The sequence below is a fragment of the Dyella mobilis genome, from assembly GCF_016904945.1.
Taxonomy (GTDB): Bacteria; Pseudomonadota; Gammaproteobacteria; order Xanthomonadales; family Rhodanobacteraceae; genus Dyella_B; species Dyella_B mobilis.
In genome coordinates this window covers 229058-284925 of sequence record NZ_JADIKF010000040.1, presented here as the reverse complement: position 1 = coordinate 284925, position 55868 = coordinate 229058, and the positions used below count along the sequence as shown (strand labels likewise).

The window sequence follows — 55868 nt, the reverse complement described above, 5'->3', positions numbered from 1 at the left end:
TGGCAGAGTGGTCATGCAGCGGCCTGCAAAGCCGTGTACGCCGGTTCGATTCCGACCTCGGCCTCCATTGCGAACAAAGACTTGGCGCCCATTGGGCGCTTTTTCTTTTCCCGAAACTCTGCGCTAAGTGCTTGAAAGAATCGATTTGCCACCTAAGTTTGGGTGGCAAGCTCACGTAAGCGCGCGGGAAATTCGCTTCCATGAGTTTAAGCGCGACGACAAAGCGCAGGCGTGTGGATGCCCGGCATTACACCATTAAGCGCGCCGGCTCATTCCAAAGCCCATTTATCTGACCTTCGGCGATCGGGTGGAGGGCGACGAATACGTTAGGCGTGTTGAAACGCTGCTTGACCGTGATGCGGTGTCGGACGACTTCAACGAGAAGCGCGAGCTGCAGAGATCGCTGCGTGAGAACATCTCGCGGTACCTCGGTGCGCAACACGTTCCCAAGGACGACAGCAGAGGTAGCTTCTGACTATGAAAGTGGCAATTACCAAGGTGCTTTTGTGCACGTGGTCTCTGGGCTTTCCGGGATAGCGTGTGCTGAAAGTGGGGGTGAGCTTGGTGCGGTGTTTGGCTTTGGTCTTGCCGATGAGATTACGATGCCTGCAGGTGTCGCCGTAGGCGTTGCTACGTGCAGCTTCTATGGCGGGAATGCAGCGCAGTTTTAATGCAACAATTTCCTTACCCCGCCTTCGCCAGCTCCAAATCATGGAAATATACAAATTGTTAATCCTTGGTAATATTGACGGCTTTCAAGCTCCGTAAAAAAAAGGGGGCTGCGTGCTTTTAATAAATCGAGGTGCCAGTAGACGGTTGGCGCTGCAAGGTCGGCTTTCGCTTAATCCGCTTCGCGTGCTCTTAGTGGCTGGACTTTTTTTTAGCTACGTAACGAGTTTTATTTTTGTTCATGTTGCTAATCCTCCGCTTGAGCGCTGGATAATAAGCTTTGGTGAAAGTCATCTTCCGGTTATTGAGGCAGTTTCTTCAATTGCCACGAACGCGGATCATTGTAGTTATGTAATGACAATTCAGTGGATGGTCTCGATTTTTTATGCGTTGGTTATGATTGTTCTCTATTGTCCATTTTCGACAAATGTAAAAATAGCTACGCGCGTGAGGCTTAGAAGACATCTGGCTGCAATGCCGAGTTTGGGTCGTGCTGTCATATTTGTGTGTTTTGTGATTCTTTGGTTTTGCGGGGACCTTGGGCTAATTGGATTTCCGACTTTTTTAAATGGCAAGCTTCTGGTGTCGACAACTCCGCAGGTGACGTGGATGATTAAATGCCAAATCTTTATGCCTTTCTTTGCGTGGTTTGTGGTCATTGCTGAGATTATGATCTATTGGGTATTTTTGATTTGGTTGTCAGCTTACCTTAGGGAGAGAAAGCGAAGTGCAAGACTTGCTAATTTCGTAATGAGAGACCGCAACTGATTTCAAAGAAACAAAATGGCGGAATCGGGGCGGCGGAGCGAAATCGAGGGTGGAGTCGGTGGAGTCGGGGTCGCCCATCAATTAATCCATCGCTGATAACGTGTCGCGACAGATACGAGTAACACTTCCGCAGGCCACGGCGCAAAGTGGCATGAGATATCCACGCCACCAGATCGCCAAACCGGACTCTGTCGGCTTCTTCCATTGCGTTTCCCGCTGAGTCCGTCGCGCCTTCCTCTGCGGCGAAGATGCACACAGCGGGCGTTCCTAAGAACACCGACGGGCCTGGGCAGAGGGCGTTGCTGCTGTTGGCCGAGCGCTTTGAAGGCAACACTCAGCATTTTGCCTCGGCTGCACTTCAACCAGTCCTGAGATAGCTCTTTTTTGGGAAGTCTTAAGGCGACGGATGGGGGGGGGTGTCTCTGTAAGTCTTTGAAAAACATATTTATCAGCGCCCTGCAAAGCCGTGTGCGCCGGTTCGATTCCGACCTCGGCCTCCATTGCGAAACTCGAAAAAAGCGCCTCACGGCGCTTTTTTTGTGCGCGCTCTTCCGGTCTTGGCTCCCTTTGGGCGCTGCGAAGTCTTCGCCGATGCCGCGCTCTTGCCTGTATCAGGCGTCTGCTTGAGCACTACCGTTCCCGGAATGTGCCGCTTGCCCCAATGCACGAATGCCAGCAATACCTCGCCGAGGTCGTTGCCTTTAGGGGTGAGCGAGTACGCGTATCGCACCGGGTGCTGTTGATAGGGGGTGCTGGTAATGATGCCGGCACTTTCCAGGCGTTTGAGGCGATCGGCGAGGATGTTGGTGGGAATGCGTTCCGGCGAATCCGCAAGCTCGCCATAGGTGTGCTTGCCGTGCAGCAAGTCGCGCACGACGAGCAGCGACCATTTGTCGCCCACGATGTCGAGCGAACTGGCGACGGCGCAAGGGGAGCGCATGAAGGGTCTGTCGGTGGTCACGTGGGGGGTCTCTGGCCTCAAGTGGATTGTCACTTGCGAAGTGCAAGTCATGGTGCTACGTTTCCTCTAGACTTGCAAAATGCAAGTGACTGGAGGTTGTCATGGCAGCAACAGTCATTCCCCGCTCGGCGGGTTCGTCGTCTTCGACATCGGGCAGTGTGCGTCTGGGTGTTTACCTCGTGCTGGCCACGTGGTTCCTGCTCGTCGTGATATTGGGCGTCGGCGGCATCTTTATCGGGCATCAAGGCGAACCACCTATCGCCATCGGCCTTGGCATAGCCATACCGTTGCTGTCTTTCTTCGCCTGGCTGAAGTTTTCGCCAGCGTTGCGCCGGTTTGTCATCGCGCTGGACCCGCGCTTCGTCGTGGCGATGCAGGCTTGGCGGTGGGGTGGGTTGGGTTTTCTCTTCCTGTATGCGCACAACGTGCTGCCGGCAGCGTTCGCGCTGCCGGCCGGTTCGGGCGACATGGCCATCGGTATCAGCGCGCCATGGATATTGGCTGCTCTCTTGCGCCAGCCAGACTTTGCCACCAGCGCTGCATTTGCACGGTGGAACGTGCTCGGCATCATCGATCTCATCGTGGCAATCAGCTTGGGAACCTTGCTTGCCACGCTAGCCACGGGCGCGCCGGGAGAGATCAGCACGGCACCCATGGCGTCGCTGCCCTTGCTGTTGATACCGGTTTTCTTCGTGCCGTTGTTCCTCATGTTGCACGCGATAATGCTGATGCAGCGACGCGAAAAAATTCGCGACCGGGCATAGAAGCTATTCGACTTTAATGATTCGTCGATGCTTCACGTGGGTTTCACTTTGGTGATGAAGGAGCTCACGTCCCAACTGCAAACGCATCGACAATTTGCCGCAGTCGAGACATTGGATTGGCTTTTCAAGTGGACGTAGACTCGTCGAGCCTCCCGGTCGTCTCACGTGGGAGGCTTTCCGTTTGATGACCAAGGAGTCTCTCAACCATGCCTTCGCAATCCAACGTGACACCGACGACCGTACGCGCCTTTGCACGCGTCACCGCCATGGACGTAACACAGGCCGTCGAGGAACAGAACGAAAAGGGTCTGTTTCTCACCGTATACACCGTGCGCCCGGAGCCTGAACTCGCTTTGATGGGTTGATCGGTTGAAAGACGCGCCCCGCTCATGCGGGGCGTGTTTTATTTACGGATGGAGTTTTCCATGCAGCAAAGTGTGCTGATCCTCGCACCAGATACCGACCCTCACGCATGCGCCGTCGCTTGGGCGTTGCAACAACAAGGCGTTGCGCCGGTGCTGACACCATCGTTGCTGGCTAAGCCGGGCGTGCACTATGCGTTCCACCTGGATGGCGAGAGCGAGCATCTGTCGGATTCCATGATCGGATCCGAAGGCGTAAGCGCCGTGTGGAATCGGCGTATCCAAGAGCCGGACCCCACGTGCGCGGAGGCCGATGAAGCCTTCGCACGCCTGGAATGGAAATTGTTTCAACGCAACGTCTTCAGTCTTGCCGGAGCGTACGGCGACGCTTTGTGGGTCAATCGCCTGCCCGAATCCATTCGTGCGGAATACAAGCTGGTGCAGTTGAGTGCGTGCCGGCGCCTGGGTATTTCTTTTCCCGATACCGTGGTGACCACCGATGCCGAGCAGGTCGATGCATTGCGGAAGAAGTGGGGGCGGATCATTTTCAAGAGCTTCATGATGCATCAATGGATGGATCGTGAGAGCGGCGAGCAGCACTCGGTGGGCGTGGCTTTGCTCGATCAGCACAGCGAGCTTCCGGCCGATTCCATCGCTGTCTGCCCCGGCATCTATCAGCGTTATATTGAGAAGGCTTTCGACGTGCGTGTCACCGTCGTGGGCGAGCACCTGTCCGCCATGAGCCTGCGCAAGCGTGCAGCCGGCGGTTACGTCGATTGGCGGATCCACACCGATCAGGTCGACATGCAAGCAGAAGCCATTGCCTTGCCCGCGGCCGTCGAATCCAAGTTGCGTGCACTGATGCAGGAGCTTGGCCTGGTGTTCGGTTGCATCGATCTGGCTGTCGATCGCGACGGCCACTACCACTTCCTGGAAGTGAACCAGGCTGGCCAGTTCTTGTTCGTTGAAGAAATGGTGCCGAGCTTGCCGATTCTTCAGGCCATGACAGCATTGCTGATCAGCGGCCGAACGGATGGTGCGAGCGGCGGGCTGAAAGCAGTCACCATGCAGCAGTTCCGCGCGTCCGACGCGTGTGCGGCGCTGAAGGAGCGGGTCGGCAAGCCGAGCCAGAAGGACGAGCCGCTGTTCTCCGTCGAATAGCGCGTTGCGCCACGCGGGTATCTCACTGACGCCGTTGTTTACGGCTTGCCGCTTGCAGATAACTGCGAGACCAGGAAGTTGGCGGTGCTCCAATGGGCGGCGCGTGCCTGCGGCATCGGCTTCAGGAAAAAGGCGTGCGCGCCGCCTTTGTAGATTTCGAGATCCGGGTCCTGGCCTAGCTGTCGCGCCAGTTTTTGCAGACCCAGCCCCACGGGAAGCGGAAAGGTCCGGTCGGCACCACCCCAGATCAAGAGCAAGGGTGGCAGCGAGTGCACCGGTTGCGAATAACCGTCCGGGAAATTGCCGTCGACAATGACCAGTGCGCCGATATCCGCGTCATTGGCTGACGTCGCCAAAGCGATTTCCGCACCCAGCGATATGCCGAGCATGCCGGCCTTGCCCGGCGCACCCGGGCGGTTGTTGAAGTAAGCAAGCACGCTTTTGACGTCCGCGATCCATTGCGTCTGGCGGCTCGCGTAGTATTTCTCGCGTGCAGCGGAACTGCCCGCGCTGTCGATGGCGCTCAGGTCGGTTTGCGTAAGAAAGTGCACGAGATAGGCATTCAGGCCGGCATGGCGAAACGTCTTTCCGATTTCGTCGTAAGCGGGTGCGCCAAATCCTTTGCTGCCGCTCAGGATGAGTACCGCCGGATGTGTCGTGTCCGCGCATGGCGCAAAGCAATCGACGGTGACGTTGGCATCGTGTGTCCGCACGGTGAAAGACTGGCGCGGCAGTGCGAAAGCGCTTTCTGCAAGGACGGCCAGCAGAAGCGCGATGGTGATGCCAATGAATGGCCGCATGAATTCCCCGGTGTGTTTGCGACAGCGCTGCCTGATCGAATGCCATCCGGCATATCCTGCCGTCAGAGCCTGAATGCTGCAATGACGATTTCGACCACGATAAGGGCGATAATCGCCACCTCCAGCAATTCCCCGCGCTTGCCGGAAGCCTCCTCGTAAAGCGCGGCGTACGTATCGCGAATGATCGACAGCTTGCGATCCACCGCGTCGCTGACGTGACGGACGCGAAACAGGTCCAGGGCCGAGGCGTAGACGCGGGCGAGGTACACGTCTTCGGTAACCTGCAGGGCGTTGTCCACCTTTTCGGTGATTTCAGTCACTTCCGCCACCAGGGTGTACAGCTTGCGGGCAAGGTCGGCGAAATGGCGTGCCGCCAGCGGATTGCCGGCGTGGTGGGCCGCTTCCACCATGTCGTACATGCGCGGCAGTTCGGCGTCGAGCAGTTCATCGTAGTAGCGCATTTCCAGCAACTGGGCGTTGGCGACTTCCAGGATGTCTGCGACATCCGAGTCGCCGCGCGGCTCGTAGATGAAGGCGCGGTCCCAGGTCAGTACGACCAGATCGTCCGCATAGTAGGAAAAGCGCTGCTGCAAGATGTCTCTGCGCGATTGCTCCGATAGCGGGCGTTGCTCGCCGGAAAGCAGGGGAATCAGGTCAATCCGCTCGTGCATGGTGGCGGCGGGGATGGATTCGTCGAAGGCGCGCACGATGCCCAGCAGATAGTCTTCGTGCAGCGAGGCCGGACTGGGGCGGGTCAGGGCCGGCATCAGCACGCTGCGTACGTGCTCCAGCAACTGGTTCCACACCGGACTGTCCGCACCCGGACCCAACGCGGCATCCACCGCGTTTGCCAACTGCGCGTAAGACTCCCAGCGGCACGACGTCACCGGCACCTGTACCGCAAAGGCCGCCGCCCCGAAGTCGTACAGGCGAACCGCGACGCTGGCGCGATAAGTTTGCCCCATCAGCGGGAGGTCCAGGTCGTCGAGCGTCAAGCGTACCGGCGGCACGCCGAAGGCAACGGCTTTCGGCGGCGTGCTGCTGAGCTTGCTGCGCACGCTGGCGGGGCGACTCTGTTCGGCCCAGAGCGTTTCGACGTTGGCCAGGTCGATGGCGTCGGCGATGTCGACCAGATGCATGGCAATCACCACGGCCGATTGAACGGTGGGTTGCTCATACGGCATGGCGATCGTGTCCGCGGCAGAGATGCGATTAGGTTACCAGGGACCGCACTGCGGTTTTTTTACCGAGCATTTGCACCTGTGTCCGCGGGGCGCCGCGCCAGCACCTCTGCCATGGAACGGGGAAGCCGCCAGGCCATCACGGCAGTGGCGCCGTGCAAGACGCAGAGCAAAAGAAAAGCCAGGGCGTACGGCGTTGCCGAACCTGGATGGGGTTGCCGCGTGGCCAACTGCCAGCCAAGAAAGCTCGCACAGAGCGTGGTGAACATCGGGCCGCCCAGGCGCTGCACGATATTGAGCGACGTGGTGGCCATGGGCAACGCTTGTCGTTCGACCGATGCGTAGGCGGCGGACATGGATGGAATACCGACGGCGCTTTGTCCCGCACCGCGAATGAACAGCGCCACGGTAAGCATCGCGATGCTCAGCGCGTGATCGGCCATGTAAAGAAGGGGCAGGGTGCCGAGCAATGCAAGCAGCGCGCCGCCGGCGGAGACGTTGCGAATGCCCCAATGCTTGGTCAGTGCTCCCATCGATGGATAGGTGCACAGCATCCCCAGCCCCATCGGCGCCAGCAGCCAGCCCATTTCGGCAGGGCTGTGGCCGCAGTCGCGGATCAGGTAGATCGGTATCAGCATCTGCCCGGCGAAGAGGGCGCCATTGGACAGGAACTGGGTGATGGCCGCCGCGGAGAAGACCTTGCCCTGGAACAGTCGTAGATCGATCAAGGCGCGCTCGCCCTTGCGACGGGCCTTCCACAGAAAGGTTGCGAGCAGTGCGAAAGAGATCAGCAGCGCTGCTTGTCCGGGAGCCTCGCTCAGGCGATCGGATCCATACAACAGAATGGCCAGGCCGGGTGACAACAATGCCAGCCCTTGCCAGTCCAATTGGCGCGGACGGATCTCCTGGCGATCGTCGGGTAAAAAAGCCATGGCGAGAACCAGCCCGAGCACCCCGAATGGAACATTCACCAGGAACAGCCAACGCCACGATGCGTATTGCAGAATCAGGCCGGCAACCACCGGGCCGAGAATGGGTGCCAGCAACACCGGTACCGCGGCGTAGCCCACGACGCGAGCCATGTGTTTGCCGGCAGCGCGTGCCATGGTCATCTGCGCCATCGGCGCCAGCAGTCCGCCGCTGATGCCTTGCAGAACGCGAAACGCGATCAGGGACGGTGCCGACCAGGCCAGGCCGCACAGGGCCGAAGAAAGCGTAAACGTCACGAAGCACCACAGATACACCGCCTTGGCGCCCATGCGATCCACCAGCCAGCCGCTCAGCGGCAACGCCAGCGTCAATGCCAGCAGATAGCCGCTGGTGACCCATTGGATGGTCGACAGCCCGGTGTGCAACTCGGTTGCCAGGCTGGAAAGCGAAACGTTGGCGATGGTCGCATCGAGCTGCGCCAGAAACGAACCCAGGATCGCGACGGAAGTGATCTTCCAGATCGACGGATGAAGTTCGTCCGCTTCAGAACTCATGACGAGAGATTGCCGCCATGAAAGCGGCCAAAGCGCTTGGCAGTCAGCAGGCTGAGCAGGAATGCGCCCAGGCCGAGCGCCGTCACCGGTTCGGCAGCATGCCCATCGAATTGCCCGACGTGCACGATCAGCAGATACGCCGCGAGCAAATTGGCGAAGCCCCAGCACACGTTTACCGTCGAAGAGGACAAGCCTTCGCCGGGCGGATGCGCAAACGGTGTCTGGAAGGCGCGCCCCATCATGCCGCTGACGACGTGAGGCACGGCATTGGCGAGAAACGCGCCGCCGAAGAAATAGGCTAGGTCGTGAAGCCAGTCGATCATGGTCGTTGTTCCTCTTCGATGGAGCACTGCGGATGGGCGAGACGAGAGATCACGACTCGCTCAGGCGCTTGATCAAAGGAATGGCCGCCATGACGGTTTGCAGTTCCGCCGGCTCCAACGTCGCCATGGCGGACAGCAGCCATTCGCGCTTGGCGATGCCGCGCTTTCGTCTTACTTCGGTACCCGCGCTGGTCAACGCAAACAGAATCTGGCGCCCGTCGGTGGGATGCGGTTGGCGATGCACCAGGCCTTCCTGTTCCAGGCCGGCGAGCACCGTACCCATCGACTGCGGCTTCATGGATTCGGCGCGAGCCAGATCCGCGGTGGTCATGGCGCCTTCCAGATCGAGCCGGGACAGCACGCTGAGCTGGGACAGGTTGAGCTCGCTGGGGTCGGCCTTGGAGCGCACCCTGCGCAAGAGCTGGCCGACGGCAGCGGTGAGGTCGGTGACGGCGGCTTCCAGCTGGGCGGAGGATTTGGTCATGCCGCGCATCCTACATATTGGAAGTTTATCTTGCAAGTTAGACTGTTAAGTTGACGGTGCCGTCTGGCAGGGGATGAGCGTCCACGTGGCGTGGTAGAAAGTCTTGGATCGACGGTTTCCCCATTGACCGCATGGATTCTCATGACTACAGCAGACATCCGTCTCGCGGAATTTCCGCGGGATGCAGACGAAGTACGCACGCTTTTCAGCGAGTACGCAGAGGGCCTCGGTGTTGACCTGGCGTTTCAGGGTTTCGACGACGAAGTGGCTGGCTTGCCCGGAAAATATGCCGCTCCGCGCGGGCGCCTGCTGCTCGCGTGGCATGGCGAGGTAGCCGTGGGTTGCATTGCCATGCGCGGCATCGACGACCGTGTTTGCGAGATGAAGCGCCTCTATGTGCGGCCCCAGGCGCGCGGTGAATCATTAGGTCGACGGCTGGTGCAGCATCTGTGCGAAGAAGCGACGGCGGCGGGTTATTCGCGCATCTGCCTCGACACCCTGGCGTCGATGGCCACGGCGCAGAAGCTCTATGCCTCGCTCGGATTCAAGCCGGTGGATGCCTACGTATACAACCCGCTTCCGGGTACGCAATTCCTGGCCTTGGATCTAGGTGTTTGAATGGATTTTCGCGTGGTTCGATGAGTTTTTGTCAGGCCCACAGACGCTGATTTTCTGCAAGTGCGTGGCGTCATCGTAGGGGCTGGTCTTTGCCAAGCGTCTTAGACAATGCAGCGCCGCGCAGCTCGTACGCATGGATGCGTGGTGATTGAGGGATAGTCGTGGATGACAAGGATGTCTCTTGATGTTTGGGCGATTCCTTCAGAATCGCCCAAACGGCTCACTGCAGCACCAGCAGCCAGCCCTTGCCCGGTTCCACTGGAATGGCGTCACCCGGTTTGAACGTGGCCGCCGGCTGGAAGCCCGCGATGGCCGGTGCGACCAACGTTGCCTGGCCTGACTTGAGGCCAAGCGCTTTCCAGTCCACCTGCAACGTCACCGTGGTTTTGCCGGGTGCCCACGACGCCAGCGCGATCATCGTCTTGCCTTTGCGCACGTAGCTGGTGGCAAGCACGTCGTCGCGGCCGGTCTTTACCGGCGCATCGTGTACCCACCAGCCGATCATGTCGGCCTGCTCGATGCCGAAGGCATCCCATTGCTTCCACAACTCGCGCGGATCGCCACCTGTCCACGGCAAACGGTTGGTCATGCCGAACACCATGCCGCGCCACGGGTTGCCGCCACCTTGCAGCATCTCGCCCATCAGGCCATACGGAATGCCGGATATCTCGGTGAGCCAGTAGGCAGGCGAGGTGTGCTGGTAATCGAATTCCTCGCCGAACCACAGGCGATCGATATACGGGAACAGTTCCATGTACAGCAAGGCGCTGTTGATATAGCCATCGCGCGCGTCGAACTGGCTGGCCGAGTGCAGGTCGATCAGCGGATGCGGCCGGCGCGCCTGCAGCACCTTGCGCACACGCTTCATGGTGACGCGGTCATAGGCCACGTCATCGAGATAAAGGCCGTCGATGCCGATGTTGCGCGCCAGCCAGTCCAGCCCTTCGATGTAATAGTTGTGCCAGCGGCTTTGGCCGGCGTCGATCACCGCCGCATCGCGGTTTTCCGGCACGTGCCACGCGGCGATGTAGTCGCCGTCCAGGTGTTCTTGCAACCAGGAAAAGCCGCCGCCCGATCCGGCGCTGATGACTTCGTGCCCCAGGCTTTCCAGCATCGGCAATTCCGGTGCGCGGTCGGACAGTTCGCGGATCGTGTCGTAGATTTTTACTTCCATGCCGCGCTGATGCGCAGCATCGATATACGCACGCATTTTTTCCGGTTCGAGGAAGGGGTAATTGATCCACGGATTGATCGGCGTGGCGTGATGGATGTTCACCACATTGGCGCCTTGCGCCTTGATCTGGTCCAGGTCGGCGTAGGCGTGGTAATAGCGTTCGGCGAAATGCTCGGCCGGATGGATGGTCTTGAACGGCGTGACGCGCATGACGATGTCGTAATGCAGCGTCTGTCCCGCCGCCAGGTTGCGCGGGCCGCTGAATGCGTCGATGCGGTATTGCGTATCGACGCGTTTCATCGTCACGCCACCATGGCCGCCGTTGTCCCACGAACTGGGCATGATCAAAGGCTGGTCGTGATAGAAGTTGGTGTTCAACGGGCGGCGGTAGTGCTCGTCGCGCAAATGGAATTCCAGTCCGCCGTTGACCGCGCCGATCCAGGCGCCATCCTGGTTGTTCTGCACGTTCCATTTCCAGCTGAAATCGGCAGGCGCATGATCGCCCGTGCGGCCAAGGCCAAGCTCGTATTGCGCCACGTGATTGCTTAGAGGAATTGCCAGGCGAATGTCATCCAGCGATATCGCCTTGGCGGCGGTCAGCGCAATGGAATAGATCAGCGTGCCGTCTGCTTCCAGGCTCGCCTGCACGTTGCCTTGCAGGGGGCCGGCCTTGCCGTCGACCTGCCAGTGCACTTTGGCCGGTCCATCGATCTTTACTTCCGGCGTCGTTTGCGCCGTCAGTGCATGCGTGCCTTGGGCATCCTGCACCAGCAATTGGATCGGGCCGGCAAGCAAGGGCATGGGCGTATTGGCAAAGCCCGTCATGCGTTCGTCGAAGCGGCTGTCGATCTGTGCGGGCAGGCCGCTTGGCGCGAGTTGGATATCGCGCCCGAGGATGCCAAGTTGTGGCCCGTGCACGGTGACCGCGGTAAACGGTTTCACCAGGTCGTTGTTCTGCGCCAGCGTGGAATTGAGCCAGCGCAGGCGGGTTAGCTTGAACGGATCATCGTCGCCGTGTGCGACCGCTTCCTTTGCATCGACCGTAATGGTCAGCGGTATCTGTTGTGCGGGTACGCCATCGGCCTGAAGCGTCACGGTGCCGCGATAGACGCCGGCTTTCGCGTTGTCGGGAATAGCTACGCCCATCCACAGCGGTTGCACGCGTCCCTGCGCAATATCGAGGCGAGTATCGAAAGGCTTTCCCGCGTAATCGATGCCGCCGAGATTGAAGCAGGTCATGGCCGATGAAGGGATGCTGGCGCCATCCGGGCCGCGCAGATCGCCGAATGTCACGTGCACGTCGTGAATCGCTGCGCGAACCGCCCAGGCGCCGACCTGGAAACTCAGATACTCGCCGCGCAAGGCGTCGTCGGTCAGGCTGCCACCGGCACCGCGTTGTGCCCAGCGCTCGGGAATCTGATCGAACATGCGGATCGGATGCTCGCGTGTCTCCGGAAACAACAGCCAAGGCGCGGAAGCATTGGCGGCAAGCAAGGCCTGTTGCTCATTGGGTGTGGCGATGCGCTCCATGTCGGTATAGGCGTCGAAATCGTCCACCGCCTGGTAGCCGAGCACGTTTGCCATCGGCAGCTTTGCTTCACGAGATGGATCCGACGCGCCGCTGGATTGCAGCCATTTCGGGTCGGCGTCATGGGTGGGCGCGCGGTAGGTTACCGTCGGGTAATTGGGGTGGCCGGTGGTGATGTAAGGCTGGTAGTAGATCGCATACACGCCGGCTTTTCGTGCTTCGAATGCCAGTTCTCCCGATGAGGCGTCCACGTGCATGCGAGCCACGTTGCGAACGACTTGCCCGTCGGGATCTACCACGATCGTCGCAACCTGATCGGGATGCGCATCGCGCCGCCGCCAGGGCAGGATGACGCGCACGGCGTCGGCAGGTTTGTCCACTTGCACCGTATAGCGATGATTGCCGAAGCGTTCGGCATTCCATCGCAACGGCACCGCGTCGGTTTCTGCCCGTAGATCGGCGGCGCAGCTCAATACCGCCAATGCCAGCATGCAGGGCAGCAACCGTTTGTCCATCGTTATCTCCGTCGACGTGCAGGTGTTTAATCTGTTTAACCCGTGAAGCAAGCCCGATCAAGCGCGGCAAGTCACGTATGACGATGACAACGATGGTCATGACGAAACATCATCACGTAGCTAGGGTGCGACGCAGATGTTGCAGTCTGGGAACTCTCTTCAATGCGCAGATGCAAACGCCGGTACCGTGTCTTTCGCCTTTTTTGCGATAGTGGAACTGGGCCATTCGAAACTCATTCGCGTATTTTTAAAAAGGCGATTGGCTACGCGGATTCGCCGCATTGAATGGCCACTTGAACATTGGATCAAGGCTGGGTTAGCCTTCCCGCAGGGGAATTCATTCAGGGAACAGATACCAAGCCAACCAGGGACAGGTGACGTCTACACCCGATCGAGGGTGCACGTAAGCAAAAGCCATTCACAGCGAGTCAGTTCGACGCGTTACGTCGTTGTGCGCGCTTTTGCACCCTCATGCGGTTCACGTGACGACCCGTTCTTTTTACAAAAAGGGACGCCGTAAAACTGTTGCCCGTTTTCCTTTTGTCCGGCTTCCGGAAGGCTGGACGGTGAAGTGCGCCTGAAATAAACGTGCCACGCGCGGGAAATTTTCCCAGCCCAATCCGTTATTGCAGAAAACAATGGAGTTGTTATGCGAATCAATCAAATGAAGTCCTGCTTGCTGGCACTTGGCGTGAGTACCGCGCTGTTGCTCACCGGTTGCGCCGACATGCAGGTCGGCGGCGGCAAGAATCCGGTCGGCGGTTCCGCCGGTGGCGCCACCAGCACCGGTGCGGCCAGCACGCTGGAGCATTGCGATCACCCGCTGGGTACGTTGGCCGTGGAAGAAAACACCAACGATCCCTGGTACGCCGTGTTGACCGGCCAGTATCACCTGCCGTCCACCGTGCCGCTCTTGCGCTTGATGATCCAGCAGAGCAACTGCTTCGTGGTGGTCGACCGCGGCCAGGCCATGAATTCGATGATGGGCGAGCGCGGCCTCGCCGCTTCCGGCGAGCTGCGCTCGACCAGCAGCATGGGCAAGGGCCAGATGGTGGCGGCTGACTATGTCGTCACGCCGTCGATCCAGTTCTCGCAGAACACCGGCGGCGGTGGCGCCGCGCTGGCGGGTGTGGGTGGCGGATATGGTGCGATTATCGGCGCCATCGCCGGATCGATGAAGAGCAGCGAAGCGTCCACCACCATGATGCTGACCGACACGCGTTCGGGCGTGCAGGTGGCTGCTGCGCAGGGCAGTGCCAAGAACATCGATTTCGGCGTCAGCGGTCTGTTCGATCATTTCGGCTCCGGCGGCGCGAGCCTCGGTGCCTACAGCCAGACACCCGAGGGCAAAGTGATTGCGGCGGCCTTCCTGGATTCCTACAACCAGATGGTCAAGTCCGTGCGCCAGTACGCGCCGCAGCGCGTTGCCGGCGGTCTGGGTGCGGGTGGTGCGCTGGCGGTGGATGGCGCCAACAGTGCCAATGCAGCGCCAGCCAACTTCTCGCTCTCCGATGCGCAGCGCAAGCTCGCCCAGCTCGGTCTGTACACCAGCAAGGTCGATGGCATGCCTGGCCCGGGTACGTCCCGCGCCATCAGCACGTTCCAGAAGGCCAATGGTCTGCCGGTAACGGGCCAGTTGGATGCCGCCACCAGCAGCGCCTTGCAGGCACGCTGATCGGCTGCATTGAAACGGGGTGCCGTAGAGCCCGCGGGCTCTACGGCCATTCGACAAGCCGCCATCGGGCGGCTTTTTTTACGCGGATTTGCGCGTGGATGCGGGAGCTCTCCAGCTTTCCAGCAAGGTGCGCGTCTGCTCCAGCAGGGCACTCTTGATCAGCGCGCTTTTGGCCGCGTCGATTTCTTTCCATCCAAGCAGTTCGAGGCAGGCGCCGGGCGGATAGTAAAACGCCAGCACCTGGCCCTTGAGGGCAAGCAGCCGGATGCGGGTGATGGTGTCGCTGGGTTGCGTATCCATGATGCGCCCGAGCATCGACAGCAGCAGTTTGTTGACGGGTTGCTTCATTCGCCGTTGCAGCATCTTGGATGCCACGTCGGGACCCTCGCCGGCGAGCTCCCGTGCGACCAGACGCCCTTTGGATGCATGCGAAGGCGTCAGCACGGTATCCAGGGTTAATGCCTGCATGGCGAGATAGGCCTCGATCACCTCATCGATGTTGCCGTTTTTCTGCGCATCGCTGGCCAGTCGCATCGTCGGGGCGTAGCGGGCGACCAGGTCGTCGGTGAGGTATTCGGCACAGGCCTTGTAAAGGCCTTCCTTGTTGTCGAAGTAATACTGCAGCGCCGGGGCGTTCACGCCCGCTGCGGTGGCGATGTCGCGCGTGGAGGCGCCGGCGTAGCCGCGCTCGCCGAAGAGCTGCAGGGCAGCGTCGATGATGCGCTGGCGCGTTTCGTCGCCGCGGGCATAGCCGCCGTCTGGCGAATGGCGGGGGCGCTTGGGTTCGGTCATGCCGGGTTCTCCGCGGTTACGACGCCACGATAACATTTGACAAAATTATTCCAATCGGAATAAATATTCCACCTGGAATAATTTTGGGGTGACTGCATGTCTGCGACCAGCGCAACCGTTTCGGGCGATGGGGCCAATAACGGCCGGCGCAAGGCGCCGCGCTTTCTGCTGCCCGTGGGCATCGCGCTTGCCGTGGTCGGGGTGATTGCGCTGGCCTACTGGTGGGTAGTGGGTCGCTTCATCCAGAGCACCGACGACGCCTACCTGCAGGCCGACAGTGTCACGGTGGCGCCCAAGGTCAGCGGCTACGTCACCGATGTCTATGTCGGCGACAACGCCGCGGTGAAGGCTGGCGACCCGTTGGTACGACTCGATGGCCGCCAGTACCAGGCATCGCTGGATCAGGCCGCTGCGACTGTCGATGCGCGCAACGCCGACATCCAGCGCGCCCAGGCCGGCATCCAGCAGCAGCACGCCGCGATCGAACAGGCCAAGGCACAGTTGCAGGTGGCGCAGGTCGCCGCCAGGCATGCCGAGGACGAAGTACGCCGCTACGCGCCGCTGGCCACCACCGGCGCGGAAAGCGGCGACCAGATGTCTGTGCTGCTGAGCAATCGCGACCAGGCCGAGGCCAGCGTGACCGCGGACCATGCGGCGCTCGACCAGGCGCAGGCGAAGATCGCCGATCTCAATGCACAGATCGCCCAGGCGCGCGCTCAATTGGAAGCCGCCACGGCATCCGCCAAGCAGGCGCAGCTCGATCTGCAGGACACGCTGATCCGCAGCTCCATGGCTGGCCGCGTGGGCGATCGCACGGTGCGCGTGGGGCAGTATGCCCAGCCCGGTACGCGCCTGATGACCGTGGTGCCGGTGCAAAGCATCTACCTCACCGCCAATTTCAAGGAAACGCAGATTGGCCGCATGCGTGCGGGCCAGCCGGCAAGCTTGCGCGTGGACGCGCTGGGCGACACGGAACTGCACGGCGTGGTGGACAGCTTCGCGCCGGGCACCGGCTCGGAATTCGCCTTGCTGCCGCCGGAAAACGCCACCGGCAACTTCACCAAGATCGTGCAGCGCGTGCCGGTGCGCATCCGCGTCGACGCGGACGAACAGACGCGCAAGCGGCTCGTGCCCGGGTTGTCGGTGACCGTGGACGTGGATACGCGCGTGCAACCTGCCTCGACGAGCGGCAATCATGGCTGAGACGCCTGCCACGTCGGCGCATCCGGAGCGCGCCAGCGTTGCGGACTGGATCGCCGTCGCCGCCGGCTCGCTTGGCGCCTTGATGGCGACGCTGGATATCTCGATCACCAACTCGGCCCTGCCGCAGATCCAGGGTGAAATCGGCGCCACCGGCACCGAGGGCACCTGGATCTCCACCGGCTACCTGATGTCGGAGATCGTGATCATCCCGCTGGCCGCGTGGCTGACGCGCGTATTCGGTCTGCGCAATTTTCTGCTCGGCTGTGCGGTGCTGTTCATCCTGTTCTCGATGATGTGCGGCCTGTCGCACACGCTGATCGCCATGATCATCGGCCGCATCGGCCAGGGGCTTACCGGCGGCGCGATGATTCCCACCGCGCAGACCATCATTCGCACGCGCCTGCCGATGTCGCAGCTGCCGATCGGCATGACGGCGTTCGGCCTGATCGTGTTGCTCGGGCCGCTGCTCGGTCCGGTGCTGGGCGGCTGGCTGACGGAAAACATCAGCTGGAGCTGGTGCTTCTTCATCAATCTGCCGGTGTGCATCGGCCTGATTACGCTGTTGCTCGCCGGCCTGCCATCGGCGTCCTTGCACCTGGAAGCGTTGCGACAAGCCGACTGGCTGGGCATCGTCGGCCTTGCCATGGGGCTGAGTTCGTTGACGGTGGTGCTGGAGGAAGGGCAACGCGAGCGCTGGTTCGAGTCGGACATGATCGTCTGGCTCAGCGTGCTCTCGCTGATCGGCATGGTGTTGATCGCCATTTCGCAGTTCACCGCCAAGCGGCCGGTGATGCGGTTGAGTCTGCTCAGCAATCCGCGCTACGCCAGCGTGATCTTCATCGTGCTGGTGGTCGGTGCGGCGCTGTACGGCGTGATCTATCTCATTCCGCAGTTCCTGGGACTGATCGCCGGCTACAACGCAGAGCAGTCCGGCTGGGTGATGCTGGTGTCGGGCGTGCCCGCTTTCCTGATGATGCCGATCCTGCCGCGCATGCTGGGCAAGATGGATTTCCGCATCATGGTGATCAGCGGCCTGTTGTGCTTTTTCGGCAGCTGCATGCTGGATATTCACCTGACCGCGCAGAGCGTGGGCAGCGATTTCTTCTGGTCTCAGCTGGTGCGTGGCGCCGGACAGATGCTGGCGATGATGCCGCTGAACCAGGCGTCGATGGCGGCGGTATCGCGCGAGGAATCCGGCGATGCCGCCGGCATCTACAATATGGCGCGCAATCTGGGCGGTTCGATCGGGCTGGCAATCATCGGCACTGTCATCGATCGCCGCAATACGTTCCACGTCGCGACCATCCGCGAATCGCTCACCGCCAACTCCGTGCTGGGTCAGGAGCGCATCGCGGCCAATGCGGCCGGCTGGTTCGCGCGTACCGGCGATGCGGCGTATTCGAAGATGCGCGCACTTGGCCAGCTTGCCGCGCAGATCCAGCAGCAGGCCATGGTGATCACCTATTCGGAAGTCTTTTACCTGCTGGGCATCGCCTTGTTGTGCTGCGTGCCACTGGCCTTGTTGTTGAAGACACCGCGATATCACGCGCCGGCCGGCGGAGGCCATTGAGCATGCTCGTTACGTCATTACGCCGTTTGCGTCATTTGCGCGCCCCTTGGGTTGCCGTGCTGGCTGCCGTCGTGGCGTTGCCCGGTTGCACGGTCGGTCCCGACTATCGCGGCGCGCCATCGGTGGCGAAGGCTGCAACGCAGGCGCCATCCTTCGTTCGTGCGCCGGGCAGCGGCGTTACCTCCGCACCAGCGCCCAGTCGCTGGTGGGAGTCACTGAACGATCCACAGCTGAATGCCTTGATCGAAGCGGCTTTCGCGCACAACCCGGATCTGGCGGCTGCGCAGGCACGCCTGCGCGAATCGCGCGCGCAGCTGCAACAGCAGCGCGCCGCGGAAATGCCGACCGCCTCCGCCGATGCGGCAGCGATACGCATGCGCGAGCCGGACTTGTCGGGTCTGCAATCGTCCTCCGGTTCGAATACTTCGGCTTCCGGCACATCGAAGGGCCGTGGCCCACTGCAGCTGTACAGCGCGGGCTTCGATGCTTCCTGGGAAGTCGACCTGTTCGGCGGCACACGGCGTGCGGTCGAAGCGGCTTCGGCGCAAGCCGAAGCGGTCGACGCGGATCTGGCCGATACCCAGGTGTCGCTGGCGGCCGAAGTGGCCCAGGCTTATATCGATCTGCGCAGCCAGCAACAGCGGTTGCTGTTGGCGAACCATTCGGCCGAACTCGAACAGAAAACGCTCGACCTGATCCGCCAGCAACGCGAGCGTGGCGTGGTGACGGATTCGGATGTCGAGCGGCAAACCACCCAGGTGGAAAATACCCGGGCTACTTTGATTCCGCTCGACGAGCAGGTTACCGAGTCGCTTGACCAGCTTGCCGTGCTGACCGGCGAAGCACCTGGCTCGCTTGATCAGCAACTGTCCGCACCCGCGCCGCTACCCGGCCTGCCGGCATCCGTGGCGGTTGCCGACCCTGCAGCCTTGTTGCAACAGCGCCCGGATATACGCGCGGCCGAGCGCCGGCTGGCCGCCAGCAACGCGCAGATCGGCCAGCACGAAGCAGACCTGTTTCCGAAGGTGACCATGCTCGGGTTTATCGGCTCCAATGCCGCCCATCCGGGGCATCTGCTCGACAAGAGCGCCATGACCTGGCTCGGCGTGCCTTATCTGCAATGGGACGTGCTGGATTTCGGGCGCACGCGTGGCGCCATTCGCCAGGCGCGGGCGGGTCGCGACGAGGCTGTCGCACGCTATACGCAAACCGTGCTCGCCGCCTTGCAGGACGCCAATGACGCGTTATCGCGCTATGGCCATCAACGCGACAGCGTGGCACGTCTGCAACAGATCCAGGCCTCGGCTGATCGCTCGGCAGACCTGATGCATCAGCGCTATGCGGCCGGTGCTTCCTCGATGATCGACTTGCTCGATACGCAGCGCGTGCAATTCAGTGCGCAGCAGAACCTGGTGCAGGGCAGGGCGGATCTGCTGAAAGACTTCGTATCGCTGCAAAAGAGCCTGGGGCTGGGCTGGGCATCAAAGCCCCAATAGCGGCTGCCGGCCGTTTTTCCCCTATCGCAAGGAGCTGTGTCGGTCTTGGCCCGGCGCGCCTTGGGCGTGTCCAAGGGGCTTTCTTCGGCCCAGGGGCTTTGGCGTAGGATAGCTGCGTGGCGACGGACCGCCGCCTAAAACGGGGCAAACGAGAAGGGGGGGACAGGTGGAAACCGCGTCTTATACCGATCTACGCCTGATGCACCGTTTTTACCTGCTCTGCGGCCTGCTGGTCGTGGCGCATCTTTTTGTGGTCGCGCACGACACACAGGCTTATCTGCCGTGGAGTTGCGCGGTTATCGACCTGGTGGAATGGCTGGGTATCGCCGCGCTGGTGTGGCGGGCGCGGCGCACTCCCGCGCCGACGGCACTTCGCTGGTGGCTGGTGGTCGCCGCCATGGCCTTCGTCAACGTCGCCAATAATATTTACCTGCTGTTGCTGATGGGCGTCGGACAGAACAATCCGGCCCCCGGCGCACCGATGTTCTGTTATGCGCTGTATGGGATCGCCATGATCCTTGCCATCACTATGACCTTCCGCGAGCGCACGCTGACCTTGACCGGTGCCATTGATGCGCTGATGGCAATGGTCATGGCCTGGCTGTTCTTCGTGCGGATTTTCTCCTGGGTGTCGGCAAGCGGCACCGACAACCTCCAGAACGTTCACTACATGATCGTGACCATGGACGTGCTGAGTCTGTTCCTCACGCTGTGCGCATTCACGCGCCTGGCCGGGGCTGGAGACGTCGAGCTAAAGCATTTCTATTTCGCCGTGGCGTTCTATTGCGCAACCAGCACCCTGGTCGCGGCGATACGCAATCGCCTGATACTGCATTCGCAGACGCTTTATCTGGAACTGCTGGTGTTGATCGCGCCGCTGCTGCTTGGTGTGCTGTGCTTGCGGCCGCCGTCGTCCTGGATAAGGCGCTATCAGCCGCGTCCTCGAATGGTTGATCTGGCTGAAAGCATCAGTCCGTTTTTCCTGGGGCTGGGGCTTACCGCGCTCAGCATCAGCCTGTGGACGACGCGTCCGGCCTTGGCGGCCCTGGGTGTGGCGGTGGCCATTGTCGGCTACGGCATCCGCAACGTGATCACGCAAAGCCAGCAGATGGCGGCCGAGCGGAAGCTGTTGGGTTTGCGCGACGAACTGGAGGATCTGGTCGTTACCGACCCGCTTACCGGGGTGGCCAACCGGCGCGGCTTCGATCGGCAACTGGCGAATTTGTGGGCGGCGGCAAGCAGCGGGGCGAGCAGCCTCTCGATCCTGATGATCGACATCGATTACTTCAAGCGTTTCAACGACGACTACGGTCACGCCATGGGCGATCACAGCTTGCGCCTTGTGGCGGGCAACCTGTCCGAGTGGCTGCATGCGCATCAAGGCGGCGTGCTTGCCCGCTACGGCGGCGAAGAGTTTGCCGTGTTGTTGCCGGGAACCAGCCATGGCGACGCGATGGCCGCCGCCGAGTCGTTGCGTGGCGGTGTGGAAGGCTTGCGGGTGGACAGCGCGCAAGGATTTTTGAGCGTCACGATAAGCATAGGCGTGGCCTGTTCGTCGCAGACCCCGACCGAGAACGCCAAGGCGTTGCTCGCCCTGGCGGACAAGGCGCTGCTGGAAGCAAAAGCACGCGGGCGCAACAAGGTGATGGCCTACGGTTAGGGGCGCGGGGCGTCACCCTGGGTGACGCTGCCCACGCGACCGTATGCGCGGCTTCAAGCCGCTTCTGCGTGATGTTCGTCCGGAGACGTGGTGATTTCCAACAAGCTCGCCGCCGCTTCGGAGGCGACGCGTCGGGGCCAACTGTCCTGGATGTGCTCGGCGACCAGGCAAGGTTCGCCTACCCGGCATTGCGAGCAGGCCTGGTTGTGCAGCATCAGTTCTTCAACGACTGATTGAGTCATGGTTTTGTCCCCCCATGGACAGGTCGAAAGGGGTGGCGGCGTACGGGGCTGCCATGGAGCTTATCGGCAGCGCGCCGGGTTACTTGAGGGAATCAGGTCGTCGCATCGGCTCCCCACAGCGCTTCCATGCTTACGCTCAGGTCCAGCGCGTCCAGGTCGACCACTTCGCTGATTGCGTGCGCGCCCACGTCGTTGCGGCGACGGATCGGCGTGCCGATGCGCAGGCCGTCGTGGGTGGTGATGGAAGAAACCTGCGGCGTGAGGCCGCCGCGGCCGCGATGAGTGACGACGGCGACACTGCCATTGCGCAGGCGGACACCGGTGCCAGGTGGATAAATACCCAGGGTCTTGATGAAACTCGCGGCGACATTGCCGTCCAACCGAGCGCCTTCGTTCAAATAAAGCCAGCGCAAGGCGATATTGGCTTGCAGCGCCGGGCGGTAGCCGCGGCCGGTGACGCGCGCGCAGTACACGTCGGCAGCGGCAAGCAGGCGCGCAGGCAGTTCGATCGTTTCGCCCGGCTTGCCGCCCGGATAGCCGCTGCCATCGGAGCGCTCGTGATGATCCAGCACGGCTTGCAGCCAAAGCGCATCGGCTACGCCGCGTTCCTGCAGCAGTTCCACGCTTCGCTGGCAGTGTTGCCGCACACCGCCGTGCTGCACGTCGCTCAAGGGGCCGTCTACGGTCAGCAGTTCCTCTTGCAGCTCGAGCATGCCGATATTCATGGTCAGTGCGGCCGCCACGATAGGTATCCGCTCTACCAGCGAAAGCCCCAATGCGTCGCCCACCAGTTCGCAGGCGATGGCGGCGTTGATCATGTGGCGAATGGCGTAAGAACCATCGTGCTGCATCACGATGGAGGCCAGCGACAAATCGGCGTTGACCCGGCAGGCACGGTGAAGCAGTTCCGCGACGCGTTTTATTTCCTCGGGAAAGCCTGCAATCTTGCTGCCGGTCAACAGGGCGTGGAGCCGGTATCGCGCGGAAAGGATCAGGCCCAGCGGCCGGTTCCCCGACTCGCTGTCATCGAGAACGTTCGCGCGAACGGCTGCGTAGGTGCCATCGTCGAAATACGCCACGCGCACCAGGCGCTCCACCGAGCTGGCGCTGACCAAAATCTGGCCCGCACGAAGCAGCAGCTTGCCGCGTTCGTCATAGATGTCGTAGGGCACTGGCTGCCCGATTTGCACTTCGCCCGATTGGATCGGTCGCATGAATGCCAGCCCCTCCCGCCAGCACGGTGTGTGGCGGTCGTTCGCCGCCGAATCGGAGCCGTGGCGTTCCCCTCACGCCCGGCTCTTTGCAGAGCTTATCGGCCGATTGCGGCCAAAACTTTAGGGCGTTGCACGATGCTTCCTCGTCATGTGCGTGAAGCCGCGCTGTACGTTTTCTGTATCGCAACGTGTCGCGGCAGTGTGAATCGGCCGCGTCAGTCAGCGTCGATTGGCTGCGGCTTTCTACCATTGAGGTCGTAATGTGCGCGGTGCCATCGGCGCTGCGTTCTCACTTCACTGGCTAACGGAGTCACGACATGACCAGGTTATGGCTGGCAACGACGGCAATTGTCTTGGTGACATCCCTGGCGGCCTGCGGCGGCTCAAGGGCGATTGCGCAGAACAACGACACCTGCGGAAAGCAGCTCATGGACCTGCAGTCCGCGCTCAACACCGGCGCCATGACGCAATCGGAATATGACAAGGCGCGCGACGAAGCGATCAGGCGCTGCGACGATCGCTAGAGCCAGGTACTGGCTCTAGCGTCATAGGCACAGGATATGCATGCCATTGAACAGTAGTCCTCAGCCTTGGATAACCCCGTGACCTTCGCTCGATTCGACCAAATCTCCAGGGGCGCCGTAGCGCTCTGCCTGTGGCTGGTGGCCGTGACGCTGAACATGGCGGCGGTGCTCTCGCTGGGTTTCCAGGGACTGAAGTGGCTGCACGACGGTTACTGGACTGCCCAGCCCACCGTGATGTATTGGATGCACGGCTTCTGCCCCGGTTTGTGTTCGTCCTTGCACAATCCGCATTCCTGGTACGGCGCCGCCAAGGCTGCGTTGGCGGTTTCTCAAATGCCGACCGGGCTGGCGCTGATGCTGGCGGGCATGACCTGCGTGATATTGAGCGCGACGGTCGGCGACCACCGGCTGGAGGCGCGCAAGGTCAGAAACTCCCCTGGCACGGCATCTCTCTGGTCCTGAGATTCAACAGTCCAGCAGATTCAGGCTTCCACCCGGTTGCGTCCGCGGAGCTTGGCCCGGTAGAGGGCCATGTCTGCCGCCTGCATCATCTGCAACGGATCGTCGCCCTCGGCGGGGATCTGGCCGGCCACACCGATACAGACCGTGCCGGTGATGTTGTCGTTTTCGGCCTTGAACAGCACGGTTCGCTCGATCCCACGCCGGATCGTTTCGGCCAGTAGTTGCGCCTTGTCGGGCGAGGTGCGTGGAAGTAGCACGGCAAATTCCTCGCCGCCGTAGCGCGCCACCACGTCACCGGCCCTGGCGGCCATGGTTCGCAGTGCCAATGCCACCATTTTCAACGCGTCGTCGCCGCGCAGGTGACCAAAGTCGTCATTCAGATGCTTGAAATGGTCAACGTCGACCAGCAGCAGGCTCAATGGCGTGTGTGCACGCGCCGCGCGCCGCCACTCCTGCTCGAACACTTCGTCGAAACGGCGGCGGTTGAGCACGCCCGTCAGGCTGTCGGTGGACGCCAACACTTTGAGCTGCCCGTTCAGCACTTCCATTTCCGCCTTGGCGACACTCAATTGCACGTTGACGTGGATCAGCTGCAGGTACTGCTCGATCACGTCGCGAAACTGCGTCAGCAGGTGCTCGTGCAGTTGGCTATAGGCGTTTTTCTTGTTGTCCAGCACGCAGATCGTGCCGAACGGCGTCTGGTCCGGCCAGCGGATCGGAAAGCCCAGATAGGACACCATGTTGAGCCTGATGTCCGGGTTGTTCCGCCAGTGCTCGTCCTGCCGTGCATCGGGCACCAGCAGTTGGGTATTTTTGCGGATCACGGTTTCGCAATACAGGCCTGAGCCGGGCAGCTTTTCGCGATCGCCGGGGTGATAGGGATTGCCTTCGGTCTGGCTGGAAACGAGAACCTGGATGTCGTCATCCACGATGCGCATGATCAGGCCCGCCGGCACGGCGATGATCTTCGCCATGGTGTCGACGATGTTCTGCCACTTTTCCAGCACGCCGCCGGGAATATCAATGTGCATACGACACGGTTACCAGGATGAAACCCAGGCACGCCAGCACGAACAGCAGGGTGGCTGAGGCGAGCAGCAGGGTTTCCATCGCCGCACGGCTGAATAGTCGCGTCAGCAGCGCATGCATGGCCGGCCAGTGCATGGCGCGCAACACGGGAACGAGATGAAAGGCGCCATGTCCGCTAAAGAGATGAGTTGTCTGCCACATCGGAGTACCCCCGTGCAGTCAACGCGGAATTCCATTCCGGCGAAGAATAATGGGCAGTGTCGGCAGGCGAGGGCCCTGGCGATATCAGAAAAGTCCGAAAAGGCGACCGCTGCCCCGGTAAATAAGCCGAGCGTGTACATTCGGGCGTTCCATCATCGAAAGGTGCGCAGCGCATGGGGAAAGGTGTGAAGGGGAAGCGGGCAGGGTTCTGGTTGCTGGCCGGCATGGCCTGGTGCGGACTGAGTCCGCTGGCTGCGGCAACAGATACGACGGCCCCGGCGCAGCGCCCGCTCGACCAGCCGCAGCTTCCGTCTGGCCCGGGGCCGAGCGCACAGACCATCAAGGCCTGGCAGGACCGCAAGTTCGGCATGTTCATCCACTTCGGCCTGTATTCCCTGGCCGGCGGCACCTGGAACGGGAAGCGCGTGGATAACGGCTACAGCGAGCAAATACTCGCCAATGCGCCCATACCGCCCAAGGACTATGAGGCATTGGCCGCGCGCTTCGACCCCGTGCACTTCGACGCCGACGCGATCGTGGCGCTGGCGAAAGCGGCGGGCATGAAATTCATCGTGATCACCGCCAAGCACCACGACGGCTTCAATCTGTTCCAGACGGCGCAGACGCCTTACAACGTGGTGGACGACACGCCTTACCACAAGGACATCGTCAAGCAATTGGCGGAGGCCTGTGCACGCGGTGGACTGAAGTTCGGCGTCTATTACTCCACCATCGACTGGCATCATCCCGGCGGCAACACCTACATCGAAAGCAACAGCAATCCCATCACCGCCGGCCAGGAGGCGTTCAACGTCGCCCAGCTGAAAGAACTGATGGGCCACTACGGCCCCATTTCCGAAATCTGGTTCGACATGGGCAAGCCCACGCCGGCGCAAAGCGCGCACTTCGCGCAAACCGTGCATGCGTTGCAACCGCAAACCATGATCTCCGGCCGCGTCTGGAACTACTACGGCGATTTCGCCGTGATGGGCGACAACGCCGAGCCTTCGGTAGCGATCGAGCTGCCCTGGCAGACGCCGGCATCGATGTTTCCCGAGACCTGGGGCTATCGCTCCTGGCAGCAGCGCACGGATCTGCCCGGCAAGATCCGCGAGAACATTGCGCGGCTGGTGCGCGTGGTGAGTGGCGGCGGCAACTACATCCTCAATATCGGGCCGGAGGGCGACGGTTCGGTGGTGCCTTACGAAGCGCAGGTATTGCGCGGCATCGGCGCCTGGCTGAAACGCAATGGCGGGGCCATCTACGGCACACGCAAGCAACCCTTCGCCGCGCTGGACTTTGGCTATGCGACGGTAGGTCAGCATGCGATCTATCTGTTTGTAGACAAGCTGCCGCCGGATCATCGGCTTCACCTGCACGGTTTGGGCGATACCGCCCTGGGCCGCGCCTATCGGTTGGGATCGCCGCAGAGCACCGTCGCCGTCCAGCGAGATGGCGACGACCTGATCATTTCGCTCGACCAACTGGCCGGATGGCCGATGAAGGACGCCGGTGGTACCGACGTCGACAGCTTCATGCCGGTGGTCGTGCTGCCGCTGGAAGGGCCGCTGCACGTACTCCCGCCCACCATCGCGGCGGCTTCCAATGGCCGCTTCCATCTGCTGCCAACGCAGGCCGAGCACTATCTCAACTACAACGGCGAAGGATACGAAGCTCCCGACACGCTGTACAAATTGAGCTGGCAGTTGGATGCGCCCGCCCGCAGCTACACGCTTACGCTTCACTACTTGCCCGCAGCCAGCAGCGCCGAGGTCGATGTATGGGTGGATGGACAGCACCATCGCCTGAAACTTGCCGTTGCCGCCACGGGCAAGCCGCAGGAAGCCAGTGCAACGATCACCGTGCAGCGCGACCCGGCTGCGCATCCTCACGCCATGCCATTGGAACTGACGCCGCCTGCGCCGTTCGAGCAGGGCACGCCGCTGCCGGTAAAGGTGCAGTCCGTCGATCTGGCGCCGCAGTGATGGCCGGGGAAAGATCAGAAGACCAGGTTTTTGCCGCATAGATCCACCACCTCGTCCACGCGTTGGGCGAGGTGCTCGAAGCAGTGCGCCATCGTGTTGCGACATACCAGCACCTGGCGTTCCCGGTTGGCCTGGCGCTCGGCAATACTGGCGAGCAGACGCAGTTCGTCGCGCAGATTGCACAGAATGCGATAGCCCTCCGGACTGAGCGTGATCGCGGCGATCAGGGAAGGACTACGTGAAGTGGGGGCATTGTCTGCCATGACTTTGGCTCCTTGAACAAGGGATGCGCTCACCGGCGCGAAGGCGATACTTGCCGAGCGATTCGCCCCGCAGCACTGCCACAGCCTAAGTTTAGTGATTTTGCGAAGTTGTAATATGGGTATAAACCTGACTTTCGCGTAAACATTATCCGGATAATAACGTCGTCGCCCACCTAACGAGGGACGTTATGAAGCGCAAGGGCATTCATTCGCCAGAGCATCGCGAACTGGTCGCTTTGCTGTTCGATCTACGTCGTAAGCGTGATCTGACGCAGTCGGAAGCTGCGGAGGCACTCGGTCGAGGTCAGACCTATGTGTCGGCGGTGGAAGTCGGTCGTCGCGGCATCGATTTGTTGCAGATTCGTGAATTCTGCGCCGTGTACGACACCGGCTTCGTCGAGTTTGCCGAGCAATTCGAAAAGCGCCTGAAGGCCGCTACGAGCAAGGATCGGCCGCCCAGGCTCTCCCCGCGCAAGCGGGCGCCGGCAAAGAAGGCAGCCAAGCCGGCGGCCAAGCCGAAGAAAGGCAAAGCCTCCAAGAGCCGATGAGCAATCGGCGCAGCGTCCAGGCGCTGCGCCGAACGATGGATGCGAGGATGCCATTCGGCACTGCATAAACGGCGCCGGCGCGGTTATGTTCCGAGCGATCGAAACTACTTGCAGGATCGCGTGCGCTCATGAAGAAGTCGCTTACCCACGTGTTGTCGACCGTGCAGCACTTGCCCGACCGCACGCCGGAAATGGCATTCGGCGACATGCCCAGCGAAGCCTTTGCCGAAGTCGCGCCGTACCGCGACGGCGCGGTGTACGTGAGCTACTACTCCGGTTCCAGCGAATGGGAGCGCCATCCGAACGGCGACGAAGTGGTGATGGTGCTGGAAGGCACAACCACCGTCATTCTGTGGAGAGACGCGAGGGAAGAGCGCCACTTTCTCGCCGCGGATGAACTCATCGTGGTACCCCAGGGAATGTGGCACCGTTTTGAAGGTTCCGAACGCCTCAAAGTGATGACGATCACGCCCCAACCTACGGAACACCGTCTCGAAACGCCAGCCACCTGAGGTGGCATCTTTGACCGGGGGATTATCGTGATCCAGCTGCTCGTCAACGATTCGAACGCAAGCGCCGATGCCACCAGCCAGACTGCATTCGGCGGCCTGCCGAGCGCAGGCGAGGGTGGCCTGCATTGGCCAATCTGCAAGACCTGTCACGGCCACATGCAGTTTCTCGGGCAGCTTCGCAGTGGTGAAGCGCTGGGCGACCGGTTGCTGTTGCTGTTCGAATGCCAGAACCGCCCCGGCTTGTGCGACGACTGGGATGCCGACGGCGGCGGCAATGCCGTGATGGTGGTGGCAACGGAATCACCACAACTGGTGCAGGCACCGCCGGTCGGCGAAACGACACGGCCCATTCGCCACGGCGCGAGCGTGGTGAGGGTGGAAGCGGGCAACTACGATCAGGCGCGACAGCAGTGGGCCAGCCAGGCCGGCAAGGCCGCGCGCGACGTGCTCGGGCAGCTTGGCGGCGAACCGTCGTGGATTCAGGGCGACGAAACACCTTCCTGCAATACGTGCGGCGAACGCATGGCTTTTGTCGCCCAGCTCGAAGAAGGCCCCGAAGCGCGAAGCGCCATGAATTTCGGCGGAGGCGGATGCGCTTATCTGTTTCAGTGCGGCGGCTGCGAGACATCGGCCAAGATGCTATGGCAGTGTTGAGTCGCCGCGTTGACTTGCCGGGCGCGGTTGGCCAGCGGGCAATCGGGCAAGATTCCTGCAGTATCGGGCATCGCGCCGTCGTAGTTTCAGCCTGACAATCCGGCGATCAGCTTTCACGCTGCGCGCAGGTGCGTCGAAGTAGGGTGCGGTTCGTTTCTGGATGACGCAGGGAAGGCATCATCGCTGTCTTTCACCTTTGTCGATCAAGGAACGCCCATGGCTATGCAGGCTTTGACAGGTTCGGGTTCCATGCGGTGGCCGTATCGGGTGCTCATCGGTGCGCTCCTCGCAAGCGCGGCAAGTTCCGGCTGGGGCGCTACGACGTTTCACGATGCGCCGGCATCCGCATCGTCAACCGCCAATCCCTATCATGGCCAGCCCGCCGCGATCGAAGCCGGCGGCACGTTGTATGCGGCGCATTGCGCCAGTTGCCATGGCGCGAGCGGGCAAGGTGCCGGCAACATTCCCGCGCTCGCTCAGGGCGCCACGCAGCAGGCGAGCGAAGGTGCGCTGTTTTGGTTCATCACGCACGGCTCGGTGGATAACGGCATGCCGGCATGGTCGAGCTTGCCTGCGCAACAGCGCTGGCAGATCGTGAGTTATGTGAAGAGTTTGCCGACCGCCAAGCCCGCCAACGTGGCCGAATCCGCTTCCACGCCATCCACCATCGACACGCCGCCACCGCGGCCGCCGTTTACCGATTTTCGCTACGAAGTGCCAGGCAAGGTACGCAAGATCACGCTGAGCGATTTGCCGCCGCCGTATGCCACTTCATCCGCCGGCAATGGCCCCACCATGGCGCCGCGCCCGGAAGGCGTCATGCCGGTTGCGCCTGCCGGCTTCAAGGTAAACCTGTACGCACAAGGGCTGGGAACGCCACGCGTGATTCGCGTGGCGCCCAACGGCGATATTTTTCTGGCCGAAAGCGGTAAGGGGCAGATCCGCATTTTTCGCGGCATGACCGCAGACGGCAAGCCGCGCGAAACCCAGGTGTTTGCCACCGGCCTCGATCGCCCCTACGGCATCGCTTTTTATCCGCTGGGGCCGAACCCGCAGTGGATCTATGTGGGCGACACCAATGCCGTCGTGCGTTTTCCTTATCGCAATGGCGATCTGCAAGCGCGAGGCAAAGCCGAACACGTGGTCGACTTGCCGCATGGCGATGGGCATTGGACGCGCGACGTGGCCTTTTCGCTGGATAACCGCACCATGTACGTGGCGGTGGGTTCCGGTTCCAACATCAACGATCCGGATACGCATCCGGCCGAGAAGGACCGCGCCGATATCCTGGCTTTCGATCCCGACGGCTCGCACCAGCGCATCTACGCCTGGGGCATCCGCAATCCGTCCGGCATCGCCGTCGATCCCGCCAACGGGCAGTTGTGGACCACGGTGAACGAACGCGACGGGCTGGGCGACAACCTCGTGCCCGACTACATCACCTCCGTGCGCGAAGGCGGTTTCTATGGGTGGCCGTGGTGGTACATGGGATCGCACCAGGATCCACGTCACGAGGGCAAGCATCCCGAGCTGAAGGACAAAGTGATCACGCCGGATGTGATCCTGCAACCGCACAATGCATCCTTGCAGATCACCTTCTACGAAGCCGATCGCTTTCCCACCGAGTACAAGGGCGACCTGTTCGCCGCCGAGCACGGTTCGTGGAACCGTTCCACGCGCGTGGGCTACGAGGTGATTCGCATTCCGCGCCATCACACCACCAAGGCCAGTGGCGAATACCAGGATTTCCTCACCGGCTTCGTGTTGCCCGATGGGCGCGTGTGGGGCCGGCCGGTAAGCGTCGTCGCTGCGCCGGACGGCTCCTTGCTGGTGACCGACGACGGCTCCAATTCGATCTGGCGTGTCGATTACGTCGGCGCGGGCAAGTAAGCGCATCGATGACGGGCGGGCTTTACTCAAAGCCGTGATGTGACGGGTCGCGACACGATAGACTCGCGCCATCGCATACGAGCGCTTAGGGGTGAGCCCTTGCTTAGCTTAGAGCTGGACAAGCCGGCCTTCATGCAGCGCAAGAGCGCGTGGCTGATGCTATGGCTCGGCGTGCTGGTGCTGATCGGCCTGCTCAATGCCTTGCATCGCTATCTCAACAACGTGTCGGCCGGCGCACCGGCACTGTTTGCCGTCAACCTGATCGAAGAGATGACCGGCAGCCTCAGCTTCGGCCTGATGATGCCGGTGCTGATCCTGGCGCTGCGAAAGATCCGCAATGTACAACCGTTGTGGCTGCGCCTGAGTTGCCACGTACCCGTGCTGATCGTGCTTTCCGTGCTGCATACCAGCCTGATGTGGGGTTCGCGGGTGGTGTTGTTCGCGCTCGGCGGCTTGGGTACCTACCGCTATGGCGTTACCTCGTGGCGCTACCTGATGGAGTTTCCCAGCGACGTGTTCTACTACCTGCTGGTAGCGGCCGTCCTGTGGTTGCTCGATCGTTACCGCGAGGCGCAGCAGCGCGAGTTGCGGGCAGTACAGTTGGAATCGGCTTTGTCGGAGGCTCGGTTGGATGCCTTGCGCCTGCAATTGAATCCGCACTTCCTGTTCAACACGCTCAACGCCGTTTCGTCCATCATGTACGACCAGCCGCGCGTGGCGGACGAAATGCTGGCACGCATCGGCGACTTGCTGCGCGCGACGCTCAACGCCAAAAAGCAGGAACATCCGCTCGGAGAAGAATGGCGCTTGCTGGCGCTTTACCTGGATATCCAGCGCGCCCGCTTCGGCGAGCAACTGGTGGTCGACATCGAGGCGGATCCCGCACTGGATGGTTATCGCGTGCCGTTCCTGGTGCTGCAGCCGCTGGTCGAGAATGCCATCGAACACGGCGGCGGAGCGACTCGGCACATCGATATCCAGGCCGCGCGAATTGCCGCGCAGTTGGAAATCCGTATTCGCAACGACGGCGCGGCCGTCGGCGAGAACACTCATAGCGGCCACGGAATCGGCCTGGGCAATGTCGAGGCGCGCTTGCAGCACTTGTATGGCGATGCTGCGGGCGTGCAACTGGAACGCCGCGAAGGGCAGGGCGCTACCGTTCGCGTGTGGTTGCCGCTGCCCGGGGAGCAGCCGGCATGAGCTTGCGCGTGCTGATCGTCGATGACGAAGCGCCTGCGCGAGACAAACTGCGGCGCTACCTGGCTGCCTACGAAGACGTGCAGGTGGCCGGCCTGGCCGCCAACGGAAGCGAGGCTCTTACGCTGATCGTGCGCGAGCAACCCGACGTGGTGCTGCTGGATATCAACATGCCCGATATGGACGGTTTCGCCGTTCTGCGGGCACTGGGCGAACCGTTGCCGGCCGAAATCGTTTTCGTTACTGCACGCGACGACAAGGCCCTGCAAGCCTTCGAAGTACATGCTTTCGACTATCTGCTGAAGCCGGTCAGCCCCACGCGCTTCGACAAGCTCATGCAGCGTCTGCGCGAACGGCTGATGCCCAGGAACGATACCGGCCGGCGCCTGGATGCCTTGCTCGAAACCTTGCCCGCGCCGGCGCACTACCTGGAACACGTCCTGGCACAGGCAGGCGAGGGCGCGCGGCTGATCCGCGTGGAGCGCATCAGCCGCATCGAATCGAGCCGCAATTATCTGGATGTGTATGCGGAAGGCAGCTGCCACCGCCTGCGCGGCACGCTGGAAAACATGCTGTCGCGCTTGAACCCATTGCGCTTCGCACGTATCAACCGCTCTACGCTGGTGCGCCTGGATGCCATCCAGGAAGTGCAGCCGTGGCCGGATGGCGAATACCGGTTGTTGCTCGATGATGGTGCGCGGGTGACCTGGACGCGCCGTTACCTGGAAAACCTGCCCCCGGGAATGTCGCTGAAGTTGTAAAGCGACACGTTCCCTCTCCTCTCCGGGGAGAGGGGGCAGGGCGGCTCGGGTTGCTCATGGGCGCCGGCCTTCGTCCCGCCCGCACCGGCCTTCGTCCCAGCCAACCCTCAGCCATTCCCAAGCCAGGCGCATCCTCACCGTCGACATCCATCGACAAGAGGCAAGAACGTGATAAAGCGCATCGCCATCGGAACGGGCTTATTGTTGCTGGCAACCGCCGCGGGATTTGCCGCGGTCTACCGGCCGGACCAGGCGGCAAGCGTCGGCGCCGGCATGGCCGCGCACAACCTGTGTTCCGCGGTTTTCATTGCCGGCCTCGATCCGCAAGCCACCTTGAAGGAACTGGTGCAGCCGATCATCGGCGAACCGTTGGGGCGCCACCTGAGCTACCGCGTCGATCGTAAAAATCGGCGGGTGGATACTACCTTTCTCGGTCTGTTCCACGCCACGGCCGAATTTACGCCCGGCTACGGCTGCCGCCTCGTCTTTGCCGATACGCCGCCCGCACCGGTACCGCGCACACTGCTGCCGGCAACCGTCACCGACGATGGCTTTGCTCCCGCAGACCCGGTGACGAGCAGCAATTCTGCGATCAACGCCGCACTGGACCGGGTCTTCGACGAGCACCCCGGCGAAAAAATCAAGGACGTAAAAGCCGTGGTGATCGTGAAAGACGACCACGTTATCGCCGAGCGTTATGCACCGGGTTTTGACGTAAATACGCCCTTGCTGAGCTATTCCGCCGCCAAGTCGTTCACCAATGCATTGCTGGGTGTGCTGGTACGGCAAGGCCGCCTGCGCGTGGATCAACCGGTGAATGCGCCGGAGTGGCGTAGCCCAGGCGATCCACGTGCCTCCATCACCATCGAAGACCTGTTGCGCATGCGCAGCGGATTGGATGTCGAAGAAGAAGCCAACGGCTTCAGCCCGGTCGGTCACATGGAGTATCTCTTTGACGATATGGCCGCGTTCGCTGCCCAACATCCGCTGCGTCGGCCGATCGGCACCGAGTGGGATTACACCTCGGGCAATACGCTGATCCTGGATCGACTGCTTGGCCACACAGTCGGCGGCGGCGCGGCAGGCATGCGCAGCTTCGCCGAACGCGAACTGCTGATACCAGCAGGCCTGAGCAACCTGACGATGGAGTTCGACGGCAGTGGCAGCTTTTTCGGCTCATCGTATGTCTACGCCCCGGCACGCACCTATGCACGCTTCGGTCAGCTTTATCTCCACGACGGCGTAGCGCCCAACGGCCAGCGCATACTGCCGGAAGGCTGGGTGGCCTGGTCAAAACGCTCCACGTTGGGTACGCCCTACGGTGCCGGTTTCTGGACCAACGACGGACCCAGCCGCGCCGCGGCCTACAGGGTGGCGCACGGCTTTCCCAAGGATGGCTTCTACGCCAGCGGTTTTCTGGGCCAGCGCATTTACATCATTCCCTCGCAGCATCTGGTGATCGTGCGCTTCGGTTATTCGCGGCCGCCGGCATTCGGCATGGATGACGATCTTGCCCTGATCGACGCCGTGATCCACGCCACGCAAACCCAGACCGTTGCGACGCACTGAAACGAGGGAGTACTTTCGGCCCTGCCTGCGCACGAGCCTACTCGCTAAAGTGCGCAGGCCAGGATGCCCGGAGTCGTACCATGCGTCGTCACACCTTCAGCTCGATCGCCATCACCCTGATGCTTGGCTGGAGCGCCACGGGATGGGCCAGCGATGCCATCACCGTATTCGGCATCACCTTGCACCAGCCCTTGCAGACCACCGAGTGCCTCAAGCGCCAGGACGACTATCTCTCCGACGACCACGAGCAGTGCTACAAATGGCCTGCCGGTGTCACCCCGTCGGACACCTTGCCTAAAGACGGGCAGATGATCGTCAACGTTCCGGTGGAAGACCGGCCCATGTACATGAGCGGCAGCGATGTCGTCGTGGGGTTGAAGAACGGCGTGGTGGTGAGCGTGTCGGCCAAGACGCACGGCACGGCGGGCGGCGGCGACGATATGCACTATTTGAAAGCGCAATTCGGCAAGCCCAAAGACGGACCGATGCTGTCGAACGTGCTTCCCAACACTTTTACCGCGGTGAGTGCGTACTGGTCGCTGTCCGACGATACGCAGGTTTACTACAACAGCGGAGAGTGGGGTCCTTACTATGGATTGGTGCGCGTGCAGACGCCGGATGCGAGTCAGCATCAGCAGGGCGTTTGGGATTGATGTAGACATGGCCAGTGTGTAGGTTGGGTTGCCCCGGACTTGATCGGGGGGTAACCCAACTGCCTTTTGGCAGACATGCGAAATTGCTGGGTTACGCTGCGCTAACCCAGCCTACGAGAGATATCTTTGCCTAGCATGAGCTCTCGTGACGGATGCGTGAATCACGAGAACATCGCAAGCGTTTCGCATCGCATTTCTCGCGTACTGGAAAATTGCATCGCACTGCACCAAGTGTACGTCGCGTGAAATCGCAAAAATAAATTGACTGGCGGTATTTTCTTGCACTACAAGATTGCGGCGTCTTCGCAATGAAGACGTTTTGTGTGTGGGGCAATTTCGAGTGACGTTCCTATCTTTCAACCTTTTGAATAAGGCAAGGAGAAAGTCATGCTTAGTGCTTCCCAAGATCAGATCAAGAGCTGGCGCAACAGTGCCGATGCCACCAGCCCGGCCGGCCCGCTCTTCGTCAGCGGCAGGTTTGCCGAGTCGGACATCGTTTCCAGCACCAACATCGTAACCGCCTACGCGGTTTGTTCTGGCCGTTGCGGTACGATTTGCAGCGGTTCGTCTCACGCCGAGTGCTGCTGAGCGAACGTGGCGTCATTCGCCATCGCTGAGAATTTCATCGCTTCACTGGGTTGCCTGTTTGCGCCGTCATTGGGCAGGCTGGCAACCCAGCTCATCCTCATTCCCGAGCTTTCGTCCGGCGAGCGCGAGGTGATCCTGGGGCAAACCCGGGACTCGCTGAGCAAAGCGCTGCACGCCAAGCTGACTCGCCTGCTGCTACTCGAATTGAATGCAGCGCGCGTCGAGGAGCGCCTGGAAGGCGCGGATGGGGCAGAGCGGTGGAACGATTTTATCGAGGCCTCCTCGCAACGCGAGTTCTGGCACGAGCTGACCGAGCACTATCCCTCGCTGATGCAGCGAGTGGAAAGTCTGATCGAGCATCGTTGCACCGCCTCGCATCTTTTCGCCAAGCGCTGGGCAAGCGATCGCGCCAGCCTTTCATCGCTGTGCGGCATGCCCGTCGGCGAATTGCAGGAGCTGAGTTTCGGCGCCGGCGACAGTCATCGCGGCGGCCTCACCGTGGCCTTGTTGCGTTGTAGCGGCGGCCGGTTGGTCTACAAGCCGCGCTCCGTGGCGGTGGACGTGGCATTGCAGAACTTCATCGCAGGCCTGGCCCAGGCGCACGGCAGCCCGCTGAGCATCCACGTGCCGCGCGTGATCGATCGCGGCGATTACGGCTGGTCGGCCTTCGTCGAGCACGAATATGCCAACGGCGACGAAGAACTCAGCAGCTTCTACACCGGTATCGGCTACTTGCTGGCGATCATGCATCTTCTCGGCGCCAGCGACCTGCATGCGGAAAACCTGATCGCGCATCGCGGCACGCCGGTCGTGGTGGATTGCGAAACACTGTTCACGCCCAGGCCGCCGATGCCGCCTTCCGGTTTCGGCCAGGCCTTGGACAAGGCCAGTGAACTGATCAACGGCACCGTGCTGCACATCGGCCTGCTGCCGGGACGCGCACAGGCGCTGGGTTGGCGCGGCATCGATTATTCCGGTGTCGGCCTGTTGCCGGGCGAGCAGCCGATGATGTCGCAACCGGTCATTCTCAACGCTGGTACGGATGAAGCTTGCCTTGGCTCCGCGCTGTTTCCCGTACCGATCGCGAAGAACCATCCGAGCCCCGAGCCTGCACTCGCCACCTACTGGCCCAAAGCACTGGAGGGTTTCGAGCGGCTCACCGACACCTTGCGCCGGCTCGACGAAGCCGGCGAACTGCAGCATCTTCTGCGCGGCTTCGACGATTGCCGCGTTCGCGTGGTAGTGCGGCCAACCGAAGCCTATGCCGAACTCGGCCGCATGCTGTGGCACCCCGTATCGCTGCACAACGAAGCGCAAGCCAAGCAACGCGCACGCGACCTGATGGCCAAGATGGCCACCAACATCGTGCTCGCGCCGGGCGATCCCGCGGTGATCGAAAGCGAGCTCGAAGATCTGCTGGTCGGCGACATTCCGTTTTTCAGCACCCTGGTGCACGACGGCCAATTGCACGGCTCACGCGGAGTTCGCTGGCTGCCGCCCGGACATCTGGCACACGCTGCATTACGAAACTGGCGCGCTTCCGACTTTGCGTTCGAGCGCAACGTGATCCGCGCCACCATGGTCAGCGCCTACCTCAACGATGGCTGGACCTCGCTGGGCACCACGCTGAAGCCATCCGCCATTCAACATGGCGACCTGGATGCACGTCGCCGCAAACACGCTGCGCACATCGTGCAAGAACTGGTGAGCAACGCCATTCGCGGGGAAGACGGCAGTGTGGCCTGGGTGGCACCGGTGCTGGATGTCACCGGCTGGTCGGTGCAACCGTTGGCGGCGGATCTGTACGGCGGCCTTTCCGGCGTCGCCTTGCTGGCCGCCGCCTACGTGCGCGAAATGCACGCGGGCCGTGCCGATCCCGTGGCGGGCATCGAAGTGCTTTCGCGCGACATCCAACACACCTTGTGGCTGGCCGAAACTCGCCTGGCCAGCATGGTGCACGGTGACATCAAAGTCCGGCCGCCGGCGCCGGGTGCCTACATCGGGCTGGGTGGGCAAATCTGGACCCTGCTGATGCTTGCGCAATGGGATGGTCACCGCGGTGACGAACTGCCGCGCGCCAAGGCCATGGCAGACGGCATCCTGGATGCTGCCGCGGCCGACGACATGCACGAAATGCTGACCGGCAAAGCGGGCGCCATTCCCGCCTTGCTGCTGTTGGCCAGGCAAAGCGGCGAATCGCATTACCTCGATATTGCCGCGCAACTCGGGCACCAGCTATGCGACGTGGCTCACCGTGAAGGCGACCGCGTCTGGTGGGTACACACGGAGCGGGCACCCACCGGACTGGGCGGTTTTTCGCATGGCGTAACCGGCATCGGCTGGGCGCTGAGCAAACTGGCGCGCGCCACCGGAGAGCAGCGCTTCGAACAGATGGCGCAGGCAGCGTTTTGTTTCGAAGACGCCACCTTCGATGAAGACGAGCAGGGCTGGACCGACCTGCGCGATCTCGGCGGCCCCAAAACCTCATCCGTGTGGTGCCACGGTTCCGTCGGCATCGGCCTGGCGCATCTCGACCTCGATCCCGGCATGCAACACCCGCGCACCCGCACCTTGCTGCAACGCGCCGCGCATTCCACCGCCAACCACGGCCTGGGCTGGAATCACTGCCTGTGCCACGGCGACCTGGGTGCCTGGGAATTGCTGGGTCAGGCGATCGCAGCCGGCGTTGCACCGCAGGGCATGACGCGCGACGGCATGCAGGCGTACCTGTTCAGCAGCCTGGAACAACACGGCCCCTACTGCGGCATGACCAGCGGCGTTTTCGTGCCCGGCCTGATGCCCGGCCTGGGCGGCGTTGCCTACCAGTTGCTGCGCATGCACCCGGAAAGCCACTTGCCATCTGTCTTGGTGCCAAGCACGCAGTGATTCCGATCAAGCCCCTCTCCCCTTTGGGGAGAGGGGTTGGGGTGAGGGGGCACTCGGAGTGCAACTTCAAAGACTTGCCACAAACTCACCTTCAACGAGCCAAAATCGTTAACCACACCACCTGCGCTTTCGTTACGGCCGGCTAACAACTCAAAGCGCACATTGAATGTCCACCCGGCAAAAGCGTGCCCACCCAACCCTGCCACGTGGTCGAGGCCTTTCATGAACAACCAAGGCACACCCCATACTCATTCGCCCTGGCGCCTCAGCACCTGGTCGGAATATTTCGTCCGCTTCATGCATCCGGCAACCGGCACGCAGCACCCTGAGCACATCACCCGTCGTCAGCAACTATTGGCCGAGCAGGATCGCAAACGCCAGGAGCGCCGCGCCCATGTGTTGGAATTGCTCAACGAGGTGAAGGAAAAGAATCATCCTCACCCGAAAGGGCCGATGCTGCCCTGAGCGACGGCTGGCCGATTCTTTGCGAACCGAACCCACTTATCTCCCTCCCCTGTGAGCGGGGGAGGGTGGGGCAAGGGAATTATTTCGACGACTCCTGCGCCCGATAGCGCTTGGACTGCTTCGCCGAAACCTTCATCGCCATCCTGTCCGGCATCAACTTGAACAAGCTCTTCACCGTGCGATTGAAACGCCCGGTGACGTAAACCGCATCGCCGCGTTCCACTGCATCGATGCCTTCCTGCACCACCTGTTCCGCCGTTTGCCACATGAAATCCGGCAGCTTGTTCATCATCGAGCGCGTGCCGGTGACATCGTGAAACTCCGACTTGGTAAAGCCCGGGCACAACGCACACGCATGCACGCCCACGGCGCTGCCTTCCAACGCCAGCGATTGCGAAAACTTGATCATGTACGCCTTGCTGGCCGCATACAGCGTATGTCCCGCCGTACCCGGCACGTGTCCGGCCAATGAAGCCACGTTGATGATTCGCCCGTAACGGCGTTCGCGCATGCCGCGGATCAAACGCCAGGCCAGTTCGGTCGGCGCGGTCATCAGCACGCGGATAAAGTCGGCATGCACCGGCCAGTCCACCTGATCGAAACGCCCCGGCACGCCATAGCCGGCATTGTTGATCAGCCAATCCACCTGCAAACCGCGTTCGCTCAGCGTCTGGCAAAGCTGTTCCACTGCGTGCGGTTCGGCCAGGTCGTTGGTGATCACGCTGGCGTTGATGCCGTGCGCACTCTGCAACTGTGCTGCCAGGGTTTCCAGGCGATCGGTACGCCGCGCCGTCAACACCACATCGTGGCCGCGTGCCGCTAGCGCTCGCGCGAATGCCTCGCCGATACCGGCAGAAGCCCCCGTGATCAGGCTGAGCGGACGTGCTTGAGTCATGCGGCGGTTTCCTTAGATCGAGTGAAATGAATAAATGCGGCAACGCGCATTGCTGTCCGCTGCGCACGCTGGTTAAGCTTGCCAGCTTTCGTTTTGCAGCGGACGCACTCATGCGCAAGAAACTCGTCGCCGGTAACTGGAAAATGCACGGCAGCCGCTCGATGGCCGAAGCCCTGGTGCACGACATCGTGCAAGCCAAGCCGGCCGATGTGGATGTACTGGTCTGCCCGCCGTTTCCCTACCTGGCCACCCTCGCTGCGGCGCACGCCGGCTCCGGCCTGGCCTTCGGTGCCCAGGATGTGAGCGAGCACGAAGGGCAGGGTGCCTACACCGGCGAAGTGGCCGCCGCCATGGTGGCCGATGTCGGCGCCCAATGGACCCTGGTGGGTCACTCCGAGCGCCGCCAGTACCACCGCGAAAGCAACGAACAGGTGGCGCGCAAGTTCGCCGCCGCCCGCGCGGCCGGCCTCACCCCCATCCTGTGCGTGGGCGAGACCCTGGCCCAGCGCGAAGCCGGCGAAACCGAGGCCGTGATCGCCGCCCAGCTGCAGGCCGTGATCGCGCTGAACGGCATAGCCAGCTTCGACACCGCCGTGGTGGCCTACGAACCGGTCTGGGCCATCGGCACCGGCCACACCGCCACCCCGCAGCAGGCACAGGACGTGCATGCATTCATCCGTAGCCAACTCGCCCAGGGGGATGCTATGATTGCCCGTCTGACTCGGCTGCTTTACGGCGGCAGCGTCAAAGCGGCCAATGCTGCAGAGCTTTTTGCGCAGCCGGACGTGGATGGGGGCCTGATCGGAGGCGCGGCATTGATCGCTGCCGACTTCATCGCCATCTGCCACGCCGCCCACTGAGCGACACCAGACCCTACGCGAGACACCATGTTCGTCATCTTCAGCGTGTTCTACATTCTGATCGCTGCCGCGATGATCGTGCTGATCCTCATGCAGCGCGGCGCAGGCGCCGATGCAGGTTCCGGCTTTGGTGCCGGCGCCTCCGCCACGGTGTTCGGCGCACGTGGCTCCGCCAACTTCCTTTCGCGCTCCACCGCCGTGCTTGCCGCGCTGTTCTTTGCGCTCAGCATCGGCATGGGCATGTATTTGAAGATGAACGGCGGTACCATCCGCGCCCAGCAGGCCAACAACGATCTGGGCGTCATGGCAAGTCTTGGCAACAAGCCCGCCGCAGCGCAGAATGCGCAGCCCGCTGCTCCGGCCCAGCCGCAAGCAGCAACCCCGGCGCCCACCGCTCCGGCCGCAGGCAACGGCGACGTGCCAGCAGCCCAGCCGGCTCCGGCAGCAAAACAGGGTGAAGTACCGGCAGCCACGGCTCCGGCAGCGGCATCCAGCAAGCACTAAAAGCAAGACACCTGCCCAGGTGGCGGAATTGGTAGACGCACTACCTTGAGGTGGTAGCGACGCAAGTCGTGGGGGTTCGAGTCCCCCCTTGGGCACCAACAACAGCTTCAGGATTCCCACCAAAGGAATCCCGCAGCAAAAAAGAAACCCGCCATCAGGCGGGTTTTTTTATGCAAGAAAAAACCAAAGCAACCACCCCTCAACACCATCTCGCCGCCCCTTTACCGCCCCCCGTACCCGTCACCCCAGCGAAAGCTGGGGTCCAGCGACTTTGCTGCGGCAACGCGCGGCGTTAGAGCTGATGCAGCTCCTCTGCCACCAAGAGGACAACCATCCCCCTACGCCTCAACATCCTTCTCCTTCTCAACAACCCGAAGACTCCGCCGCAGCTTCTGAATCCGCCGATTCGCCTCCTGCGCGCTGCTTTGCCCCATCTCGACCAACAACGCCACACCCCACAACGCATCGGCCAAGCCGACCGGGTGACTTTCTCCATCCTGCGATAGCAATTCGGAGAGGCTTTGCGCGATACCGCGCGCGCTGCCAAGCAGCAGATCCGCGTCATCCAGCAGGCTCATCGGCTGGCAAACGGGTGCGGCGTAATAACTGGTATTGAGGCTGATCCAGGCTCCGGGTGCGCGTCGTTTCATCATTCGCTCCTTGCGATGCGGAAAGCCGCCGCTCGCAGAAGCGCGGGCGGCGGACGTGCCGGGGTGACAAACCGGAGCTACGTTACCGGCCAGGCAAAAGCCTGCCCGACACGCCCGCCATAAGCTCGGGAGCGTGTTTGCGCATAGAAAAAGCGCCGGTGGGCGCTTTTGCGCCGTAGCTTCGGGTTGTCACACCCGGTCGCTGATTTGGCAGCGACTAGATCAAACTAAAACTCGACCTGCGTTAGGTCAAGCGGATTGCTGTTATTTGAAGGGCTCAATTTCGAAGATGCGTATATGACCGGGGCATGGCATCGTATAGAAAAGTGTTCCGACCCGTTATTTCGACCAGTTATTTCCAGATCCTGCAAGAATAAAAGGGGGACACCATGGCAATTGCTGATGCTTTGATGCTTGATCTAGAGGATCGTGATTGGCTTAGGCAAACGATCGAGCAGCGTAAGCAATTTGGTGGCGGAGACCACTTTCCACGCCATCTCTACAGGTACATAGCTCCAGATACGGATGCTACGCGAGCCAAGCTGGAGGACGCATTAGTTAACTCACGGTTATATCTCTGTAGCCGCACGCAATTCAACGACCCCTTTGACTCCCGTCTAGAATGGCTGCAGCCTGGAGACGAGGAAGTGCGCAGGTTTATCCGTGGCGCAGGGTTTCGACTTGGTATACCTGAGCATCAAGCCGACCAGTTCGCGGATAACTTTCTGGCCGCACCGCAGGACTGGCCTCGACTGAATGAAATACTCAATGGCACGCTGGATAGGCTTGGTCTTTCGTGCTTTTCCGAAACACCTAGCGATATGTTGATGTGGTCGCACTACGGGACGAGTCACAGAGGCGTTGCAGTTGAGTACCAAGCATTCAACCGGGATGCAGGGCAAGCAATGAAGCTCTTTCCCGTGGTCTACGGGAAAGATTTTCCCGCGATGTTGCTCAACGCGGAGCATTCGGATCGTCAAGTGTTTCGCAGTGTAATGTACAAAGCCAGATGCTGGGGGTATGAGCTGGAATGGCGTGTCGTTAAACCGGATGCGGCGCGCACACATGTGGAACTGGACAGTGCGCGCGTGTTGTCGATTTATTTGGGGTGCAAAGTTGAAGCGAAGACGTTAGGTCTGATTCGTGAATTGCTGATTGCGCGAAAAGCTCGTGGACTACCCGACGTGCAAGTGTTCCGCATGTACATGCAGAGGGACGCGTTCGCACTTGTTGCCCTTCCTTACGCGCTGAACGCCTGATATATCGCTGTTCCGATTGCGAAAAGGTTAGGCTCACCACACGTAAAAAAGGGGTCGGATTCCTTTTAAAGGAATCCGACCCCAATTCTACTTGTTCAGGGAAATGCTTTGAGCCTTTATCTGTTTCGAGGCCATGTAAGCTTCTTGTCGCGTGTTCGAAAACATAGGGGATACGTATGGTCAGTTGGTTGTCAAATATCCTTGGCTCGGCAGCGACGGCGATTTTCTTGATTGGAATATTGGTTTGGCTGTGCCGAAAATGGATAGGTGAAAGGCTGACGACTTCCATCAAGGCAGAATATGATGTGAAATTGGCACAGCTCAATAGTGATCTCCGAAAAGCTGAGGATGAACTGAAGGCGACCCAGGCCGACCTTTCTGCAAGCACTGCTGCGGTGCGCGAAGCGTCGCTCGCTGCAAGGTCGCATCGGAGTGCGTGCTTGTATGAGAAGAAGCTTTTAGCTGTAGATAACGTGTGGGATGCCGCTCGTGTATTGCGCGAGGCTGGAGCCGTTTGTGCGTTTGTATGGCGCCTCAAATTTGATGAGGCCGCGCGAGAAGCGGAGCGAAGCGCACAGTTCAGGCGAGTTTTTGAAGTGTTTGATTATGATACGACGGAACTTAATCGCCATAATGCGTCGTCTGCACAACCTTACATTTCGTCCGATGCATGGAAGTGTTTCGAGGCAATACGAGTAATAACGATGCATGGAGTTACTCGCTGGATAGTGCTGAAGACTGGTTGTTCTGAAAATGAGCTGGTGTCTGTTGAAAAAGTTATTCAGACAGTTGGGGAAATGTTCCCTGATCTGAAGGGCTATATGGAGCAATATGAAACGGCAGGCTTTGTGCAAGTCATTACAGAGCTACAGGCTCGATTACTAAACCAACTTCGTGCTGAAGTTTCTGGTAATCATGAGGACCACGATACCGTGACCCGAGCTGCCGCCATTGCGGTGGACGTTGAAATGGTGCTTGAAAAGACTCGCATGCCATCGCTTAGTGATGTGGATGCTGGCATGGTCTTGCAGGTGCCTGTCACTGCGCCGCCAATTGGAATTGCTTTGTGAGTCGAAAACGGGAGCAGGTTTGCTTTCTCTGCTCAGGAAGTGAACCTGACCCCGTTTTTCGCGGCCGTGGAAGATCGGGTTCGAAATGGTGAAAAACTGGACCCAGTTTTGATTACAGGTGGTTCTGTGAAGGGACTACGAAAAGCTTACCCAAATTACTTTCTCGACACTCAATCGTTTGTTCGGAGCATCGGGGATATCGTAGGTGCGCGAAGGGCCTAGGTAGTTAATTGAAAACGGGGTCAGGTTCATTTTATCTCTTCAGGAAGTGAACCCGGCCCCGTTTTTCCACACTCTCCCCACGGCCCTACCATCGATGGCTCATCACAGGGGGTTGTTCAATGCTCAAGGCTCAGGTCGGACACCAAGGCGAACTCATCTACGTCTGGTCTTACAACGGCTTCACCCAAGCTGGGACCATTCACTACTACGACGTCAAACGGGACAAATGGATCGTCACGGTCCTCGGTGTCGAGCTGGAGGTGGATATCTACCCGGATGGGTCTGTGCGTTCTCAGGCTAAGCATGGTGAAACGGGTATCTGGTTCCCTATGGACGACGGTCCCAAGATCGGCATCGAGGAAGGTGTGGCTCGGTTCAAGGCGCTGGCCTTCAATTATCTGGCTCTTGGTGTGGGCCATGGAAAAATTACCCTGGACCATACCTAGGGAGCTCCTAGGGTCTTAGGATAATGGAGCTGACAAACTGCGGCATCGGTACTCGGTGGATAGGGGCGCTCCTAGGGGAAGCCTTGCAACAAAAAAGGGGTCCAAAAAAGGGGTCAGATTCCTTTTAAAGGAATCTGACCCCAGCTCTACGAAAATTTGATCCGCGTTAGGTCACGCGGGTTGCTGTTATTTGAAGGGTTTGATTCTGCAGATGCGTGCATGATCAAGTTGCAGTCTCGTACAGAAAAGTGCTCTGACCCCTTCGGCCGCAATGTCATCCTTGGATTTCATGAGGCCGAAGAAATGAAGTCACCCATGTTTAAGCTGTCAATCCCAATCGCTCTACGGTCTGTATACGCCATAGTTTCCGTCGTAGGCGCGCATTTCGGATGGTGGAACTCGATTGTGAAAAAGTAACTATCGACTTGTATGAAATGGTCTTAGTCATAGCGCAATGGTTAGTCGGCGCAGCAAAGACAAAGTCAAACCAGAAGTTAGAGCATACGAATGAAACCAGTCTTTTTCCTCCAAGTGGCTCAATTTCGCTTTTACTGGTCATGCAGGAAAGTTGTCGAAAACTTTCGGTTTTGGTTGAGAACCAAAAACTATCGTTTTGTTAAAGGCTTTAAAAGTGGGGTAAGTGACTCTCGGTCTCTATCGGCTCTATTGTCGGTAGCAAAGGGGGCGTTCCTGATGGCGCTAATCGCCAGTGTTGTGATAACGGCAGTAGATCCGTACGTAAGTCATTACCTGAAAAATCTAGAGTCAATCAAATCCCTTGGCTTGGTAATGCCTTCCAGTTCTGATTACGTTACGTTCCTTGCCGCTATTGGCAGCATTGGTGGCGTATTCATCGGTCTGTACTACGCAGCCATAGCGTCTGTTGGCGGTGCCATCTATGCACATGTTCCTAATGATTTACGAAATCTTTTGGCACAAGAACGGTATGGAAATCTATACATTCGCTTACTATCGTTTCTTACAGTTCTATGCCTACTGCTGATTGCTTTGAGGCTTTCGGGGTTAAGGGTTAATCACACCGCAATCTTAGTCGTGGCAATTTCGGCTGGATTCGGCGTTTTTGCTTTCGTTCGACTCGGTCAGCGGGTATTTAATTTATTTGATCCTACGAAGCTCTCCTCTCACATATTTGAGGAACTTCGAGATGCATTGCGCTTGGTAGTTGCTGATGGCTATAGATGGCAGGACCCATCATTTCAGTACCACGCTTATAAGCAAGCAAGTAGAACATTGGAAACTTTGGAAACGCTGGTTGATATGACGGCAAAGGAGGCTCACCTGAATGGTGCGCCGATGGTAGATCTGATTAAAGATACTACCAAGTTCGCTGTATTCTATTGCTTAGAGAAACGCAAGATTCCTACGGATAGTAAATGGTTTGAACAGGTATACATACATCAGGATTGGTATCGAACAGGGGATCACCATTTATCAATCGCTATTGAAACGGGGACCACTATAAGTCCCGATTCGAAGGGTGATAGGCAATGGTTGGATGATAGGCTTCATAAAATTATTGATGAATGTCTGAAGGCTAATGCGGCTGCTGGTAGATGGGCGAACGTTATTTCGGTTATCGAGCACGTACAGTTTTACGCAAAGATTTTAGTTCGAGCAGGCTGCATCGAAGTTGGATTTGAAAGAATTAGGAGCGTCGCCGAACTGATGGTCGATGCCTTAGTGGCGGCCCCAGCTAGTGGCCTTGACTCGCAGCAAACTCGATTAAAGTTAGCTGTCTCTGATTCTATTGCGGCGCTACCGATATCTTTTGCATTGGAGGTTCGTCAGCGCATACAGGCGCTTAGTCGCAGAGATATTGTTGATAGGTTGGGGGAGATTGACTGGTATAGTGCGGCTTCCTTGTATAGGCAAGGCTTTGCTGCGTATTCAGTAGAACAATTGGAGTGGCTTGCACCAAGGCTCGCTTTTGAGGATGCCATAGAAGGTGAAGTCGTGACGCCGATTTGGTATCAGGCTGATTTGGTTATGAGGCCCGAGTCAGAAGCGTTTGTAAAAAGTGTTGCAGTATTAGTCGATCAAGCCGGAGATCTTTATAGTCGTCTTATTTCCAAGCTAAACAATGATCAGTCTCGTTGGTTGGCCGCTGCTTTTAGTAGTCGTCAATGGGAATATTGGAATAAGGTGGAGCGCCAAAGTCTGGTTTGGACTAATGCTTGGAATGAGGTTATTCGCGAACGTAAGCTTACGGGGTTACCTTGGCCAGAATTTGATATCAATGAGGTGAACGCTCGCCTTGTGTCTGCCAAGAATGCCACTATTGAACTTATGGCGAAGCAAATATGCGACCTTGCATTTGAAGAAAGGCCCGAAAGCCTCCCTGACTATTGTGGACAATTTCTTCTGATGACGGGAGAGGCATCTTTGCGAGCATTGATTAGCTCGAATTCACCGCTTTTTAGTCGTCTATTTCGTAATTATTTTTATGGATGCCTATTGCGATTCGATAAGTTAAGGCCGGCTAACGGCCAAGGGAAGCGTTTTGTGCAGCAGATCAAGATTGCGGCTTCTGCACTTTTTGACTTAATGGACATCAGTGGCTACGCACTCTTGCATTCTCAACTGCATGATGACGATAAGCTATGGGCAGTGGTGAGAACGACATGGGATGACTACTTGAAGGTGGAAAGTAGCGATGAGTCTCGTGTTGGATGGTTGTGCGCGCTAGTTGGCGTCTCGGAATCGGGTTTGGGTAGGCTTCCTAGAGATATATTGCGGACTACTTGGAGAAGATTGGTTGATCAGAATCTTGATCTTCGCTTCCCGGACGATGGTGCGCGTAGCCATCCTTGGGGCCGAAGAGATAGTAAGCACATTAAACATCCGAGTGCGCTAGTTCGGGTTATCGCCGCTGATGCGACGATGGCGCGCTACGACGGAGTAGATATTTTTGTTGCTTGCTACCTCAAAGGCCTAAAAGGGGCCGATGCCTTAGACATTCGTAGCAAACGAGAAGATTTGTTGTCGGATGTGTCCAGCGAAAGTAGCAATGAGGTGGGTGAAGGTGAATCGTCAATCTGAGCTAACGAGAAAACCGGCGTTTGTTCGGTTTTTTCGCAGCGATCAAGCGAAGTACACAGGGCCAACACTGAATGTCCATATGTTCACGGAAGATATCGTGGATTTGATGCCCTATGGCTTTCACAAAGGATCAAAGAATCGGACTGTTAAATTTGAGGGTTCAGAAGCTGAGCGCGCTCGGGCTATTCATATACTTCAAGGAATGTCCGAACACACTTATGGATTGGACGCGGATACTGTTTGCAGAGCCATTAATGACCTCGCGAAACGCATCGCATGGGAGGGTAGGGCGCTGTTTGAAATTTTGCCATGCGAAGATGGAAGCGTGTTTCTTCATAGCGTCACTTCCCGGCGTATGGTCAGGATTTTTGGGTTGGCCGTTCAATTTGTTCCTCGTAAGGATCGCGCACTCTGGGGTGGTCCAAGGTTTCGGCGGGCAGTTGGCTCGTCCTTGTGGAATGTGGACATTCCGCGCTGCCTAGGGGGGCGTAGGAGTTATCTAAGAACGCTTAAAAGACTTGAACGTTTTGATGGTTTCGGTCCTGCTTTTTTCCAGAAAGATATGCAGTCTGGTCTAATCGAAGCAAGATTTGATCACCGAAAGTACAATCGGATGATTAGCATTTTTAAGTCTATCGTGACGTATCAGTGGGGATGGAACTATAGAGATTGGTCTATGGACAATTCGACCGAGTTCTTTGACGTCTACCGCCGTCTAAGGGAGGAGAGAGCAAAGGTGATGTTTAGAGACCATATTATTGGTGAGATAAACAAGCTTTTTTCGCGGTTGAGCATCCATTGCGTTTTGTCCGTAGATGGGCTTTTAACCTTGTCGGAAGTAGATGCTTTAGAGAAGAATCTGATCTCTGGTGAACTTAGCTTTTCGGATTTGCTCGATCGCGTTTCGAAGACCTAAGAGCACTAGCAAAAAGGGGTCAGATTGGATGGGTTCACGTTCTCCACTCAGGAAATGAATCTGGCCCCGCTTTTGAGGTGTCCATGTACGGCTACAGCGATTGGCCGCCAGTGCCTCATGACCACCCCTAGGGAGACGGCAACGACAACGTAGATAACAGTCATGCGAAACATGCACGACTGCGGGTGTTGCCAGTTATCTCGCTCTCCACGCTTGAACGAACGGCCAGGCAGCCAAAAGCGGCTGCACTTTACTTGACGCCAATCACCATGGAATCCGGACCAAGCAGCGGTTCGACGCGCATGTCGCGAAAACCGGCGTTCTTCATCCATTGGCAACAATCGGCGCCGGTATAGTCGAAGCCACCGGGTGTTTCGATGAGCATATTCAGGCTCATCAAAAGGCCAAAGGCGTTTTTCTTGCGATCATCGTCGATGATCGCGTCGTAGACGATCAGGGACCCGCCGGGCGGAAGGGCATCGTGACACTTCGCCAGTAGCGCTTTCTTTTGTTCGAGATCCCAGTCATGAAGGATGTGCCCCATGATCAGCACATCCGCCGTTGGGCATGGGTCTTTGAAGAAGTCGCCCGGATAGAAACGCAGCCTATCCTGAAGCCCATGCGATGCCACGTAGTCTTCAAAGACGGGCGCGACCACGGGCAGGTCGAAGCCACCGCCGCTCAAGTGCGGGTGAGCAAGTGCAATCTGCACCGGACAGGCGCCTTGAGCTGCACCGATATCGATGAACGTGCGGTAGTCCTTCCACGGGAATTTTTCCGCGATAGCCTTCGCTGCCCCTAGGCTGACGCCCGTCATCGCCTGAAGAAAACTGCGCAACGATGCTTCGTCGCGATAAAGCTCATCAAAGGGAGATCCTTCGTGCTTTGCCTCATTCATCGGCTCGCCGGTGCGAAGCGCTTCGGTCAGTGAGCCCCACTTGGCATAGAGACGCGCACTCACCATTTCCAGCAGACCGCCGACGTAGCTTGGTTTCGCCTTGTCGAGAAAAAGATCGGCATCTGGTGCGTTTCGATACGTTTCGCCATCACGTTCAATGGCTCCCAGGGCAACCAGAGCGTCTAAAAAATCGCGTGACGATCTCGAATGCAAACCGATGGTCGCCTCGAGTTGCTTCGCGGTGCCGCCGCCCACCAGATGGGTAAACACACCAAGATCAACGGCGGAAAGCATGGTCCTGGAAGCCCAGAAACCCATGCCAAGCTGAAGAAGCCGGTCAGGCGTGAGTTCGGGCACTGCCGTGGAATCGTTGACCGGCGCTGCGTGAGAAGCATTCTGCACGTGCTGCATAAGCCCTCCAGGATCGCTGCAAAGCGCCAATCCCTGGACGGGGATGCTATCCGGTGCACGGGTATTGTCGTGCAACGATTAATCTAGCACGGCCCATTACCGCAAGAAACATGATTTACGAGGTTCTAACAAAAGGGGCGGATTCCTTTTAAAGGAATCCAACCCCAATTCTGCGATTTCGGCGAAAATTGTTTCGGCCCCTTATTGAGTGGGGCCGCTTTCGACCCGTGGCGGACATCGTCGCATTGCCGAAGGGTCGCACGGAGGTCGACAGTGAAGTACGCAGATGGTCAGCGGGTTCTCGCGGGAGACGTAGTCGAGATTGATGGTCGGTATCATGGAGTAGTGATCGCGGCCATCGATGACAAAAGCTATTTGCCAGGTGGCGAGGATTGGGAATACCTAGGCACCGGCGCAATGATCGATACGGATTTCGGCGGGCTTGTGCACTACCCAGAAGACAACGAAGAACTGGTCCTAGTTCGTCGGGCCGATTAACAAGGACCTTAAGGTCTGCTCCCGACCCATAGCGGATCTTTCGATAGATTTGACGTAATCTGTTCCGGGGATATGGGCGGATTGCCAGGGGATTGCATGTTTGAGTTATTTGAGCCGGTTCGCTTTGACCATAAAGCGCCTCGGTGGGCCAAAAGGGTGCCCAAATACCCTCTGATCTTTGGTCACTCTGCCTTTGGCCACCTATTTGTCTGCAGCGAAGCGCAGTCAAATTTGGCTGTGATCGCCACTGAGCGACCTGAATTCATTGAGCTCAAGCTAGATTCGGTGCAGGCATTCAAGGACGACTTCCTAAAGAACGAAGGTGTGCTGAACGACTTCTTTGGTGTCGCTCGCTACGAGCAGTTAGTTAAACGCATTGGGGAGCTCTCGGAGGCCGAGTGTTATTTCCCCGTCCCTTATCCAGCCTCGGGCGGCTCTGGCGCCAAGGATAGCTACCAGAAGGGAAACATTTGGGTACACCTCGACCTCTATGGGCAGGTGATTGGCCTATAGCGGGGCGCCCGCCTCCGAGCCAGACCAGACATTGCTGTTTAATGATCGAAGGGACACGTGCTTGATGAAAACTTGGCAGGTTTTAGGTCGTGGAGACGGATTCGTCCATGGCGAAAGTGTCCTAGGATTTGATCTGAGCGGTTTCGTCGTAGCGAAAAGCCCCTACGAAGCGCTTGAGAAGGCGATCGCAATCGCTAAGCGTGACTGGCGTGAGATTTCTCAGGCGGAGAAGAAGGAATTTCCTCGGCCGGTCATCAACGCTGAGGAGGTCGTCGATGTCACAGGCAGACTAATCATCGAAGAAGACAGGATCGAATTGTATTGGGATGAGCCGGCGGACACCTGACTAACTTACGAACGTCCGCTTCCGCAACCTGGAATGGACATAGGTGAATCAAGAATGGGGGAGTAATGATTCAGACCACGATGGCACTCTTAATAATTCTGCTATTTCCAGTTGTCGGCGCCTATATGTATTCAGTTTGGAAGTTTTACAACATAGTGACTGCAGAGAAGCCCGGCTGGATACAAAAGAGAGGTCCCATAAGCTTTCTATATGATGGGATGCCTCGGATTGGTGATCCCAATGTTTCTATGGCGCTTATAAGAACCGCCTATAGCAAGCGTATACACGAACTGACCACGCCTATGGCCGTTGTATACGCGTATTGGATTCGCGCATTGCTTCCGATTAGCTTGGGGCTTTTTGTGTCGTTCATAACGTTGGCACGTACCATGCCCACCTGACATATCGTCAAAGTGGCTGTCTCCAACGCAATTTAGCTGAAGTGGCGGATGTCTGCTTCCGACCCGAAGCCGACATCAACGGAGAGATGTACAAATGGAAGCGAACGAGCTTCGAAAGGGAATTATCTTAATGATCAGTTCGACGAGTTTCAAAATCTCAATCTTCTCTTTAATCATTTTTCTCGCTCTATGGTCGCAATCTATCTTCGCAACGACCGCAGACAATCAGGCATTGGCAAAACTTGAGCAACAAGACCAGGCTGACCGAATGCCGGGGACCGGAAAAATCAATTGGGACGTTGTTGCCGGGAAAGACGCCGAACGCAAACGAGAGGTTGAGAAAATCCTTGCTGATGGTGGCATTCGGACGGCACGAGACTATTTCAATGCATCCATCATTTTTCAGCATGGCGAAGATCTAAAGGATATTGAGCAGGCTTATGCGTTCGCTGTCACTGCTGTGAACATGGATGATAAGAATCAACAAGCTAAACAGTTGGAGGCGGACGCTTGGGACCGAATCATGCTAAAGCGAAATCGCCCGCAATGGTACGGAACACAGTTCATTAAAGACCAAGCCACGGGCAAATATGAGATGTATCAGGCAGATGCAAGCGTGATTTCTGATGCTGAGCGACAGGGAATGGGACTCCCGACCATGAGCGAGAATCAGGCTCACCTTGACGAAATCAACAAGGCCGCCGCCAAGCATTGATTCATGGGGCCGGCGAGCGCTCGGCAACCTGGATGATGTGTCATACCCCGAGATGTCGGTCACCGATCTGAGGAGTTGCAATCAGATGGAAACGTTTCGCGACAGATACGAGCGAATGAGTAACGATGAGCTCGTCGAAATTGCTCTCACCACGGAGCTGATGCCCGAGGCTAAGGTCATTCTGATGCAAATCCTTGCAAGTCGAGGAATACCTGATCTCGCTCCGTTCAAGGCTGTCGTGGTTGAAGAGATGAAGCGCGAAGAGGAAGTGCGCGAATCGAAGATAGAGAGGCGTGCGAAGTACATCCGCCTTCGTACGTGGCTTCTTTTGGCGATGGCGGCTTTTTTCTTAGCGTTTGGTGCCTACAAAATGGTTTGGCCCGATGCCACAGATCCTAGTGGCGGCTCAACGATGATGGTCATCGGGGTTGGTGTAATGCTATTTGCATTCGTCACTAAACGCACTGCTCTATTTTGGCAGCGACACGTTCTTTACCGTCGCGCCCCTTCCAGACTGAAGGGGGAGGGCAATGAAGGTATATAAGAGTCTGGCTGCCGAAGCTCCTTTGGTCATCATTGGAGTTGAAAAGTGGTTAAAGCGCTCTTCCTGCAGCGAAAACGCAAAACATGTCGGAGCACTTTTCAAGGCCGAGAAATCGGGGGTAGCTCAACCTGGCCTCGTTTTGAATCCGTATACCGGAATGGTAGGCATCAAAGATCCAGATCGTTGATTGAGATAAGAAATCGTCCATGCCTTCTCGACCTTTGGAGCTATGACATGAAGTTAGTAAACGTGGTCGGAATCGTTGCTTCCTGCCTTCTGTTGTCGTCGTGCCTTCCGCCTGTTTATCAATCGCTGCCCGAAGGTAGTGATACCGCCGCCGTTTTTTTATCAAACAGTTCCAGCTATTCGAGTGTTGGGCAGATATACGACCATTCTGAAACGTGTTCGGGTCGAAAGTGGGTTTATGGTGGCATCGCGGGTGCACCGAAATGGATCAACGTAAAGGGCGGCGAACCGGTCACGATTTCCATCAGCGTAGGCACTGGAGCTCAACTCTCGGGGTCGAACATCGTCAATCACCTATGCACGGGGATGGCTACATTCACGCCAAGTAGCGGCCGCCGTTATATCGCAAACGTAGTCACTCGTGACGGCATTCAGCAGTGCGGCCTGGTCGTCGACGAAGTCAGCCAAGATGGGCAAGTAGTAGGAAGGGTTGGAGTAACCCAACGAATCTTTAAGTTGGCAGAGACCGAACACTCATCGTGGTGTAAGGCGCTCTAAGGTAGTTTCCTGTTCCAAACGGAAACGGGCTCAGGTTCACTTTCTTCGCTGAGGAAGTGAACCTGGGCCCTTTTTGTTTCCTAATCCATATTGTTGGGCTGCTGTCTTGCCGCAGCTCGCGCTCGTGCCTTCTCTTCGGGCGACTTGATTCGTAATTCATCTCTAGTCACAACCCACAGGGCGCAAAACATTCCGAGGCCTTGCACCGACCACAGTAGCCATCCGGTTAGATGCAGGTTGTCGCCGACATAGTTAGCGGCAAACATAGTAAAGGCCGCCAAGGTATATCGGATCAGAAACGTTGCCGGGTCGCGCCAGCTTTCCCACCGCCATGGCCATAAGCGGTCTTTCTTGAATGACCGAAGCAAGCTCTTGAACGCAGCAAGCCAAAGCAAGCCGGAGAAGACTAAAAGGCAAATCTTGATCCAGGTGAGCTGTGAAAGCGGCGCGTTCATTGCGCCGCTTGGATAGAGCGCGAATGCAAGCCCTGCGGCCACAAGCGCAAAGGTTAGATACATACCCGCCCCTTTTTTGGACTTCGGTCCTGCGCGCGATGTTACTGCCAAATTGCAACGCAGCCCCTGTGTCGGAGGGCCTTGTTACTTATGGGGGGGCGATTGAGAGCGGGCACGATTAGTACCTTGATTTTCCCGAGTTTTGACGGCGCGAATGTCCAATCAGGATACCTGATTCCCTGGCCCATTGATTTATCCACAATAGTATGGATAAAGGCGTTTGGTGCGAACGGCTACTCAGGGAAACACTGCCGGGAGTTCTATGGCGCTCTTCGCTGCGTCAATGGACGCTGCCGATGCAGGCTCGCCTGGTTTTTCAGTCGCTAGTGCCTGATTTTGCTTGACGAAAGGACGCATCCGCTCCTCATATCGGGCGAAGGCTTCGCGGTAATTCATTGGCTGCTTGGCAAGTTCGTTGGCCAGGACAAAGGCCCCGACCAGAGCCAAACTCGTTCCTTGCCCAGATAGAGGTGATGCACAATAGGCGGCATCGCCTACCAACGCTATTCGCCCTTTCGTCCAATGAGGCATCTGTATCTGGGCTGCCACTTCGGTATAGAAGTCGTCCGCGTGCCACATGGCTTCTAGAAGCCTTGGTGTCTCACCGCCGAGATGGGACAGTCGGGCTGCTACGCGTCGCTTTTGCGACGAAATATCAAGAGGGCCTTGCTCTATATCCCCCTCACCAAAGCCCAAGGTCACTCGCAGTTCCCGATTATTTCGCACGGGATAAACCCCATATCCCGCCTGACTATCGCGCAACCATATCTGCCAGTTGTCCAGGCCGAGAAAATTGTCAGTGCTGAAGATGGCAATCTGCATTTTCAGTGACGTCAGATACGGTTCTTCCGGGCCGAACGCGAGCGAGCGGACGTTCGAGTGCAAGCCGTCAGCACCAATGATCAGATCGAACACACGCGGGGCAGAGCGCTCGAAACGCACGTGCATGCCATCTGGCTGCTCGTCGATCGCACGGATCTTATCGGCAAAAACGTATTCCACCTTATCGCGCGTGTGCTCGTAGAGAATCCGAGCGAGGTCTTCACGCAGCAGTTCGATATCGCCGCTATCCAGCCGTCCGCTCGTCAACACCATGCTGGTTGAGCGATGAATCTCCGTGCCATTGCCATCAAAGACCGTCATGCCCTTCATTCGGGTGCGCGCTTGCGCAACCTTTGCACCAATACCCATGCGTTCCACCACCTCTAGGGCGGCGCCACGGATGTCCACGGCCTGGCCTCCTGACCGGAGGTGGTCGGCTTGCTCAACCAGGGTGACCTGAAACCCCGCGTGGTTAAGCCAGAAAGCCAACGCAGGCCCGGCAACACCGGCTCCGGAAATAAGTACCTTCATGCTCTAGTCTTTATCCATGTACGATGTACACAAAGCATGAGCAGACGGCCATGCTCGCACAATCTATCTAATGGGCTAAGGCAAATCCGTTGGTACAGCCAATCTGTACTAGAACAGATGCGAGAGAAACAGCGTGACTGAATCGCCTTACTTGAAGATCGCCGCGGCGCTTAGGAGACAGATCGTGGGTGGCGATCTACGCGGAGGTGACCGGTTG

The 55868-nt window shown here is 59.1% G+C and carries 56 protein-coding genes and 2 tRNA genes (2 of these 58 running past the window's edge); 40 read left to right on the top strand and 18 right to left on the bottom strand.

The features are described from left to right. A tRNA-Cys gene (locus ISS99_RS17420) sits at nt 1-67 on the top strand; it begins 7 nt to the left of the window's first position. Between the two features lie 749 nt (nt 68-816). After that, the gene (locus ISS99_RS17415) at nt 817-1437 is read left to right on the top strand and encodes a hypothetical protein (RefSeq protein WP_204632898.1); all 621 of its coding nucleotides are present in this window, start codon (nt 817-819) and stop codon (nt 1435-1437) included. Between the two features lie 523 nt (nt 1438-1960). Here the strand turns inward: ISS99_RS17415 and ISS99_RS17410 are convergent. Beyond that, the gene (locus ISS99_RS17410) at nt 1961-2398 is read right to left on the bottom strand and encodes a winged helix-turn-helix transcriptional regulator (RefSeq protein ID WP_284343788.1); all 438 of its coding nucleotides are present in this window, start codon (nt 2396-2398) and stop codon (nt 1961-1963) included. A 101-nt stretch (nt 2399-2499) separates the two neighbouring features. On the opposite strand from ISS99_RS17410, the gene ISS99_RS17405 reads away from it, so the two are divergent. From ISS99_RS17405 to ISS99_RS17395, 3 genes are all read left to right on the top strand, one after another. After that, nucleotides 2500-3162, top strand: a complete 663-nt coding sequence (locus tag ISS99_RS17405; RefSeq protein ID WP_204632897.1) for a hypothetical protein — start codon at nt 2500-2502, stop codon at nt 3160-3162. Between the two features lie 206 nt (nt 3163-3368). Then, nucleotides 3369-3527, top strand: coding sequence for a hypothetical protein (locus ISS99_RS17400; protein WP_204632896.1), 159 nt, complete (start codon nt 3369-3371; stop codon nt 3525-3527). Between the two features lie 60 nt (nt 3528-3587). Further along, nucleotides 3588-4685, top strand: a complete 1098-nt coding sequence (locus ISS99_RS17395; RefSeq protein ID WP_204632895.1) for an ATP-grasp domain-containing protein — start codon at nt 3588-3590, stop codon at nt 4683-4685. Nucleotides 4686-4723: 38 nt separating this feature from the next. On the opposite strand, the gene ISS99_RS17390 is transcribed toward ISS99_RS17395, so the two are convergent. The 5 genes from ISS99_RS17390 to ISS99_RS17370 form a co-directional block, all read right to left on the bottom strand. Continuing rightward, a complete protein-coding gene (locus tag ISS99_RS17390; protein ID WP_204632894.1) occupies nt 4724-5485 on the bottom strand; it encodes a dienelactone hydrolase family protein in 762 nt (253 codons plus the stop codon). Nucleotides 5486-5547: 62 nt separating this feature from the next. Continuing rightward, nucleotides 5548-6669: an RMD1 family protein gene (locus tag ISS99_RS17385; protein WP_204632893.1), complete on the bottom strand. Its 1122-nt coding sequence runs from the start codon at nt 6667-6669 to the stop codon at nt 5548-5550. Between the two features lie 59 nt (nt 6670-6728). After that, nucleotides 6729-8150 (bottom strand): DHA2 family efflux MFS transporter permease subunit, encoded by a 1422-nt coding sequence (locus tag ISS99_RS17380; protein ID WP_204632892.1) that lies wholly within the window; start codon nt 8148-8150, stop codon nt 6729-6731. After that, complete coding sequence (locus ISS99_RS17375) at nt 8147-8473, bottom strand: hypothetical protein (RefSeq protein WP_204632891.1); 327 nt, start codon at nt 8471-8473, stop codon at nt 8147-8149. Before ISS99_RS17375 ends, ISS99_RS17380 begins: the two co-directional genes overlap by 4 nt. Nucleotides 8474-8522: 49 nt before the next feature. Continuing rightward, the gene (locus tag ISS99_RS17370) at nt 8523-8957 is read right to left on the bottom strand and encodes a MarR family winged helix-turn-helix transcriptional regulator (protein ID WP_204632890.1); all 435 of its coding nucleotides are present in this window, start codon (nt 8955-8957) and stop codon (nt 8523-8525) included. A gap of 141 nt (nt 8958-9098) precedes the next feature. On the opposite strand from ISS99_RS17370, the gene ISS99_RS17365 reads away from it, so the two are divergent. Then, nucleotides 9099-9575 (top strand): GNAT family N-acetyltransferase, encoded by a 477-nt coding sequence (locus ISS99_RS17365; protein WP_204632889.1) that lies wholly within the window; start codon nt 9099-9101, stop codon nt 9573-9575. 220 nt (nt 9576-9795) lie between these two features. On the opposite strand, the gene ISS99_RS17360 is transcribed toward ISS99_RS17365, so the two are convergent. Beyond that, nucleotides 9796-12792: a glycoside hydrolase domain-containing protein gene (locus ISS99_RS17360; protein ID WP_204632888.1), complete on the bottom strand. Its 2997-nt coding sequence runs from the start codon at nt 12790-12792 to the stop codon at nt 9796-9798. Between the two features lie 649 nt (nt 12793-13441). On the opposite strand from ISS99_RS17360, the gene ISS99_RS17355 reads away from it, so the two are divergent. Further along, nucleotides 13442-14467, top strand: coding sequence for a peptidoglycan-binding protein (locus tag ISS99_RS17355; RefSeq protein ID WP_204632887.1), 1026 nt, complete (start codon nt 13442-13444; stop codon nt 14465-14467). A 78-nt stretch (nt 14468-14545) separates the two neighbouring features. Here ISS99_RS17355 and ISS99_RS17350 read toward each other — a convergent pair whose 3' ends face one another. Then, nucleotides 14546-15259 carry a CerR family C-terminal domain-containing protein gene (locus ISS99_RS17350; protein WP_204632886.1) on the bottom strand — a complete coding sequence of 238 codons (714 nt, stop codon included), beginning with the start codon at nt 15257-15259 and terminating at the stop codon, nt 14546-14548. A gap of 96 nt (nt 15260-15355) precedes the next feature. Between ISS99_RS17350 and ISS99_RS17345 the strand changes: the two genes are divergently transcribed. The 4 genes from ISS99_RS17345 (at nt 15356) to ISS99_RS23690 (ending at nt 21188) form a co-directional block, all read left to right on the top strand. After that, nucleotides 15356-16462, top strand: coding sequence for an HlyD family secretion protein (locus ISS99_RS17345; protein ID WP_204632885.1), 1107 nt, complete (start codon nt 15356-15358; stop codon nt 16460-16462). After that, entirely contained in the window at nt 16455-18032 is a 1578-nt protein-coding gene (locus ISS99_RS17340; protein WP_204632884.1) for an MDR family MFS transporter, read from the top strand. The genes ISS99_RS17345 and ISS99_RS17340 overlap by 8 nt, the downstream gene beginning before the upstream one ends. A gap of 2 nt (nt 18033-18034) precedes the next feature. Further along, entirely contained in the window at nt 18035-19528 is a 1494-nt protein-coding gene (locus ISS99_RS17335; protein ID WP_204632883.1) for an efflux transporter outer membrane subunit, read from the top strand. A 166-nt stretch (nt 19529-19694) separates the two neighbouring features. Then, nucleotides 19695-21188 carry a GGDEF domain-containing protein gene (locus tag ISS99_RS23690; protein ID WP_204632882.1) on the top strand — a complete coding sequence of 498 codons (1494 nt, stop codon included), beginning with the start codon at nt 19695-19697 and terminating at the stop codon, nt 21186-21188. A 53-nt stretch (nt 21189-21241) separates the two neighbouring features. Here ISS99_RS23690 and ISS99_RS17325 read toward each other — a convergent pair whose 3' ends face one another. Together ISS99_RS17325 and ISS99_RS17320 are read right to left on the bottom strand one after the other, a co-directional pair. Continuing rightward, on the bottom strand, nt 21242-21430 hold the full coding sequence (locus ISS99_RS17325) for a hypothetical protein (protein WP_204632881.1): 189 nt from the start codon (nt 21428-21430) through the stop codon (nt 21242-21244). A gap of 92 nt (nt 21431-21522) precedes the next feature. Beyond that, nucleotides 21523-22644 (bottom strand): HD-GYP domain-containing protein, encoded by a 1122-nt coding sequence (locus tag ISS99_RS17320; protein ID WP_204632880.1) that lies wholly within the window; start codon nt 22642-22644, stop codon nt 21523-21525. Between the two features lie 317 nt (nt 22645-22961). Here ISS99_RS17320 and ISS99_RS17315 point away from each other — a divergent pair, with 317 nt between their 5' ends. Together ISS99_RS17315 and ISS99_RS17310 are read left to right on the top strand one after the other, a co-directional pair. Next, nucleotides 22962-23168 carry a hypothetical protein gene (locus ISS99_RS17315; protein ID WP_204632879.1) on the top strand — a complete coding sequence of 69 codons (207 nt, stop codon included), beginning with the start codon at nt 22962-22964 and terminating at the stop codon, nt 23166-23168. A 78-nt stretch (nt 23169-23246) separates the two neighbouring features. Then, nucleotides 23247-23630: a hypothetical protein gene (locus ISS99_RS17310; protein ID WP_204632878.1), complete on the top strand. Its 384-nt coding sequence runs from the start codon at nt 23247-23249 to the stop codon at nt 23628-23630. A 20-nt stretch (nt 23631-23650) separates the two neighbouring features. Here the strand turns inward: ISS99_RS17310 and ISS99_RS17305 are convergent, their stop codons facing one another. Continuing rightward, nucleotides 23651-24661, bottom strand: coding sequence for a sensor domain-containing diguanylate cyclase (locus ISS99_RS17305; RefSeq protein WP_204632877.1), 1011 nt, complete (start codon nt 24659-24661; stop codon nt 23651-23653). Then, nucleotides 24651-24860, bottom strand: a complete 210-nt coding sequence (locus ISS99_RS17300) for a hypothetical protein (RefSeq protein WP_204632876.1) — start codon at nt 24858-24860, stop codon at nt 24651-24653. The genes ISS99_RS17305 and ISS99_RS17300 overlap by 11 nt, the downstream gene beginning before the upstream one ends. A gap of 173 nt (nt 24861-25033) precedes the next feature. Between ISS99_RS17300 and ISS99_RS17295 the strand changes: the two genes are divergently transcribed. Further along, nucleotides 25034-26845: an alpha-L-fucosidase gene (locus ISS99_RS17295; protein WP_239538158.1), complete on the top strand. Its 1812-nt coding sequence runs from the start codon at nt 25034-25036 to the stop codon at nt 26843-26845. Nucleotides 26846-26859: 14 nt separating this feature from the next. On the opposite strand, the gene ISS99_RS17290 is transcribed toward ISS99_RS17295, so the two are convergent. Continuing rightward, nucleotides 26860-27108 (bottom strand): XAC0095 family protein, encoded by a 249-nt coding sequence (locus ISS99_RS17290; protein WP_204632875.1) that lies wholly within the window; start codon nt 27106-27108, stop codon nt 26860-26862. 188 nt (nt 27109-27296) lie between these two features. Between ISS99_RS17290 and ISS99_RS17285 the strand changes: the two genes are divergently transcribed. The 11 genes from ISS99_RS17285 (at nt 27297) to ISS99_RS17235 (ending at nt 38831) form a co-directional block, all read left to right on the top strand. Continuing rightward, a complete protein-coding gene (locus ISS99_RS17285; protein ID WP_204632874.1) occupies nt 27297-27656 on the top strand; it encodes a helix-turn-helix domain-containing protein in 360 nt (119 codons plus the stop codon). A gap of 128 nt (nt 27657-27784) precedes the next feature. After that, complete coding sequence (locus ISS99_RS17280) at nt 27785-28168, top strand: cupin domain-containing protein (RefSeq protein ID WP_239538156.1); 384 nt, start codon at nt 27785-27787, stop codon at nt 28166-28168. Nucleotides 28169-28195: 27 nt separating this feature from the next. After that, nucleotides 28196-28822 carry a hypothetical protein gene (locus ISS99_RS17275; RefSeq protein WP_204632873.1) on the top strand — a complete coding sequence of 209 codons (627 nt, stop codon included), beginning with the start codon at nt 28196-28198 and terminating at the stop codon, nt 28820-28822. 216 nt (nt 28823-29038) lie between these two features. Next, nucleotides 29039-30712, top strand: coding sequence for a PQQ-dependent sugar dehydrogenase (locus tag ISS99_RS17270; RefSeq protein ID WP_239538154.1), 1674 nt, complete (start codon nt 29039-29041; stop codon nt 30710-30712). A gap of 99 nt (nt 30713-30811) precedes the next feature. Continuing rightward, nucleotides 30812-31912 carry a sensor histidine kinase gene (locus tag ISS99_RS17265; protein WP_204632872.1) on the top strand — a complete coding sequence of 367 codons (1101 nt, stop codon included), beginning with the start codon at nt 30812-30814 and terminating at the stop codon, nt 31910-31912. Further along, nucleotides 31909-32670, top strand: a complete 762-nt coding sequence (locus ISS99_RS17260; RefSeq protein WP_204632871.1) for a LytR/AlgR family response regulator transcription factor — start codon at nt 31909-31911, stop codon at nt 32668-32670. The genes ISS99_RS17265 and ISS99_RS17260 overlap by 4 nt, the downstream gene beginning before the upstream one ends. Nucleotides 32671-32838: 168 nt before the next feature. Then, nucleotides 32839-34239: a serine hydrolase domain-containing protein gene (locus tag ISS99_RS17255; protein WP_204632870.1), complete on the top strand. Its 1401-nt coding sequence runs from the start codon at nt 32839-32841 to the stop codon at nt 34237-34239. An 80-nt stretch (nt 34240-34319) separates the two neighbouring features. Continuing rightward, entirely contained in the window at nt 34320-34892 is a 573-nt protein-coding gene (locus tag ISS99_RS17250) for a hypothetical protein (protein WP_204632869.1), read from the top strand. 387 nt (nt 34893-35279) lie between these two features. Next, nucleotides 35280-35480, top strand: a complete 201-nt coding sequence (locus ISS99_RS17245) for a DUF6229 family protein (protein WP_204632868.1) — start codon at nt 35280-35282, stop codon at nt 35478-35480. A 6-nt stretch (nt 35481-35486) separates the two neighbouring features. Then, nucleotides 35487-38366: a type 2 lanthipeptide synthetase LanM family protein gene (locus ISS99_RS17240; RefSeq protein ID WP_204632867.1), complete on the top strand. Its 2880-nt coding sequence runs from the start codon at nt 35487-35489 to the stop codon at nt 38364-38366. Nucleotides 38367-38588: 222 nt separating this feature from the next. After that, complete coding sequence (locus tag ISS99_RS17235) at nt 38589-38831, top strand: hypothetical protein (protein WP_204632866.1); 243 nt, start codon at nt 38589-38591, stop codon at nt 38829-38831. Between the two features lie 79 nt (nt 38832-38910). Here the strand turns inward: ISS99_RS17235 and ISS99_RS17230 are convergent, their stop codons facing one another. Continuing rightward, nucleotides 38911-39726 (bottom strand): SDR family NAD(P)-dependent oxidoreductase, encoded by an 816-nt coding sequence (locus tag ISS99_RS17230; RefSeq protein WP_204632865.1) that lies wholly within the window; start codon nt 39724-39726, stop codon nt 38911-38913. 110 nt (nt 39727-39836) lie between these two features. On the opposite strand from ISS99_RS17230, the gene tpiA reads away from it, so the two are divergent. From tpiA to ISS99_RS17215, 3 genes are all read left to right on the top strand, one after another. Then, a complete protein-coding gene (tpiA, locus tag ISS99_RS17225) occupies nt 39837-40586 on the top strand; it encodes a triose-phosphate isomerase (protein WP_204632864.1) in 750 nt (249 codons plus the stop codon). A 27-nt stretch (nt 40587-40613) separates the two neighbouring features. Continuing rightward, entirely contained in the window at nt 40614-41090 is a 477-nt protein-coding gene (secG, locus tag ISS99_RS17220) for a preprotein translocase subunit SecG (RefSeq protein WP_204632863.1), read from the top strand. Between the two features lie 13 nt (nt 41091-41103). After that, a tRNA-Leu gene (locus tag ISS99_RS17215) sits at nt 41104-41188 on the top strand. Nucleotides 41189-41428: 240 nt separating this feature from the next. On the opposite strand, the gene ISS99_RS17210 is transcribed toward ISS99_RS17215, so the two are convergent. Next, complete coding sequence (locus tag ISS99_RS17210) at nt 41429-41740, bottom strand: hypothetical protein (RefSeq protein ID WP_204632862.1); 312 nt, start codon at nt 41738-41740, stop codon at nt 41429-41431. 389 nt (nt 41741-42129) lie between these two features. On the opposite strand from ISS99_RS17210, the gene ISS99_RS17205 reads away from it, so the two are divergent. The 5 genes from ISS99_RS17205 (at nt 42130) to ISS99_RS17185 (ending at nt 48713) form a co-directional block, all read left to right on the top strand. Continuing rightward, nucleotides 42130-42999, top strand: a complete 870-nt coding sequence (locus tag ISS99_RS17205; protein ID WP_204632861.1) for a DUF2971 domain-containing protein — start codon at nt 42130-42132, stop codon at nt 42997-42999. 176 nt (nt 43000-43175) lie between these two features. Then, nucleotides 43176-44069: a hypothetical protein gene (locus tag ISS99_RS17200; RefSeq protein ID WP_204632860.1), complete on the top strand. Its 894-nt coding sequence runs from the start codon at nt 43176-43178 to the stop codon at nt 44067-44069. Nucleotides 44070-44410: 341 nt separating this feature from the next. Further along, the gene (locus tag ISS99_RS17195) at nt 44411-44737 is read left to right on the top strand and encodes a hypothetical protein (protein ID WP_204632859.1); all 327 of its coding nucleotides are present in this window, start codon (nt 44411-44413) and stop codon (nt 44735-44737) included. A 507-nt stretch (nt 44738-45244) separates the two neighbouring features. Beyond that, on the top strand, nt 45245-47797 hold the full coding sequence (locus tag ISS99_RS17190) for a hypothetical protein (protein WP_204632858.1): 2553 nt from the start codon (nt 45245-45247) through the stop codon (nt 47795-47797). Next, entirely contained in the window at nt 47781-48713 is a 933-nt protein-coding gene (locus ISS99_RS17185; RefSeq protein ID WP_204632857.1) for a hypothetical protein, read from the top strand. Before ISS99_RS17190 ends, ISS99_RS17185 begins: the two co-directional genes overlap by 17 nt. A gap of 250 nt (nt 48714-48963) precedes the next feature. On the opposite strand, the gene ISS99_RS17180 is transcribed toward ISS99_RS17185, so the two are convergent. After that, on the bottom strand, nt 48964-50022 hold the full coding sequence (locus ISS99_RS17180; protein ID WP_204632856.1) for a methyltransferase: 1059 nt from the start codon (nt 50020-50022) through the stop codon (nt 48964-48966). A 273-nt stretch (nt 50023-50295) separates the two neighbouring features. Here ISS99_RS17180 and ISS99_RS17175 point away from each other — a divergent pair, with 273 nt between their 5' ends. The 6 genes from ISS99_RS17175 (at nt 50296) to ISS99_RS17150 (ending at nt 53783) form a co-directional block, all read left to right on the top strand. After that, on the top strand, nt 50296-50520 hold the full coding sequence (locus ISS99_RS17175; protein ID WP_204632855.1) for a hypothetical protein: 225 nt from the start codon (nt 50296-50298) through the stop codon (nt 50518-50520). 96 nt (nt 50521-50616) lie between these two features. After that, the gene (locus ISS99_RS17170) at nt 50617-51033 is read left to right on the top strand and encodes a T6SS immunity protein Tdi1 domain-containing protein (protein WP_204632854.1); all 417 of its coding nucleotides are present in this window, start codon (nt 50617-50619) and stop codon (nt 51031-51033) included. Between the two features lie 64 nt (nt 51034-51097). Continuing rightward, nucleotides 51098-51379 (top strand): hypothetical protein, encoded by a 282-nt coding sequence (locus ISS99_RS17165; RefSeq protein WP_204632853.1) that lies wholly within the window; start codon nt 51098-51100, stop codon nt 51377-51379. A gap of 495 nt (nt 51380-51874) precedes the next feature. Beyond that, on the top strand, nt 51875-52495 hold the full coding sequence (locus ISS99_RS17160; protein ID WP_204632852.1) for a hypothetical protein: 621 nt from the start codon (nt 51875-51877) through the stop codon (nt 52493-52495). Nucleotides 52496-52580: 85 nt separating this feature from the next. After that, nucleotides 52581-53039: a hypothetical protein gene (locus ISS99_RS17155; RefSeq protein WP_204632851.1), complete on the top strand. Its 459-nt coding sequence runs from the start codon at nt 52581-52583 to the stop codon at nt 53037-53039. Between the two features lie 234 nt (nt 53040-53273). Beyond that, nucleotides 53274-53783, top strand: coding sequence for a hypothetical protein (locus ISS99_RS17150; RefSeq protein ID WP_204632850.1), 510 nt, complete (start codon nt 53274-53276; stop codon nt 53781-53783). Between the two features lie 80 nt (nt 53784-53863). Here the strand turns inward: ISS99_RS17150 and ISS99_RS17145 are convergent, their stop codons facing one another. Together ISS99_RS17145 and ISS99_RS17140 are read right to left on the bottom strand one after the other, a co-directional pair. Beyond that, nucleotides 53864-54301: a hypothetical protein gene (locus ISS99_RS17145; protein WP_204632849.1), complete on the bottom strand. Its 438-nt coding sequence runs from the start codon at nt 54299-54301 to the stop codon at nt 53864-53866. 234 nt (nt 54302-54535) lie between these two features. Beyond that, on the bottom strand, nt 54536-55651 hold the full coding sequence (locus ISS99_RS17140; protein WP_204632848.1) for an FAD-dependent monooxygenase: 1116 nt from the start codon (nt 55649-55651) through the stop codon (nt 54536-54538). 133 nt (nt 55652-55784) lie between these two features. Between ISS99_RS17140 and ISS99_RS17135 the strand changes: the two genes are divergently transcribed. Beyond that, on the top strand, nt 55785-55868 hold the 5' end (the start) of the coding sequence (locus ISS99_RS17135) for a TetR/AcrR family transcriptional regulator C-terminal domain-containing protein (protein ID WP_204632847.1). The gene runs 852 nt beyond the window's last position; only the first 84 of its 936 coding nucleotides appear in the window; its start codon is at nt 55785-55787; its stop codon lies beyond the right edge, outside the window.

Excerpts from the sequence above, each read along its gene's own strand:
- ISS99_RS17170 (WP_204632854.1), top strand. The coding sequence starts at position 50,617 with ATGTTTGAGTTATTTGAGCCGGTTCGCTTTGACCATAAAGCGCCTCGG.
- ISS99_RS17315 (WP_204632879.1), top strand. The coding sequence starts at position 22,962 with ATGACCAGGTTATGGCTGGCAACGACGGCAATTGTCTTGGTGACATCC.
- ISS99_RS17210 (WP_204632862.1), bottom strand. The coding sequence starts at position 41,740 with ATGAAACGACGCGCACCCGGAGCCTGGATCAGCCTCAATACCAGTTAT.
- secG (WP_204632863.1), top strand. The coding sequence starts at position 40,614 with ATGTTCGTCATCTTCAGCGTGTTCTACATTCTGATCGCTGCCGCGATG.
- ISS99_RS17190 (WP_204632858.1), top strand. The coding sequence starts at position 45,245 with ATGAAACCAGTCTTTTTCCTCCAAGTGGCTCAATTTCGCTTTTACTGG.
- ISS99_RS17270 (WP_239538154.1), top strand. The coding sequence starts at position 29,039 with ATGGCTATGCAGGCTTTGACAGGTTCGGGTTCCATGCGGTGGCCGTAT.
- ISS99_RS17230 (WP_204632865.1), bottom strand. The coding sequence starts at position 39,726 with ATGACTCAAGCACGTCCGCTCAGCCTGATCACGGGGGCTTCTGCCGGT.
- ISS99_RS17140 (WP_204632848.1), bottom strand. The coding sequence starts at position 55,651 with ATGAAGGTACTTATTTCCGGAGCCGGTGTTGCCGGGCCTGCGTTGGCT.
- ISS99_RS17260 (WP_204632871.1), top strand. The coding sequence starts at position 31,909 with ATGAGCTTGCGCGTGCTGATCGTCGATGACGAAGCGCCTGCGCGAGAC.
- ISS99_RS17360 (WP_204632888.1), bottom strand. The coding sequence starts at position 12,792 with ATGGACAAACGGTTGCTGCCCTGCATGCTGGCATTGGCGGTATTGAGC.
- ISS99_RS17305 (WP_204632877.1), bottom strand. The coding sequence starts at position 24,661 with ATGCACATTGATATTCCCGGCGGCGTGCTGGAAAAGTGGCAGAACATC.
- ISS99_RS17285 (WP_204632874.1), top strand. The coding sequence starts at position 27,297 with ATGAAGCGCAAGGGCATTCATTCGCCAGAGCATCGCGAACTGGTCGCT.
- ISS99_RS17195 (WP_204632859.1), top strand. The coding sequence starts at position 44,411 with ATGCTCAAGGCTCAGGTCGGACACCAAGGCGAACTCATCTACGTCTGG.
- ISS99_RS17340 (WP_204632884.1), top strand. The coding sequence starts at position 16,455 with ATGGCTGAGACGCCTGCCACGTCGGCGCATCCGGAGCGCGCCAGCGTT.
- ISS99_RS17155 (WP_204632851.1), top strand. The coding sequence starts at position 52,581 with ATGGAAACGTTTCGCGACAGATACGAGCGAATGAGTAACGATGAGCTC.
- ISS99_RS17370 (WP_204632890.1), bottom strand. The coding sequence starts at position 8,957 with ATGACCAAATCCTCCGCCCAGCTGGAAGCCGCCGTCACCGACCTCACC.
- ISS99_RS17160 (WP_204632852.1), top strand. The coding sequence starts at position 51,875 with ATGGAAGCGAACGAGCTTCGAAAGGGAATTATCTTAATGATCAGTTCG.
- ISS99_RS17200 (WP_204632860.1), top strand. The coding sequence starts at position 43,176 with ATGGTCAGTTGGTTGTCAAATATCCTTGGCTCGGCAGCGACGGCGATT.
- ISS99_RS17180 (WP_204632856.1), bottom strand. The coding sequence starts at position 50,022 with ATGCAGCACGTGCAGAATGCTTCTCACGCAGCGCCGGTCAACGATTCC.
- ISS99_RS17390 (WP_204632894.1), bottom strand. The coding sequence starts at position 5,485 with ATGCGGCCATTCATTGGCATCACCATCGCGCTTCTGCTGGCCGTCCTT.
- ISS99_RS17145 (WP_204632849.1), bottom strand. The coding sequence starts at position 54,301 with ATGTATCTAACCTTTGCGCTTGTGGCCGCAGGGCTTGCATTCGCGCTC.
- ISS99_RS17400 (WP_204632896.1), top strand. The coding sequence starts at position 3,369 with ATGCCTTCGCAATCCAACGTGACACCGACGACCGTACGCGCCTTTGCA.
- ISS99_RS17385 (WP_204632893.1), bottom strand. The coding sequence starts at position 6,669 with ATGCCGTATGAGCAACCCACCGTTCAATCGGCCGTGGTGATTGCCATG.
- ISS99_RS17375 (WP_204632891.1), bottom strand. The coding sequence starts at position 8,473 with ATGATCGACTGGCTTCACGACCTAGCCTATTTCTTCGGCGGCGCGTTT.
- ISS99_RS17150 (WP_204632850.1), top strand. The coding sequence starts at position 53,274 with ATGAAGTTAGTAAACGTGGTCGGAATCGTTGCTTCCTGCCTTCTGTTG.
- ISS99_RS17395 (WP_204632895.1), top strand. The coding sequence starts at position 3,588 with ATGCAGCAAAGTGTGCTGATCCTCGCACCAGATACCGACCCTCACGCA.
- ISS99_RS17290 (WP_204632875.1), bottom strand. The coding sequence starts at position 27,108 with ATGGCAGACAATGCCCCCACTTCACGTAGTCCTTCCCTGATCGCCGCG.
- ISS99_RS17280 (WP_239538156.1), top strand. The coding sequence starts at position 27,785 with ATGAAGAAGTCGCTTACCCACGTGTTGTCGACCGTGCAGCACTTGCCC.
- ISS99_RS17345 (WP_204632885.1), top strand. The coding sequence starts at position 15,356 with ATGTCTGCGACCAGCGCAACCGTTTCGGGCGATGGGGCCAATAACGGC.
- ISS99_RS17365 (WP_204632889.1), top strand. The coding sequence starts at position 9,099 with ATGACTACAGCAGACATCCGTCTCGCGGAATTTCCGCGGGATGCAGAC.
- ISS99_RS17335 (WP_204632883.1), top strand. The coding sequence starts at position 18,035 with ATGCTCGTTACGTCATTACGCCGTTTGCGTCATTTGCGCGCCCCTTGG.
- ISS99_RS17205 (WP_204632861.1), top strand. The coding sequence starts at position 42,130 with ATGGCAATTGCTGATGCTTTGATGCTTGATCTAGAGGATCGTGATTGG.
- ISS99_RS17250 (WP_204632869.1), top strand. The coding sequence starts at position 34,320 with ATGCGTCGTCACACCTTCAGCTCGATCGCCATCACCCTGATGCTTGGC.
- ISS99_RS17245 (WP_204632868.1), top strand. The coding sequence starts at position 35,280 with ATGCTTAGTGCTTCCCAAGATCAGATCAAGAGCTGGCGCAACAGTGCC.
- ISS99_RS17350 (WP_204632886.1), bottom strand. The coding sequence starts at position 15,259 with ATGACCGAACCCAAGCGCCCCCGCCATTCGCCAGACGGCGGCTATGCC.
- ISS99_RS17355 (WP_204632887.1), top strand. The coding sequence starts at position 13,442 with ATGCGAATCAATCAAATGAAGTCCTGCTTGCTGGCACTTGGCGTGAGT.
- ISS99_RS17235 (WP_204632866.1), top strand. The coding sequence starts at position 38,589 with ATGAACAACCAAGGCACACCCCATACTCATTCGCCCTGGCGCCTCAGC.
- ISS99_RS17320 (WP_204632880.1), bottom strand. The coding sequence starts at position 22,644 with ATGCGACCGATCCAATCGGGCGAAGTGCAAATCGGGCAGCCAGTGCCC.
- ISS99_RS17300 (WP_204632876.1), bottom strand. The coding sequence starts at position 24,860 with ATGTGGCAGACAACTCATCTCTTTAGCGGACATGGCGCCTTTCATCTC.
- ISS99_RS17405 (WP_204632897.1), top strand. The coding sequence starts at position 2,500 with ATGGCAGCAACAGTCATTCCCCGCTCGGCGGGTTCGTCGTCTTCGACA.
- ISS99_RS17325 (WP_204632881.1), bottom strand. The coding sequence starts at position 21,430 with ATGACTCAATCAGTCGTTGAAGAACTGATGCTGCACAACCAGGCCTGC.
- ISS99_RS17295 (WP_239538158.1), top strand. The coding sequence starts at position 25,034 with ATGGGGAAAGGTGTGAAGGGGAAGCGGGCAGGGTTCTGGTTGCTGGCC.
- tpiA (WP_204632864.1), top strand. The coding sequence starts at position 39,837 with ATGCGCAAGAAACTCGTCGCCGGTAACTGGAAAATGCACGGCAGCCGC.
- ISS99_RS17165 (WP_204632853.1), top strand. The coding sequence starts at position 51,098 with ATGAAAACTTGGCAGGTTTTAGGTCGTGGAGACGGATTCGTCCATGGC.
- ISS99_RS17380 (WP_204632892.1), bottom strand. The coding sequence starts at position 8,150 with ATGAGTTCTGAAGCGGACGAACTTCATCCGTCGATCTGGAAGATCACT.